Annotated in this window: 41 protein-coding genes and 6 pseudogenes (1 of these 47 only partly in view); 12 read left to right on the top strand and 35 right to left on the bottom strand. The window is 62.4% G+C overall.

Annotation, left to right across the window (positions count from 1 at the left end; all coding sequences use genetic code 11):
- The first annotated feature begins 493 nt into the window (after positions 1 to 493).
- From FHY04_RS06295 to FHY04_RS06285, 3 genes are all read left to right on the top strand, one after another.
- Positions 494 to 1,237: a Crp/Fnr family transcriptional regulator gene (locus tag FHY04_RS06295; RefSeq protein WP_183935823.1), complete on the top strand. Its 744-nt coding sequence runs from the start codon at positions 494 to 496 to the stop codon at positions 1,235 to 1,237.
- Positions 1,238 to 2,043: 806 nt separating this feature from the next.
- Positions 2,044 to 2,583, top strand: coding sequence for a heme NO-binding domain-containing protein (locus tag FHY04_RS06290; protein ID WP_183935822.1), 540 nt, complete (start codon positions 2,044 to 2,046; stop codon positions 2,581 to 2,583).
- Between the two features lie 65 nt (positions 2,584 to 2,648).
- Positions 2,649 to 4,577: a GGDEF domain-containing protein gene (locus FHY04_RS06285; protein ID WP_311723884.1), complete on the top strand. Its 1,929-nt coding sequence runs from the start codon at positions 2,649 to 2,651 to the stop codon at positions 4,575 to 4,577.
- Positions 4,578 to 5,249: 672 nt separating this feature from the next.
- Here the strand turns inward: FHY04_RS06285 and FHY04_RS06280 are convergent.
- From FHY04_RS06280 to FHY04_RS06255, 6 genes are all read right to left on the bottom strand, one after another.
- Positions 5,250 to 5,492: a hypothetical protein gene (locus FHY04_RS06280; RefSeq protein WP_183935820.1), complete on the bottom strand. Its 243-nt coding sequence runs from the start codon at positions 5,490 to 5,492 to the stop codon at positions 5,250 to 5,252.
- Positions 5,493 to 5,495: 3 nt separating this feature from the next.
- Positions 5,496 to 5,990 carry a hypothetical protein gene (locus tag FHY04_RS06275; RefSeq protein ID WP_183935819.1) on the bottom strand — a complete coding sequence of 165 codons (495 nt, stop codon included), beginning with the start codon at positions 5,988 to 5,990 and terminating at the stop codon, positions 5,496 to 5,498.
- A 976-nt stretch (positions 5,991 to 6,966) separates the two neighbouring features.
- Positions 6,967 to 7,377 carry a hypothetical protein gene (locus FHY04_RS06270; RefSeq protein ID WP_183935818.1) on the bottom strand — a complete coding sequence of 137 codons (411 nt, stop codon included), beginning with the start codon at positions 7,375 to 7,377 and terminating at the stop codon, positions 6,967 to 6,969.
- A gap of 41 nt (positions 7,378 to 7,418) precedes the next feature.
- Positions 7,419 to 7,625 (bottom strand): ParD-like family protein, encoded by a 207-nt coding sequence (locus FHY04_RS06265; RefSeq protein WP_183935817.1) that lies wholly within the window; start codon positions 7,623 to 7,625, stop codon positions 7,419 to 7,421.
- A gap of 752 nt (positions 7,626 to 8,377) precedes the next feature.
- Positions 8,378 to 8,689 (bottom strand): hypothetical protein, encoded by a 312-nt coding sequence (locus FHY04_RS06260; RefSeq protein ID WP_183935816.1) that lies wholly within the window; start codon positions 8,687 to 8,689, stop codon positions 8,378 to 8,380.
- Positions 8,690 to 8,808: 119 nt separating this feature from the next.
- A complete protein-coding gene (locus FHY04_RS06255; RefSeq protein WP_183935815.1) occupies positions 8,809 to 9,273 on the bottom strand; it encodes a hypothetical protein in 465 nt (154 codons plus the stop codon).
- 450 nt (positions 9,274 to 9,723) lie between these two features.
- On the opposite strand from FHY04_RS06255, the gene FHY04_RS06250 reads away from it, so the two are divergent.
- From FHY04_RS06250 to FHY04_RS06240, 3 genes are read left to right on the top strand one after another with little or no spacing between them, the layout of a single operon-like run.
- Entirely contained in the window at positions 9,724 to 10,158 is a 435-nt protein-coding gene (locus FHY04_RS06250) for a DUF4383 domain-containing protein (protein WP_244650446.1), read from the top strand.
- Complete coding sequence (locus FHY04_RS06245) at positions 10,155 to 11,225, top strand: hypothetical protein (RefSeq protein WP_183935814.1); 1,071 nt, start codon at positions 10,155 to 10,157, stop codon at positions 11,223 to 11,225. Before FHY04_RS06250 ends, FHY04_RS06245 begins: the two co-directional genes overlap by 4 nt.
- Positions 11,209 to 11,520: a hypothetical protein gene (locus FHY04_RS06240; RefSeq protein ID WP_260171344.1), complete on the top strand. Its 312-nt coding sequence runs from the start codon at positions 11,209 to 11,211 to the stop codon at positions 11,518 to 11,520. The genes FHY04_RS06245 and FHY04_RS06240 overlap by 17 nt, the downstream gene beginning before the upstream one ends.
- Here the strand turns inward: FHY04_RS06240 and FHY04_RS06235 are convergent.
- Positions 11,448 to 13,070, bottom strand: coding sequence for an FAD-binding oxidoreductase (locus FHY04_RS06235; RefSeq protein WP_183935813.1), 1,623 nt, complete (start codon positions 13,068 to 13,070; stop codon positions 11,448 to 11,450). The two genes, FHY04_RS06240 and FHY04_RS06235, sit on opposite strands and share 73 nt — an antisense overlap.
- Positions 13,067 to 14,026 carry an alpha/beta fold hydrolase gene (locus tag FHY04_RS06230; protein ID WP_183935812.1) on the bottom strand — a complete coding sequence of 320 codons (960 nt, stop codon included), beginning with the start codon at positions 14,024 to 14,026 and terminating at the stop codon, positions 13,067 to 13,069. Before FHY04_RS06230 ends, FHY04_RS06235 begins: the two co-directional genes overlap by 4 nt.
- Before the next feature lie 376 nt (positions 14,027 to 14,402).
- Here FHY04_RS06230 and FHY04_RS06225 point away from each other — a divergent pair.
- A pseudogene (locus FHY04_RS06225) lies at positions 14,403 to 15,123 on the top strand (recombinase family protein).
- A gap of 7 nt (positions 15,124 to 15,130) precedes the next feature.
- Here FHY04_RS06225 and FHY04_RS06220 read toward each other — a convergent pair.
- The 9 genes from FHY04_RS06220 to FHY04_RS06185 all read right to left on the bottom strand — a co-directional run bounded on the left by FHY04_RS06220 (position 15,131) and on the right by FHY04_RS06185 (position 26,062).
- Positions 15,131 to 15,580: a hypothetical protein gene (locus FHY04_RS06220; protein WP_183935811.1), complete on the bottom strand. Its 450-nt coding sequence runs from the start codon at positions 15,578 to 15,580 to the stop codon at positions 15,131 to 15,133.
- A 103-nt stretch (positions 15,581 to 15,683) separates the two neighbouring features.
- Complete coding sequence (locus FHY04_RS06215) at positions 15,684 to 15,887, bottom strand: DUF5818 domain-containing protein (protein WP_183935866.1); 204 nt, start codon at positions 15,885 to 15,887, stop codon at positions 15,684 to 15,686.
- A gap of 14 nt (positions 15,888 to 15,901) precedes the next feature.
- A complete protein-coding gene (rpsU, locus tag FHY04_RS06210) occupies positions 15,902 to 16,102 on the bottom strand; it encodes a 30S ribosomal protein S21 (protein ID WP_031393196.1) in 201 nt (66 codons plus the stop codon).
- 172 nt (positions 16,103 to 16,274) lie between these two features.
- Positions 16,275 to 16,466 carry a hypothetical protein gene (locus tag FHY04_RS06205; RefSeq protein WP_183935810.1) on the bottom strand — a complete coding sequence of 64 codons (192 nt, stop codon included), beginning with the start codon at positions 16,464 to 16,466 and terminating at the stop codon, positions 16,275 to 16,277.
- A 621-nt stretch (positions 16,467 to 17,087) separates the two neighbouring features.
- Positions 17,088 to 19,337 carry a glycosyltransferase family 4 protein gene (locus tag FHY04_RS06200; RefSeq protein ID WP_183935809.1) on the bottom strand — a complete coding sequence of 750 codons (2,250 nt, stop codon included), beginning with the start codon at positions 19,335 to 19,337 and terminating at the stop codon, positions 17,088 to 17,090.
- Positions 19,334 to 20,434, bottom strand: a complete 1,101-nt coding sequence (locus FHY04_RS22275) for a zinc-binding alcohol dehydrogenase (RefSeq protein ID WP_221211661.1) — start codon at positions 20,432 to 20,434, stop codon at positions 19,334 to 19,336. The genes FHY04_RS06200 and FHY04_RS22275 overlap by 4 nt, the downstream gene beginning before the upstream one ends.
- Positions 20,427 to 22,490 carry a glycosyltransferase gene (locus FHY04_RS22270; protein WP_221211660.1) on the bottom strand — a complete coding sequence of 688 codons (2,064 nt, stop codon included), beginning with the start codon at positions 22,488 to 22,490 and terminating at the stop codon, positions 20,427 to 20,429. Before FHY04_RS22270 ends, FHY04_RS22275 begins: the two co-directional genes overlap by 8 nt.
- On the bottom strand, positions 22,487 to 24,685 hold the full coding sequence (gene glf / locus FHY04_RS06190) for a UDP-galactopyranose mutase (protein ID WP_183935865.1): 2,199 nt from the start codon (positions 24,683 to 24,685) through the stop codon (positions 22,487 to 22,489). Before glf ends, FHY04_RS22270 begins: the two co-directional genes overlap by 4 nt.
- Before the next feature lie 210 nt (positions 24,686 to 24,895).
- Positions 24,896 to 26,062 carry a glycosyltransferase family 4 protein gene (locus tag FHY04_RS06185; protein ID WP_260171343.1) on the bottom strand — a complete coding sequence of 389 codons (1,167 nt, stop codon included), beginning with the start codon at positions 26,060 to 26,062 and terminating at the stop codon, positions 24,896 to 24,898.
- Positions 26,063 to 26,478: 416 nt separating this feature from the next.
- Between FHY04_RS06185 and FHY04_RS06180 the strand changes: the two genes are divergently transcribed.
- Positions 26,479 to 26,658, top strand: a complete 180-nt coding sequence (locus tag FHY04_RS06180) for a transposase (RefSeq protein WP_183935808.1) — start codon at positions 26,479 to 26,481, stop codon at positions 26,656 to 26,658.
- 73 nt (positions 26,659 to 26,731) lie between these two features.
- On the opposite strand, the gene FHY04_RS06175 is transcribed toward FHY04_RS06180, so the two are convergent.
- The 8 genes and pseudogenes from FHY04_RS06175 to FHY04_RS06140 all read right to left on the bottom strand — a co-directional run bounded on the left by FHY04_RS06175 (position 26,732) and on the right by FHY04_RS06140 (position 38,437).
- A complete protein-coding gene (locus FHY04_RS06175; protein ID WP_183935807.1) occupies positions 26,732 to 27,283 on the bottom strand; it encodes a PRC-barrel domain-containing protein in 552 nt (183 codons plus the stop codon).
- 459 nt (positions 27,284 to 27,742) lie between these two features.
- A complete protein-coding gene (locus FHY04_RS06170; protein ID WP_183935806.1) occupies positions 27,743 to 28,393 on the bottom strand; it encodes a recombinase family protein in 651 nt (216 codons plus the stop codon).
- A gap of 245 nt (positions 28,394 to 28,638) precedes the next feature.
- A complete protein-coding gene (locus tag FHY04_RS06165) occupies positions 28,639 to 29,082 on the bottom strand; it encodes a hypothetical protein (RefSeq protein WP_183935805.1) in 444 nt (147 codons plus the stop codon).
- Between the two features lie 106 nt (positions 29,083 to 29,188).
- Entirely contained in the window at positions 29,189 to 29,434 is a 246-nt protein-coding gene (locus FHY04_RS06160; RefSeq protein ID WP_409349147.1) for a DUF5818 domain-containing protein, read from the bottom strand.
- A gap of 780 nt (positions 29,435 to 30,214) precedes the next feature.
- The gene (locus FHY04_RS06155) at positions 30,215 to 31,177 is read right to left on the bottom strand and encodes a glycoside hydrolase family 43 protein (RefSeq protein WP_056678452.1); all 963 of its coding nucleotides are present in this window, start codon (positions 31,175 to 31,177) and stop codon (positions 30,215 to 30,217) included.
- A gap of 262 nt (positions 31,178 to 31,439) precedes the next feature.
- A pseudogene (locus tag FHY04_RS06150) lies at positions 31,440 to 32,077 on the bottom strand (IS481 family transposase); the annotation flags it as partial.
- A gap of 163 nt (positions 32,078 to 32,240) precedes the next feature.
- Positions 32,241 to 35,234 carry a TonB-dependent siderophore receptor gene (locus tag FHY04_RS06145; RefSeq protein WP_183935804.1) on the bottom strand — a complete coding sequence of 998 codons (2,994 nt, stop codon included), beginning with the start codon at positions 35,232 to 35,234 and terminating at the stop codon, positions 32,241 to 32,243.
- Positions 35,235 to 35,362: 128 nt separating this feature from the next.
- Complete coding sequence (locus FHY04_RS06140; protein ID WP_183935803.1) at positions 35,363 to 38,437, bottom strand: glycosyl hydrolase family 28-related protein; 3,075 nt, start codon at positions 38,435 to 38,437, stop codon at positions 35,363 to 35,365.
- 161 nt (positions 38,438 to 38,598) lie between these two features.
- Between FHY04_RS06140 and FHY04_RS06135 the strand changes: the two genes are divergently transcribed.
- The gene (locus FHY04_RS06135; RefSeq protein WP_056678445.1) at positions 38,599 to 39,144 is read left to right on the top strand and encodes a gluconokinase; all 546 of its coding nucleotides are present in this window, start codon (positions 38,599 to 38,601) and stop codon (positions 39,142 to 39,144) included.
- Here the strand turns inward: FHY04_RS06135 and FHY04_RS23020 are convergent.
- The 4 genes and pseudogenes from FHY04_RS23020 to FHY04_RS22445 all read right to left on the bottom strand — a co-directional run bounded on the left by FHY04_RS23020 (position 39,141) and on the right by FHY04_RS22445 (position 41,215).
- A pseudogene (locus tag FHY04_RS23020) lies at positions 39,141 to 39,825 on the bottom strand (FadR/GntR family transcriptional regulator). The gene FHY04_RS06135 and the pseudogene FHY04_RS23020 overlap by 4 nt on opposite strands.
- Before the next feature lie 123 nt (positions 39,826 to 39,948).
- Positions 39,949 to 40,020 (bottom strand): annotated as a pseudogene (locus FHY04_RS23015) (hypothetical protein); the annotation flags it as partial.
- A 109-nt stretch (positions 40,021 to 40,129) separates the two neighbouring features.
- Positions 40,130 to 40,748, bottom strand: a pseudogene (locus tag FHY04_RS22450) (gluconate permease); the annotation flags it as partial.
- 2 nt (positions 40,749 to 40,750) lie between these two features.
- Positions 40,751 to 41,215 carry a hypothetical protein gene (locus FHY04_RS22445; RefSeq protein WP_269082966.1) on the bottom strand — a complete coding sequence of 155 codons (465 nt, stop codon included), beginning with the start codon at positions 41,213 to 41,215 and terminating at the stop codon, positions 40,751 to 40,753.
- 269 nt (positions 41,216 to 41,484) lie between these two features.
- Here FHY04_RS22445 and FHY04_RS06120 point away from each other — a divergent pair, with 269 nt between their 5' ends.
- A complete protein-coding gene (locus tag FHY04_RS06120) occupies positions 41,485 to 41,733 on the top strand; it encodes a helix-turn-helix transcriptional regulator (protein ID WP_056678442.1) in 249 nt (82 codons plus the stop codon).
- Positions 41,734 to 41,781: 48 nt separating this feature from the next.
- Positions 41,782 to 44,780, top strand: a pseudogene (locus FHY04_RS06115) (glycosyl hydrolase family 28-related protein).
- A gap of 86 nt (positions 44,781 to 44,866) precedes the next feature.
- Here FHY04_RS06115 and FHY04_RS06110 read toward each other — a convergent pair.
- The gene (locus FHY04_RS06110) at positions 44,867 to 45,760 is read right to left on the bottom strand and encodes a hypothetical protein (protein ID WP_260171338.1); all 894 of its coding nucleotides are present in this window, start codon (positions 45,758 to 45,760) and stop codon (positions 44,867 to 44,869) included.
- 114 nt (positions 45,761 to 45,874) lie between these two features.
- Here FHY04_RS06110 and FHY04_RS06105 point away from each other — a divergent pair, with 114 nt between their 5' ends.
- Positions 45,875 to 47,536 (top strand): carboxylesterase/lipase family protein, encoded by a 1,662-nt coding sequence (locus tag FHY04_RS06105; protein ID WP_056678433.1) that lies wholly within the window; start codon positions 45,875 to 45,877, stop codon positions 47,534 to 47,536.
- A 201-nt stretch (positions 47,537 to 47,737) separates the two neighbouring features.
- Here FHY04_RS06105 and FHY04_RS06100 read toward each other — a convergent pair whose 3' ends face one another.
- The 5 genes in view from FHY04_RS06100 to FHY04_RS06080 are tightly spaced (at most 59 nt apart) and all read right to left on the bottom strand, a layout consistent with a single transcriptional unit that may run on beyond the window.
- The gene (locus tag FHY04_RS06100; protein ID WP_183935802.1) at positions 47,738 to 49,048 is read right to left on the bottom strand and encodes a gluconate:H+ symporter; all 1,311 of its coding nucleotides are present in this window, start codon (positions 49,046 to 49,048) and stop codon (positions 47,738 to 47,740) included.
- Entirely contained in the window at positions 49,045 to 49,332 is a 288-nt protein-coding gene (locus FHY04_RS06095) for a hypothetical protein (protein WP_183935801.1), read from the bottom strand. The genes FHY04_RS06100 and FHY04_RS06095 overlap by 4 nt, the downstream gene beginning before the upstream one ends.
- Before the next feature lie 59 nt (positions 49,333 to 49,391).
- Positions 49,392 to 50,174 (bottom strand): 2-oxo-tetronate isomerase, encoded by a 783-nt coding sequence (otnI, locus tag FHY04_RS06090; protein WP_056678427.1) that lies wholly within the window; start codon positions 50,172 to 50,174, stop codon positions 49,392 to 49,394.
- The gene (locus FHY04_RS06085; protein WP_056678425.1) at positions 50,171 to 51,460 is read right to left on the bottom strand and encodes a glycerate kinase; all 1,290 of its coding nucleotides are present in this window, start codon (positions 51,458 to 51,460) and stop codon (positions 50,171 to 50,173) included. Before FHY04_RS06085 ends, otnI begins: the two co-directional genes overlap by 4 nt.
- On the bottom strand, positions 51,460 to 51,821 hold the 3' portion of the coding sequence (locus FHY04_RS06080) for an alpha-amylase family protein (protein WP_183935800.1). Its footprint extends 1,882 nt past the window's final position; the window shows 362 of its 2,244 coding nt (coding positions 1,883-2,244); its start codon lies off the right edge, out of view; it ends in the stop codon at positions 51,460 to 51,462. Before FHY04_RS06080 ends, FHY04_RS06085 begins: the two co-directional genes overlap by 1 nt.

The following is a 51,821-nucleotide window of genomic DNA, read 5'->3' as shown; positions in this document are numbered from 1 at the left end:
CACGTTGTCGTCCATGGCGGCGTGATCGACCCGGCTATGCCCGGAGATCAAGGCGGCTACGCCGCTGAAGCTACACCACGCGGTGGGACACGATCCGATAGCGTCCCGTCAAGGAGCCCCGTCCATTGAGAATGCTCAAACAAATTACGAATGACCGCCTAATGGACGATAGCAGAATGGCCGATTTGGGAAGCAAGCTGCCGTTGTACCTGTCGATAATAAAGCTATCGTCACGAGATGATTGACAAGCATGAGGACGATGGCCCGCCGCGCTGGAGCGACCCACCCAGCCCAGGTTACAAAGCACTCGGATGGGGCTGCCTAGCCGTCCTGCTCTTGCCGTTTCTTGTCATCATCTACGTCTTTGTGACCTTCTGCGAAAACAACTGCTCGTGACGATTACAACCATGCTTTGGCTTCACATATTTATGCGATCGGTTTTTTCATCGTACGGTACAGATCGTCGGACCTACATCGCCGTCTGGGGGAGGAAATGAGTTCTTACAAGTTTTTGACGGGACGTGGCCGAGAGCGCTTAACTCTCAAAGAGCAGACTTTGCTTAAGGACAGCAGTAGCAGTGTTCAGATGGTTGAGCCCCGGAAGACGCTGATTAGGCGGGGGGAGCCCGTTTGTTCGAGCATGCTGGTGGTCGAAGGTTTTGTCTGCCGCTCCGCAGACGATCACCGAGGGCGGCGGCAGATAATCAGCCTGTATATACCAGGCGATTTTGTTGACCTTGATGGACTCAAACTCAAGCGCCTTGATAACGACGTAGTAGCGATTGGAGCAGCCAAGGTTGCTGCCTACAGTCATGATACGTTAGCAAAATTAAGCAAGCGTTGTCCGCGTTTAGCTGAGTCGTTTTGGCTTAGCAGCTTGCTGGATGCAGCAATTCAGCGTGCGTGGATCTTTCGTCTTGGCCGCCTTGAAGCCGAGGCACGCGCTGCACATCTCTTTTGCGAAATTCATGCGCGACTAGAGATGGTTGGCCTAGCTCAGGATATTTCGTTTGCACTTCCACTGACACAATCGGATTTAGGTGCGGCCTTGAGTCTCACCGTCGTTCACACAAACCGCGTACTGCGTTCTCTGCGTGAACAAGGCCTTCTGACGTTCCGGAACCGGCAAGTGGAAATTCACGATAGAAAAGCCCTGGCCAAGCTAGGCGATTTTGACCCTGCTTATTTATATGCGTCGGACTGGAATACGCCAAGCGGGCGACAGCTGGATGGCTGAATGAGCGGCTGCTTTCGGACAGTTCTATTTCGTGGCCGGACCTCGGAGTTTAGACGAAAGCGGAATGGCCGGAAAGTCGCCGTCCTGACACACAAGCTAGAGGATGCCGACTGCACCATCGGCCCAGATCGCCAACGCAGCTAATATGACTCCACAAACGAGGGCCGTCCGTAAGCCCGACTGGTCAACGAACCGAACAATTAGCTCAATCGCACAGCCGACAACGGCGAAAATGGCGGCAGCCGCAATGAAATCGGCGCCAGTCCAATGCACCTCGTCAGTGAACAACATCGCGATAGCCGGAAGAAGGAGTAAGGCTCCAAGGAGAGCCCACAGCGCCGGACGCCAGCGTCCGAAATTAGCTGCTCGAGAATGGGTCGATACAGTCACAGACACCCTCCATCTACGCTAACTTCACATGCGCCCTGATATCTACAAGTAAGGTATGGGGATAAGTTGCCACATTGAGCGAATATGCAGCTTTTACCAGCAGACATTTTACGGCCGGTGTCTCGACTGCCCCCCTGTCGTGGCACTGATCCAACCAGCGGTGATGGATTGCTCCGAACTTCGCCTGATCAAAAGCACCATCTAACCCATGTCGCGAAAGTGCTAAATCCTGGACTTCGCGAATGCCAGATACTATGCCGTAATGACGTGTTATAAGGTAATATATGTCTTATAATAAAGTTTGCGTAAGAATGGGGAAACCGATCGTTTCCTGTCGGCAGTTTTGCTGAAACCACGTATTAACGAATTATATCCAAGCAGGTCTGCGAAGCGGAGGAGCTTGGCGGGAGCGAGCGGTGAAAGGCGTAATACTTAATCTGCTGGAGCAAGCGGTTACCGACGCTCACGGTGACGATGCCTGGATAGATTTGCTGGAGGCAGCAGGGGTCGATGGCGCCTACACTTCACTTGGCAGCTACCCCGACAGCGAGATCGTTGCGCTGGTAGGCGTGGCCGCACTCCAACTAAATCTCCAAGCAGCCGATGTGCTGCGATGGTTCGGCCGTGCGGCAATGCCAATGCTGGCGGAACGCTATCAACCGTTCTTCGCTGGACATGCCTCGGCACGCACTTTCATTCTGAGCGTAAACGACATCATTCATCCTGAGGTGCGAAAGCTCTATTCAGGTGCTGGTTGCCCACACTTCCATTTTAGCAACGATAGCGATGGCCGCCTTATCATCGGTTATCAGTCACCGCGGCAAATGTGCTATCTGGCACACGGTTTTGTTGAAGGCGCGGCAGATCGTTTTGATGAAAAGATCGAGGTCGAGCACATGGCCTGCATGCTGGAAGGGAGCTCGGTATGCCGCCTCGCGGTTCGCTGGCTTCATTGAAGAGTTTTACGCCACCTGTGTCCGATGATCGCGACCATAGACTCGCGCGCGCAGAACGTCGTGTCGTGCGCGAGCGCGCCGCCCGAATGGAAGCAGAGGCAATCGCCGAGCAAGGCCTGAGGCGGCTTTATGAAAGCCAACAGCGTCTGCTTCTGCTTCAGCGGATTACCGATGGCGCGAACCGGACGACTGAGATCGAGGCGGCGCTGCGTATCGCCGTGATTGAAATTTGCCGAGACATGGACTGGGCATTCGGTAACGCATTGCTTGTCGGAGATCAGAGCAGCACCGTTGCCGGATGCGATGTCTGGTATGCCGCTGACCCCGATGCGCTGTTTCCTTTTGTCGAGGCCTCTCGTCATGCCCGTTTTGAGGCCGGGATTGGGTTGCCGGGGCGGGTACTGGCCGATGTTCGACCGCATTGGATCGACAACGTTACGAGAGACACCAACTTTCCCCGGCTGAACATGGCTGCGCAATGCGGGCTGGCTGCAGCCTGCGCCTTTCCGGTGATGGTGGGTGACGAAGTGGCGGGCGTGCTCGAGTTTTTCGCCAGACGGCTGATCGTGCCTGATGACGATCTGCTCGGTATCATGGGCCAGATCGGCACGCAGCTTGGTCGCGTGATCGAGCGTGATCGGGCCCGACGTGCCTTGATTCACGACGCTCACCACGACGCAATGACACGGCTACCGAACCGAACCCTTTTTATGAAGCGGGCCGAGAGCGCGTTCGTCAGGATGACGGTGGATCAACAGGTCAACATGGCAGTGATCGTCGTCGATCTCGACGGCTTCAAGGCGGTAAACGACACGCTAGGCCATCAGGCTGGCGATGCGCTTCTCATCGATGTCGCGAGCCGCATGCAGGCTTGTATCGCTGCTGCCGAGGAAGAGGCTAGAGGAAGCGGAGCATGCTGGCGGGCAACACTCGCGCGGGTCGGAGGTGATGAATTCAATGTGCTGGTTGACAACTTCGATGACGCTGCTGCCGTCACCCGTCTAGCCGACACGATCCACCGTTGCTTCGCAGCTCCCAGTGTCCTTGCCGGCAAGCAAATCCGCTGCCAGGCATCGATCGGTATCGCCTTTGGCAATCAGTCATACGGTGACGTCGAACAGATGCTCCGTGATGCAGACCTGGCGATGTATCAGGCAAAGTCGCACGGTCGCGGACAGTCCGTGACTTTTACCGAACAACTCGGGACGGAAGTGCGTCGGCGCACCCAGATTGAGCATGAGCTACGCCGGGCAATCGCCGAGCGCCAGTTCGTGCTTCACTACCAGCCGATCGTATCACTAAACGATCCTAATAGTATCTGCGGTTTTGAGGCGCTCATTCGCTGGAACCACCCCATGCGCGGCCTGCTGTTACCGGCCGAATTCATCGACATCGCAGAGCAGAGCGGGCTCATTCTTTTCATTGGCGACTGGGTTCTAATGGAGGCATGTGCGCAAGCCTCTGCCTGGCACTGGCGCACCGGTGGCGAGCGGCTGCCGTTCATCAGTATCAACATATCGCCGCAGCAGTTCCTCCAGCCAGAGTTTGTCGATCGCGTTCACGCGGTGCTGATGGAGAGTGGGATAACACCCGCAACCGTGCGGCTTGAGGTTACCGAGGGCGTTGCGATCATGGATGCGGCACAAACGTCGGTAATTCTTGAAAAGATCAGAGCCTGGGGCGTCAAGACGAGTCTTGATGATTTTGGAACCGGGTTTTCCTCGCTCAGCTATCTCCAGTCGTTACCGTTCGACGCACTGAAGATCGATCGATCGTTTATCGCGGCAATGAATGGCAGCAACAAGAGCCGCGGCATCGTTCAGGCCATCCTGGATCTAGCAAGGACCATGGGCATGACCGTGATCGCCGAAGGGATTGAGACTGCTGCGCAGGAAGAACTGCTGCGGCTTATGGGCTGCGACATGGGGCAGGGGTTCCGCTATGGTCGGGCAGAGACCAATACGCATGCGTTGGCGAAGATCATGGTATGCTGACGATCAGGCATTCTGATCATCTAGTAGGCTGGCTACATGCCACATTCGTCTCCTGTGCCGGTAGGTTTCAAGCGCTCACACAATGATGTCGCGAAAGTTCTGAGTTTCGGACGTCTCGAAAGTCGCTGTTTTTGCGACAGTAAGTGGCCGAAGGCAGCGTCCGTTGCGTTGCAAAAGGAGTCCCTTTTGCGACGTTCGGAAATGCCCAAAGGCGGTTGTTCCTCTTGTTGCCTCCGCCTAATTGCAGAAGTACCCTCATGCTGGCCGAATAGCAGAAAGCACTTCGTGTGCCCCGGCAATTGGCGAAGGAATAACGATGCTTTTAGAACTGGTGCTTGCTTTTACAAGTGTAGGCGTGCCGCTACAAAGCACAGTTCGCGAGCCCATAGAGCCAATGCCAAAGTTGTCTGCCTGCACACCGGTCGGAGCCAAGGCGGTGTATCACTTAGGCAACCTACCGCCTGTCGCAGTGGAACGGCTTAAAGCCTTCTTCAAAGAAGGATTCGCTGACGCTGGGACGGCGTTCAATGCAACAGACGTCATCCGCAACCCGTCTGTCCCACAGCGGCGTTTCCTACGAGCGTATCAGCATGGCGATAAATGGATCGTCTGGTACGAACATGGTGGCCGAGGTTATCACCTACACGCTCTCGGGATGATCAAGTGGCCCGATCAGACGGGGCCAAAGATATCTCCTTTTGGATGGTTTGGCGGCGGCAACAGCGCCGCACTATGCGCAGCATCGAAGGCCTTCTTTGACGGCGTTGAGACAAGCCAGGAGATGTGATGCCCGGCCTGCGCTTGTCTACTTTCCCCAATCGAGATCAAAAGCCGCCAGACGGCTTCCTCCCATCCCGACATTCCTGATGCAAAAATCAAGTTTTGCATCACGGTGATATCCTGGCGGTCGTTCATCAGTTAGCTATTGCTGACATCAATTATGACCGAGGGGGAAGTGAACTGTTCGTAGCGCACAGGCTTGTGACGCCAATCGAATACCGAAACGATCGCGCGCACGCGGTATCGGCCAGCGCCAGGGAATATCGTGCGGGGATTTTCTCTAAGCTTCACCAACATCGGTTTTTTATGATCTACCTTCGTTAAGTAGGTAGTGTCAGTAATAGGCGGAGTGGGCGGTGATCCAGCCGGCGGAAACGCAGGCGAGACAGGTGTCCCGTCAATTGTTGAAACCAGTAAACTTATACCGCGAGTGAAAGACATTGCAGGATCAAGTCCAACCTTGTCGGCGCTTGCAATACGAACGGCTGCATCAAACTCTTCAGCTATACCTTGTCTATTTGATCGTGGTTCCAGCACCACAGCTAGCTTCATTTTCTTGCCGACCGGCCAGTCGGCTTGGGCCGGTGGCCAGAGCGCCGTCGACGCAGCAATAAGCATCAAAACGAAAATCACGTGTCAGCCTCCAAGCACGAAGCGAGCTCTATGAATGCCATATAGATTAGCGGCGGCCTGGTCGTAAGGGCTTCTCTCGCCAATGTTGGCTATCGTCTTGACCTGAAACAACCGCATTTAAACTCGGTGCGGAATGGTTTTGATGGAAAACTCACAAGTTTGCATCAACACCTTGAGCTAGCCGGCATTGCATAGAACTGACCCAAGTCCCCTATGAGACGTATAGTGTTCGGAGCGCACCCCGACGTTGCCATCCGTTTTGCGTTAAGGCGTAATGAGCTTCAAAAGCTCCGCCGCAAAGGCCAGTACAAGTATACTCGAAATGGACGGTAGCTGATTTTAGAGCGACGCTGAACTTAGGTACATTTATTGAATATATATAGGCAGGTCGAGGGTTATATCCCGGTACAGGTACATGTATATTTGCTCGTGTATTAGCATCATCCGTCGCCTCCGAATAGCCGATTGGCAATTCATTTTTTAGTTTAGGACACACGTTCAGCAGATCGCGTCCGTTTGCATCGGAAGCGGCATAGTATGAGTCCGCAGGATAGTTATTATAGATACCGGGTAGATCTCGAAGAGCCGCACGTCCAACTGTGCAAATCGCCTCCGTCGTCGGAGCGCTTGGAGCGAGTGCGGCTGCCAGCAGGCTTATTAAAGGTATAAGCATATCACTTCTCCAGGCGGCACTAGAGGTTTGTTCACCCTGCTTTGCGATGCAAGGGCGATAGCAGCCTAAGTGCGAATTCCTCGCAGCATGATGCAAAAACTACAAGATCTGCATCAGGCTCGAAGCCGCGGAAATCGTGGCATCACTTGATGCAGAAATCCGATGCGTGTCAGCCGTGAATGTCCGGGTTTGGTGGATTGCCGACTGGCTGCTTTCGGGAACGAGGGTGGCGATAGCCGACGTTGCGGCCTGCCGGTTTTTGCAGCGACGGTATTTCGGGAATGGCTGAGCGGCAGCATTTGATCAGAGCTGAACGCCTTTTGCCGTCCAAGCTGCCATCTCGCCATCGGCTATGGTCAGCGATATGCGCCAGGTGTCGGTATGCCGTAGGACATAGACATGCTCCCACTCGGCCACCGGAGCGTCATCAGCACCCATCATGCGATAGGCCATGCGCGCTTGAGCAACGCCCGGGAACAGTTCGTCGGCGGATAGCAGGGCGCCCTCCGGCCGTACGATGCCCTGAGCTCGATAGAAATTGAACAGCGTGGCACAATGGTCACGGAACGCGGATCGCGGCATGGCGAAGTTGCCGGTGGGGGTGGGGAACAGTCCAACCTCGTCCCATAGCTCGCTTAACGTGCCTGCGTCCTCACGTGCGAAGGCATCGACGTAGCGGCCGAAGAAGTCTGCGATGTCGTCGTGAAAAGGCATGTCAGTCCTAGCTGGCGGCTGGGGTCGATGGCAGTGCTTGATCAAGCCGCAAGCGGCTGGACTAGGCGGACGTTCGCCTCCGCGAGCTGCGCCCTCATGATGTCGTTGAAGGCCATGGTGGGATTGGCCTCGGCAAGCATACCGATCTTCATCCAGAACTCAGCCTGAGCGTTGATCGATCGGCACATGACGGCGCTGGCGCGGCGGGCTTCCTCGCGCAGCTCGTCATCGATCTTCACCAAACCCATTATCCAATCCTCATGCTTTGTTATATGTATCGTACATGTATCGTATATTGTAGGGTCAATAGCTGTTGCGGCCTACCGCGGCCCCGCGAAGAAGGTCGCGCTCAATAAATGGCCGGTATCGGGATCCAGGATCGTCAGCCTGAGCGTCCGGGTGTCGGCGTTAGTGGAATGGCCGGTTCGAGAGGCTAGCGGACGCTAACAGCGTTCGAGGTGTCTGGCGGCGCGCTTGCCACTTCCCTGACATGGAGAACTGAGCGCGCATGAAATTTACAGGTATAGCCGGATAAATGTCCGGCATGGATGCCATCTGATCGGGTACCAATCATCACTATCCCGAAAGTAGCGTATTTTTGGGTTGCTCCTGACTTAGTAATCTCCGTGTTGATCAAGGTCCGAGCCTCAGGCGTAGCGTCAAATCCGCACTCCGGCCCCTTGACCTTGAAGCAGTTCCAAGGCTCTCTTAGTGGACACTGCTGGAACGATTCGCCCTCGGTGTATAGGGTCAGGACACCGGTAATCTCGCGCTCGTCGCTACGTTGCGATTGGTCGCCAGCCTGCCTGGCCAGCGGGGCGGCTTTGCATGATGCCAATGCGAGTAGGGCTAAGGCAGTGGAAGCACGCATGAGTCTAGTCTGTAACTGACCTGGAATGTCTGCAAGTGGGCGGAAGCGGAATGGCCGGAATTGGGGAGGAGAGTTCGATAGCTGCCCAAGAATGGCGTTGTTACCCTCTCTACCCCTGCAGATAGAGCCTCACTTTGTTTGGTAGGAACCCGGAAAGAAACTACCGATGTCGAACCATAACTCACGAGGCTTTCCCGCCGCGTCGACGCAGTTCAGGACATCGTAGTAGCCACCCGTGGTAACGAGCGATTGACTCATTGGCCGAAGTTTCATCTTTTTGGCGATCTTGTATTCTTCGGCCACATCCGTGACTTTGATTGCTGTTACCTGCGATAACCCATCTGGAATTGGCACAACCTCTGGAACGCTGATCGGGTTACTACTGATTTGTGCATAGGCTGCGGTCGATGTTGCCAGAACCATAGCCAAAGCGATTCGCATGTTTTTCTCCTTATGAGGCCCTGTGCATTATCCAGGCATAGATACACGGTAAGCTCAGGTTTTAAATAAGACCCACCTCTTGGCCCGCGATGAAGGGTTTTGGCGAAAGCCTCAGCGAATTAAAAAGATGATTTTCTCCAACAGGGGGTGAGCTGGATGAAGGACGCATCAATCCATATTGCAATTGATGATCTATTATTAGAACTTACGGTAACTTCACCTGCAATGTCGGACGTGGGCGCGGATAAAGAATAACCTGTCCCATCAAACATTGATTTGGTTGATTGGCCTGGTATACCGTATGGGGCGAATGTAGGCATTTTTATGCCTTTCATGCTTTTAACAACATCCAGTATGACAGGACAGTTTTCACTGTCAGCCATCCATACTTCGTTGCCCTCAGTTGATTGTTTTATTAATCGCAATCTATAAGGGAAATCATTGCTTGCATCTCGATCACCCGTCGCAATTTCAACTGTTTCAGTGATGTGGTTTAGTGCGCCCGCGCGGCTAAATTGAGCCCAGCGCCGTGGAAGTGGCGGCAATGGGACCGCAGTTTGAAGAAGGGCGATTATCAAAAGCATCAAGGTCCAATCTAGCTTTTGAAAAGAATGACACGCATCGGCGTTCCCCGCAATTGAACATCAACCAACTGCTCTGCCCTAAGCCGTGATGATTTGTGCATCGCGAATGGTGCGTTCCGGGATCCAAGGTCGGTCCGGAACGACCGAATCTGGGCGCCCGGATCGCCAGCCTGAACGTCCGGGTTTGGGCGGGAGCGGACATAGGCTCGTCGCATAAGTGCTGATTTTCGGACGTCGCGTATGTCGCTGCTTTTGCGACAGAGAGGGCCGACGTGCCGTTACCTAGCGTCCCCAGCTTGCTTGGAGAGAAACGTGTTTTGGTAGGGCCGGCTTTCTTGGTCAGCAGCGCGGCCGCTTCCAGGCCATATCGCATTTAGCTGCTCTTCGGCCGTCTGCTCATTGTTTGCCAACTGCCTTCGTGACAAGCTGGGAACGGCCATTTGGGGGGTGATGATGAACCGGGTCCGGTTGTTCGGGGCAGCTTACTGCATCGGTTTCATGCTGGTGGTAGCCGTTGGCTATGTGCCGCAGTTTAACGATGCCAACGGCAACCTGTTCGGGCTGTTCAAGCTCGATCTTTATGACGACAGCCTTCACTTCTTCTCCGGCCTCTGGGCGGGGATCGCCGCTTGGTGGTCATACGGCGCGGCCCGCCGTTATTTTCGGCTATTCGGGCCGCTCTACTTCGCCGACGGAGTGATGGGGCTGTTCCTCGGCAGCGGTTATCTGGATGGCGGCATCTTTCTGTACGGACCGATCCAACAGTCGCTTTATGCGCATGTCTTCGCCAACTTGCCGCACCTGTTGATTGGCGGCGTCGCGATCTGGGTGGGTTATCGTTTGGCGCAAGCTCCGACGGGGGCAGCGCAGCGCGCTGTGGCGTGAAGCGCCGTTGGCGTCTGGCGGCCGTTGCCGGCGGGCTGATCGCCGCCATAGTGCTCGTGCCAATGGCGTATATAGAGGGAAGCTGCCGCACGCCGCTGCCCGGCCTTTCGGATGCGAGCGGCCGACGTCCCCTGCTTCCCGCAGCCGATCGGCGACCGGAGGCGCAAACCTTTCTAACCTATCCCGAATGGCACATCGTCTACGAAGCGGAAGCCTTTGCCCGCCACCTGGCCTCCGGTAAGCCGCCTAGCAGCTTTGCCTATGGCCAGCAGATCGGACAGTTCTGGACCAGCTACTGCACCGTCAACCGCATCACTCAGGCCAGTCCGGAAGCGGGCGCGGCCAAGGTGACGATCTACACGATCGGCATCAGCTACACCGTCGAGCTGGCAGTCAAATCGGCCTATGAGCGCACGGTCGGGCGGCTGTTCGAAGCGACAAGCGGGTGGAGGAGCGCCGACGATCGCCATGCCGCGCACGTCCAGCAACGTTATGGCGCCTTTTTGCACGAGACACCCTGGTATCGTTTCCCGTTCGGCGAGGCGCTGAGTGGCGTGTGGCGGACGCGGGAGCCAGCGCTGAATGCCCGGCATTGGGAACGCCGGTTCGCACTGGCTGCAGAATATGGCGTCAAGGCCGTCTACGCCCAGGCGATCGATGCAGCGACCGGGGCGACCGTCGGGCGTGACCAGCCGACGCTGCGGCTGGTGGCGTACGGCGATCCTGCCACTCTCCGCGCGGTCGATCCGCGGCTAAACGCGATAGCCTCGTTGCCGGGCGGGCTGACGCTGGTCGAGGCGCCGCGTTACCAGCAGTTCAACGATCTGCTCGCAAAGCTGTCAGCAACCCGGGTCGGGTTGGTGGAGATCGCCGGCAACACGACGATCTTTGCCACCCTGCTCCTGCCAGACAGGGTACCGGCGCCAGGAAAGGCGGTGCTGGCGATGCCGCTCGACCAGCCCGGGTGGCGGCGCGTCGGCATTGCCGTACCGGTCGCCAAACTGCTCGCAACGATGCGCCGCGTTCAGGCAATCGGCGGCGTGGTCGAGCATGTCTACGACTATTAAGCGGATCACCCGCACCGCCGCTCAGCTGCTGATGGTGCTTGGCGCATGGATCGCCATCCTGCTCGCCATGCCGTTCGTTGGCCCCGCGGGGCGGCAAGTAGCGGTCATCGGTAACGGCTCGGCCGCAGTGCGCATTATCGCAGCGGCTGGCGGTCGCATCGTCGAAGTGCGCCGCGGCGCCACGCTCGCCCACAGCGACGACCCTCGTTTCGTCCAGCGGCTCTACGCCAACGGCGCCCGCGCCGTAGTTGAGGGTCGCATCGGCGCCGGCTGCTTCGCAACGAACGGCGCGTAGCGGGCATACCAGGTGTTGCTGAACAGGCCCTGGGGATCCCAGTCGCGCTTGGCGGCGAAGAAGGCGCCGATCCCGGGATAGGCGCGCTCGAGTTGCGCCGGCGTATAATGCAACTGATAGGGGAGGAAGAAGCGGCCGCCATGGCTGGCGGTGAGGTCGATCAACTCACCGGTCAGTCGCCGCATCGCCGCCGTTCCCTCAGGCGTGGTCGGCTGGTTGATATAGAGCACCACTGAGAAGGCGGGCGCCGGCGCATAGCTCAGGGCGTTGTCCTCCGTGCCCACCGCGCGGATCGACGCGTTGACGAGGTTGGTGCGCTCCCGCTCGAAGATCGTGCGCATGCCGTCGATGAACGGCACGATCTGGGCGCGCGGGATGAAATATTCGTGGAGGATGTCGGTTTCGCCCGGCAAGTTGTTGAACAGGTAGGCGACCGAGTCGTGCATGGGGTCGTTGCGCGCGACCAGGCACGCCTCGCCCGAGCCTTGGGCCTGTGCGCGGGTGATCGTGCACGTCTCGAAGCGGTGCTCGAGGTTCTTCTCGCTCCACCACTTGATCCGCTTGAACGTGTCGTTGCGCTTGGCGAGGTTTACCGTCAGGCGGCGGATCTTGGTGGACGTGACCTCCGACAGTTCGGCGCGGTTCAGCACCTGATCTTCAGAATGCTTGGTGTATGTGTAGACCAATGCCTCCCGGAGCAGGCTGTCAGGTGAAGTCGAGAGGTGGACATAGCTGAGCCCGACCGTCGGGTCCGTCGCGATCCGCTCGAAGTTCGCCGGGAAGTCGCGATAATCGATGATCTCGCGACCCGATCGGTAGACGTCGTTAGGGACCACATCCAGTGTCGCCGAGAGGATCGTGCCAAACAGCCCGTAACCGCCGACCACATGGCGGAACAGCTCCGGGTTTTCGGTTCGCGACGCGGTGACCACCTGCCCGTCGGCGAGCATCATCCGGACGCTTTGCAACGAATTCATCACCGCGCCCGCCTGATGATCCATGCCATGGGCGTTAACGCTGATCGATCCACCAACGGAGAAGATGTCGGTGGACTGCATCGCCTTGACCGCGAAGCGCGGATGCACGGCGAGCTGGATTACGTGCCAGGTCGCGCCGCTGCCAACCGTCACGGTGCGGGCTTCAGGATCGAGCCGGATCGCGTCCATGCCGCGCATGTCGAGCACCACGCCACCGGCCCGGAACGCCTGGCCACCCATCGAGTGCTTGACGCCCGCCGCGGACACGGTGAGGCCGTGTGCACTCGCGTAGCGTAGCGCGGTTGCGACATCGGCTTCACCGCGCACGCGCACCACGCCGGCCACCGGCGTACGGCTTAGGCAGCTCGCGTCGTTGATGTGACCGCCGCGCTGCGCCCAGTTGGGCTCGCGCACGGCGGCCGGGCGAGGTTTCTCCCCGGCCAATGGTGGTAGGACGGAGGCGCAATCCTTCGGCCCGACCGGATCGGCGGCAAAGGGCAAGACATAGGCGGTTGCGCCACCGGCGGTGAGCGCCAAGACGGATGCTCCAAGCAGCAGGCGTTGACGTTTCATCGGACTGGCTCCGTGATGGCAGCGTCGAGCGCCGACAGGAAGTGAACGGGATCCTCAATATGAGGAACGTGACCGACACCCGGCAGCCGTGTGATCGGCGCACGGAACAGCTTGGCAAGCCGAAGGCCCTGGGCGATCGGAGTGACGGTATCGGCTTCACCCCAGATCAGCCGCACCGGCGGTTGCATTCGGCGCAGTGCATCTGCACGGCGACTCAACGCGCCGTCATCGGCCGCAAGCAGCGAGGGGAGCCAGGCTGCATAGGCGGCAGTGGTGCCGGGGCGGCGCATAGGCGCCCGCAGTGTCTCCTGCCACCGCGCCGCGGCCTCCTTGCGGGCCAGCATGGAGCGCGACATGGCGCCGATTGCATGCGGGTTGGTAAGCGTCGCCGCGATCAGCGGCTGCGCAAGCAGCGATGACCGGAGCAAAGGGACGCCGCCAGCAGACTTGGGATCAAGCTCGCCTAGCGCACCGTCGATTAGCACCAGCCGTGCGACCTGATCCGAATGCGTCAGGGCGAGTTCGGTGGCCGGCCCACCACCGAAGCTGTGCGCGACTACCATTGCTGGGTTGCGTGTCGTTGCTGCCACCACCGCCGCCAGGCGGGTCGCCTGTGAACGTCGATCGTAGCGCGCGGCGGCATCGCGCTCGGAATACCCGAACGGCGGCAGATCCACCGCGACTACATGATAGCCGCGCACTGCCAGGTGGTTTGCTACCTCCTGCCAAAATCCGCTCCAGCCTGCGGTGCCTGGTACGATTAAAACGGTTCGGCCGGTTGCCGGGCCGCGTTCGTCTACCATCACTTGGCCGAGCGGGGTGACTACTGCATGGAGATGCGCAGGAACTCGCCCATCACGTTCGCGCATCCCTGCCGCCACGCGGATCACAGCAAGCGCCGTTACTGCCACCAGCAGCATAACCAAAAACCAGCGGGAGGCGGCGCGAAGAAGCATGCCTCGCGTGTTAGCTCAAAGATCTTACCGAGCCGCTATCGATCTGATTGTCACGTCAGCGAGGTTTGGTGAACATGCTGCTTGGGTAGAAGGCAGCTTTTCGGCTTCGCCGGTGGAAATCTGCCCTTCGTCCGCACCCCCTATCACCGAGAGGCGGGCGTTGACGGACATCCAAGTGTCGCGGATGTGCTAAGTTTCGCGACAGCGCCACTACGACCAGCAAGCCGAGGGTCAGGCTGTCGCGAATGTCGTTCGCGAAATGCACGCGGTCCGAAACACTTGCGCGACACCATGACCACCTTGGGGCGATTAGCGCATTCTCAACCCCAGCCTCATTCAGGCCCCGTCAACTAGGGTATACCCAAGAAAGCCTGAGATGAGCGAACAGGAAAAGCGGAACACGATCCAGGCCGCGCGGGTGTATCTGCGGGTGAGTACTGAGAAGCAGGATCTCGCTCGCCAAGGAAGCGATAGTCGCCGGGGCGCGAGCAGCTGGATACTATGTGGCAGCAGTCTACCGGGAAAAGGCATCGGGCGCTCGACCGGACCGGCCAGAACTGCTGCGCATGGTTGCCGACCTCCAGCCTGGTGAGGTGGTCGTCGTGGAGAAGATCGACCGGATCAGTCGTCTGCCTTTGCCCGAGGCGGAGTTGTTGGTGGCGACGATCAGAGGGAAAGGAGCTCGGCTCGCGGTGCCGGGGATCGTTGATCTGTCCGACCTCGTTGCCGATAGTTCTGGTGTTGCCCGGATCGTGCTCGAGGCGGTGCAGGATATGCTGTTGCGGGTAGCGCTACAGACCGCCCGCGACGATTACGAGACTCGTCGTGAACGCCAGCGCGAAGGGATCGAAATCGCCAAGCGGGAAGGCCGGTATATCGGGCGCAAGCCTGACCTTGCGCACCATCGCCGCATCATCGGGCTTCGTGACGCTGGCATGAGCATTGTAAGAACGGCCGAGCTGGCCGGATGCAGCATTGCACAGGTTAAACGGGTAACGGCCTTGCACCGTGCTAATTCGGGTGGGCTGCCAACCAAAAAGGTATCGTCGGAGGACGAATTCTCGTCAAAGTTCGTGCTTTCGACGACACCCGAGTAAGCCATCGTTAGGCAGCCTGCGGCAGGCCGGTATCAATGTCTCCGCTTGCCGACTTGTCGATCCCAACGGCGTAGAGCTCGGCTTCCGCGAGCAACTGAGTATCTGTCAGGGTACGGTGGTCGATCCACCACTTCGCGTCGGTAACATGGGTGCACACTTTGTGCCCATTACCTTCTGTCGCCGGGGTCGCGATGAACGCGCAAAGGCGGCTGGCTCGCAGGGTTGTCGCCCATGCGACCTGCCGATCACTGCCGGTAAGCAAGGGCAGGTCCAGGTGGGCAATGGCTGCGCCATCACGAACGGCCGCTTCTGCCTGCTCGGTCTGCTTGGTCGCAACAAAACATGTGCGGCACTTGGTCGTCTCCAGCCAGCGAGCTCTCCGCTCCTGCTGGCTGGCGAAGCCGGAGAGATAGTGGATCTGCTCATGTCCACAGGCGTGCGTGATAATCTGTCCCATAACGCAATGATGCCCAGCAACGATTTCCAGGCAACCGGTATGAGTCAGGTTGAATCAGGGATGCGCCAAGTCGTTGGCTTGCGTGTCTGGCCGCTTCAGTCGCTTAGGCAGGCGCGACGCCCTCGGCATTAACGAGGTCTGGGCCTACCAACGTGCCGACCAGGCGGACCCGCTTCTCTACCAGATCGACCGGCGTGCGATGCAGTTCCAGTTCGTAGCGACCGTCGAGATCCCGCCGCAGGTAGAAAGCACCGCCGTCGAGGATCAGCGTACCGGTCTCATCTATCCGCGTGCCGATTCCCGACACGACCCCTTCGCCATTCAATTGTCGCGTTCGGCGCGCTTACGATCCGCCTTCCGGGCACGGCTGACGGCCGCAGCATGTTCCCGTGCACGCTTTTCGGACGGCTTCTCGTAGTGCCGCCGCAGCTTCATTTCCCGGTAAACTCCTTCACGCTGCAGCTTCTTCTTTAGGGCGCGGAGGGCTTGGTCGACATTGTTGTCGCGGACGATGATCTGCATGTTGGTTAGCTCGCGACATATGTGGCTCGGTCGAATCTCAGTCGCTGTATGACCAGAAGCCGACCGTGCCAAGTGATGACATAGCGCTGCATTGGTCGATAAACTGCCCTGTCCGATGGTGAGTTGGCTTAGCGTTGGCGTACGGCGTCAGCGCCGCGCGGTCTCGCTGCCTTCAAAGGCTGATATTCCGCCGTGTCATTTCCAAGAACGCCATATCGGCGGTCGGCGTATAAAGCTCGGCTTTGTCGGCCCGATCCAGCAGATCGTTGTCCGCAAGGCCTGTAATACACGTCTCGATCTCGGCAAGGCGTTTGACCGCGCGATCGCCGCGATCGGTCAGCCGCTTCTTTTTTATCTTGAGCATAAGCAATCCTACCATGAGGGTCTGGGGCGGGGAACTCAGCCGTATGGGGTTTTAGATCTTCAGTTGTCGGTTAAAGGCTAGTCGTATGAGCCTCTCTCAAACCGAGTCATACCGTCACGCTGCTGCCCATGAAAGATCGGAAGCGGAGCGGTCCACGCTACCCCTTGTTCGAGAGCGTCATCTGCGATCGGCAGATGCTTGGGACGCAATGGCCAGTCAGGGTGAGATGACCGAGCGCTTGGCTCAAGCGAACGCAGAGAACCGAATTAAACAACCTTACCAGCGACGGCCGCCAATCGAGAATACGTAGGTCAGGATGCCCTGTCGTCGCGATGTGGCACAGGCGTACGGTAAAGATAGGCGTCCAAGAGGGGCCTCGTCCGCTCAAAGCGCATACGTTTCGCATTCTTAAGAATATGACTTTTCAGGCGGTCCCGATCGGCGCTGATTGAGACCTTATTATTTGGTTAGGTGAAATCACAACATCTGTAATGCTGGCCGGCGAACTGGTAGTAGGTCTGGCACACCAGAATCGAATATTTTCTGACGATCGTCACCCGGCGCGATGCTAATGGTCTGTTTTGCCGGTACGAGCGTGCTTTAGTTCAGAAACTCTCTCAATTATGCTTTAAGCGACCAAGTCCGAATGACGTCTGCGAGCGCAGCATCTGCGATACGGTCGCTCACGATCGCTGAGCAGGCGAGCAAGCCGTTGGGGCAGTAGCGATCGTCGTCCCAGCCGGGATGATCGAGGATCGGATAGAGGCATACGCCCTGGATCGGTACGCCGAGCGATCGGGCGATCTTTACCTCGCGCAGGATCATGCGAAGCCACGCGGGGCGGGCGCTGCCTTCGATGCCGGTCTCGGCGATGAAGATTGGGCGGCCATATCGGGCATAGGCGTCTGCGAGGATCGCGTGGAGTGGGCGGCTGAGGGGGTGGTCGTAAGCTAGCGGTGGTCCACCGTGGATCCACTGGTTGTTATGGTAGAAATTGACACCGACGATATCGAGCAGCGCCGGGTGGCCGCCGATCTGTGGCCAGGCTTTTCCCGCGATCATGTCCCAGGCCTGGTATTGTGCGAGGCGGTGCCCTTCGGCGGCGGGGGCGTCGTGGGGGCGGGCGGGGTCGGTGATAACGTTGATGACCGGGTCGGCGTGCACGAACCTTGCGGCGGGGTCGATCGCGACGATCGCCTCCATCGCGGCGATCGACGCGCGGGCCAGTTGCACCTTCAGTTCGTGGCCGCGGCCATGTGCGAACGGATTAAGATAGGCTGCGTCGCCGCCGCCCCAGGCGAAGAAGGAGATTTCGTTGACGGGGGCGTAGAAGCGAGTCTCGCCCGCATCGGCCGGGCCGATGTGGCGTGCGGCGGCAGCGGCGAAGGCGGCGAAACGGGTGACGAAGGAGGGCGTCCAGATGTCGATGTCGTCGGGCAAGCCGTAATGGAGCAGGTCCCAGATGACTTCTGTGCCGTTCGTCTTGGCGGCTTCGAGCTGTCGGTCGAGGCTGGACCAGTCGTAGCGGCCGGGTTCGCGTTCGATCAAATGCCAGCGCAGGCCGTCGCGGACCGTCAGGAGGCCAAGCTTGGCGAGTTCACTGTAATCGTGCGCGGCAAGGGTGTCGTGATGGCTCGCGGCGATTACGTCGACGCGCTTTCGATCGTGTGCCCGGCGGTGGGTGGAGGATTCGAAGCCGCCTTGGAGGAAGCTGCGGAAAAGGCGGGGTGGAGGTAATACAGCTGGTCGGTCCCCGATCACGTCGGCAAACAATTCCTCCCAGCGGGGGACCACGGCGGCGACGGCGTACTCGGTGTCGACTCTGGCGCGGAGGGCGGTGCCCAAGTGTGTTCGGAGTGCTGCGTTTCCTAGCAGTTTCGTGATTGCAGCGGCGACTGCGGGCGGGCTTTCGTGTGGCACGAACAGGCCGCTCACGCCGTCAACGATCTGTTGTTCGGACCCGTTGTCGCGGGTCGCGATGACGGGGAGGCATGCAGCGCCGGCTTCGGCGATGACGTGCGGCATGCCCTCGCCACGGGAGAGCCAGACGAATATGTCGAGCGCCGCGAGTAGGTCGGGCACGTCGTCGCGATCGCCGAGGAAGGTCAGAGCGGTGTCCAGGCCGAGGGCGTGCGCTCGGTTGCGGAGCGCGACGGCGTATTCGGGGATGAACGCGTCCGGTCCGCCGATCACGACAAAGCGGGCTCCGGGGTAGCGGGCGTGGACGAGCGCGGCGGCCTCGATGAAATCCTCGACGCGCTTCTTCGGGTCGAGCCGGCCTAGCCAGCCAACTAGCGGTACGTCGTCGGCGATGCCGAGTGCCGTACGCACGGGGACGCGTCGGGTGGGATCGAAGGCGCGCGTGTCGACCATCGACGGGATCTCGATCGCGTGGTGCTCGCGCCCGGGCATTCTGCTGGCCGCTGCGTCGCGGATCGACGCGCAGACGCCGACATATCGCGCCGTGAAATGCTTTGGGCCGGCAAGCGCTTCGGAGACGAGGCCGCCATGTTCGATCAACGGCGGGCGGAGGTGCATGCGTTCAAGCGTGGGATAGATGTCCGCGACGTTCTGGCACGAGACGACGATGTCGTACGCTGGCAGCTTGCTCGCGAGGTAGGCGACGGTCTCGTCGAAGCCGAGCGCGTAGGGGGTGCGGTCGACGGGAACGCCGATCGCTTCCAGCTGCTCGTGCGTCTGCTCGGGCATGCCCCCTTTTCGGAAGCAGGCGACGACCTCAATCTTGTAGCGCGTCGGGTCGAGCGCTTGGGCGAGCAGTCGCACTTCCGTCTCCTCGCCGCCGACGACGAGCCATGCGAAGACGAACAGGATGCGGATCGGTCGGGCGTCGGCGGTAAGTGCGGTGCTCAATCGCCGACCTTGAAGACGATCTGGAGGAATTCGGGCCGCTCGCCGACCAGCCGCGCGATGAAGGCGGGCGCGTCGTCATAGGGCACGACATGCGTGATGAGCTGCGCGCGGATTTCGGGGCCGCGGGAGAGCAACAGTTTCACCGTCTCGTTGGCGAGGCGGCGGCGGTCCCATTGGAAGCCGAGCCCGCGGGGGACGCGGTTGATCTGGGCGCAGCGGAGGTTGAGGCCGTTGTGGTGGAACTCCTCGCCGAGCCGCAAACTGTCCGCGCCGCCCTGATAGAAGGCGAGGTCGATCACCGTGCCTTGCGGCCTCAGCGCGCGCATCGCGGCGTGCAGGCTGGCGGCATCGGCGCGGGTCTGGAACACAACGTCCGCGCCGCGGTCGTCGCCGCCGTGGAGCCAGCGGGCCTTAGCGTACGCCCATGCCTGGTCCTCGGTCATCGCGGTGATGCCGAGGCATTCGGCGCGCAGGCGACGGAAGGGCGAGGGGTCTGCGATCACGACTTCGCTCGCGCCGGCGGCCTGCGCGAACAGGGCGGTCAGCATGCCGACGATGCCGGCGCCGATCACCAAAGCGGGGCGGCCGCGGATGCCGTCGCCGAGGTTGACGACATTGGGTCCGAGCAATTCTACATCCGCGTGCAGGATGCCGTTGGCGGCGATCGGTCCCATCTGGCCGATATAGATGCCGAGGATCGGGTCGAGCTCGGGTGGAAGCTTGGTCAGCAGGTCGTTGAACAGGTCCGCGGTATGGCCGGTCTTGTGCCCGAACACCGTGCCGACGACGTCGCCGTTCGCGAAATCATCGACCCGGCTCTCGCTGACGCGGGCGGATTCCATGTAGCCGAGGAACGGCACCGGATAGTGGGCGCTGGCCTCGCCGGGGACGAACACGCCGCGGCCTGCGTCCCAGCGCGAATGGAGATACGGGTTGCTGTTCTTGACGAAGGTGAGTTCGGTGCCTGCGGAAAACCCGGTGTAGAGCAGATCGAGCCGGACCTGGCCGTCACCCGGAGGCGCTTCGTCATAGCCGAAGAAATAGGCCTGGCCGGGACGTTCGACGCCGAGCGAGCGGACGTGGCGCCACTCAGACATGCGCTACCTCCCGCTCGCGGACGTCGATCGCTCGGCCTTCGGCGGCGGAGCGTTCGATCGCGAGCGCGAGGCGGAGCGTTTCGAGCGCGGCGGGATAGGGGCAGCGGATCCGGTTCTCGCCCCCGCGGACCGCGTCGATGAAGTCGCGATCCTCCAGCACGACGGGATCGCTGCCGGTGCCGCGGACCGGGCGGCCGCGGCCGATGTCGATCATGACGTCGCGGTCGGTCAGTTCGATCGCGAGCCTTTCGCCGAACAGGTGCAGGCCGACGCGGTGGTTCCAGTTGAGCAGGCAGGTGGACGCGAAGTTGGCGATCGCGCCGCTGGCGAAGGTGAGCATCGCGGTGCTCGTGGTGGCGACGTCGAGGCCGGGGAAGGCAGCGCGGTCGACATGGCCCGACTGGCCATAGACGCGGACCACGTCGCCGACGAGATAGCGCGCGAGATCGACGAGATGCGTCGTCTGTTCGAGCATCTGGCCGCCCGATGCGTCCTTCTTCCACCACCAGCGCGGCGGCGGCGTGGAGTCGAGCCAATAGCCGGACAGGACGCGGGCGGGCGTCGCGGAGAGCAATGCCTTCACCTCGTCCACGGTGTCGAGATAGCGCCAGTGATAGCCGACCGCGGTGACGAGGCCGAGGCGGTCGACGGCTGCCGCGACGTCTTCCGCGGTGCCGAGGTCGAGCGCGACGGGCTTCTCGACGAAGAACGGGAGCTTATGCTCGATCGCGAGGCGTTCGGGTTCGCCGTGCGCGAAGGGGGGCACGCAGATGTAGAGGGCGTCGAGCTCGACGGCGGACAGCATTGCAGCCGCATCGTCGAACGCGCGGGCGCCGAAGCGGGCTGCGGCCTCGGTCGCGCGCGCCATGTCGACGTCGGCGACCGCGACGATCGCGACGTCGTCGAACTGCTCCAGCACGCCGAAATGGCGATTGGCGATGCCGCCTGCGCCGATGAACCCGATCCGTGTCCGCTTCACGCCGTCTCCCTTTGTGTTTTGGTCTTGCACGGCGGCGTAGACCGCGCGCGTGTCGGCGATCATGCGATCGGCTGAGAAAAGGTCTTGCTGGCGTTCGATCGCAGCGCTGGCCATCGATTGCAGGCGCTCGCGGTCGGCCAGCAGCGTGACGACCGCGTCGGCGAAACTGGCCGGGTCGGCGGCGGTTAGGCGACCGGTGACGCCGTCCTCGATCGCTTCGGCATTGCCCGGTGCGACGGTGGCGACGACGGGAAGGCCGGCGGCCAAGGCTTCGAGCGCGACCAGCGGCAGGCCCTCGAATGCCGAGGGTAGGACGAGCAGGTCCGCGAGCGTCATCAGGTCGGCGACGTCGCTGCGGGTGCCGAGCATGCGGACGGTGCCGGCCAGGCCTTTTGCCGCGATCGCGCGTGCGGTCCGGGTGAGCAGCGGGCCTTCGCCGGCGAGCAGCACGATCACGTCCGGGTGCGCTGCGCGGATCGCGGGCAGCGCGTCGAGCAGGAGCGCGTGGCCCTTTTGCTCGGCGAACCGGGCGACCATCAGCAGGACGGGGGCATCGCCGACACCCCATTCGCCGCGAAGCCCTTCGCGTGACCGCGAGGGTCTGTGCGCACCGACGCCGTTGTGGATCGTCGCGACTAGGGCGGGATCGACGCCGGCCGCGCGGTGGCTGTCGCCGACCGCGTCCGAGACGCAGATCAGGCGTGCGAGCGCGGCCGAGGTCTCGCGGTGCTCGTCGCGCTGCGCGGCGTCGGTGAGGAGATAGGGGAGGTGTTCCGTGCGGATCACCGGCACGCCCGCCGCATGCGCGGCGCGAACCGCGGCATGGCCTTCCCAGCCGATCCCGGCATGGACGTGGACGATGTCAGGCGCCGCGCGATCAAGCCAGCGCACGAGGTCCGCATCGTCGTCGAGCGACTTGACCGCATAGCCCTTCGCGGCGGCGTGCTCAAGAAGGCCGGTGCCGGCGCGCGCCGCGACGACGATCTCGTCAGCCTCGAGTCCCTCGGCAAGCGTCATCATGTGCGCGCCGACGCCGGACGGGGTGCGGCTGTCGGTCAACAGGCAGATGCGGGTCATTCGGCGGCCAATACGGGGGTTTTGAGAACGGCGGCCTTTGCGACCATGCGGCGATAGGTGGCGAGCGCTTGCCCCACAACCTGGTCCATATTGTAATAGCGATAGGTCGCGAGACGACCGACGAAGGTCACGCCTTCCTCGGCATCGGCAAGCGCCTCGTAGCGTTTGAACAGCGCCTGGTTCTCGGGGCGGGGGATCGGGTAATAGGGATCGCCCTCCGCGCTCGGGAATTCGTAGCTGATGCTGGTCTTGGCGTGCAGTTGCCCGGTCAGATGCTTGTATTCGGTGATGCGCGTCTGTGGCACGGTCTCGTCGGGATAGTTAACGACCGCGACGGGCTGGAACTCAGCGACATCGTGCGTCTCGTGGCGGAACTGGAGGCTGCGATAGGGCAGCTTGCCGAAGCGGAAATCGAAATATTCGTCGATCGGGCCGGTGAAGACGATGTGGTCGACATCGACGCGGTCGATCACGTCGCGATATTCGACGCCGAGGTCGAGCGTGATGCCGGGATGATCGAGCATCGCCTCGAACATCCGCGTATAGCCGTTAGCCGGCATCGCCTGGAACGTGTCGGTGAAATAGCGGTCGTCGGTGGACGTCCGCGTCGGGACGCGTGCGGTAACGGCGCGGTCCAGTTCGGACGGGTCGAGGCCCCATTGTTTCCGCGTGTAGCCGCGGAAGAACGTCTCGTAGAGATCGCGGCCGACCGCGGCGACGACGACGTCCTCGGACGTGCGGATGTCCTCGACCGGTTCCGCGCGGCTGGCGAGGAAGGCTGCGGCTTCCGCGTCGTTCTCGAGCGACAGGCCGTAGAGGGCGTTAAGCGTGGTGCGATTGATCGGCATCGGCACGAGCTTGTCGTCGACGCTGGCGAGCACGCGGTGTTCGTACGAGCGCCACTCGGTGAAGCGCGAGAGATAGTCGAACACGTCGGCGGAATTGGTGTGGAAGATGTGCGGGCCGTAGCGGTGGATCAGCACGCCGGCTGCGTCATGCTCGTCATACGCGTTGCCGCCGATGTGGGGGCGGCGGTCGACGACCAGGACGCGCTGGCCACTGTCGTTCGCGAGCCGTTCAGCGAGGACCGCGCCGGCAAACCCTGCGCCGACTATGAGTGTGTCGTAGCGTTCGCGTTTCGGGGCGGGAGCGTATTTCTTACCGCTCAAGATGCGGTCGATCTCGGTGGCCATGGTGGTTTGCGTGCGGTCCCAGGATTGCGTGGCGAGCAGGCGGTCGGCGTCGTCGCGCCATGCGCCTTCGCGGGGAAGGGCCAGGGCGGCTTCGCAGGCGGCGACGAACGCGGTCGCGTCGGCGGCGATCGCCACCGCCGCTGCGTCGCCGTAATGCCGGATGACGTCGACGATCGGCGTCGAAACGACGGGCAGGCCACCGGCGAGATATTCGGGGGTCTTGGTCGGGCTGATGAAGCGCGTCGCGGCATTGATCGCGAACGGCATCAGCGCGACGTCCCAGCCGGACAGATAGGCGGGGAGTTCGCCGTAACCGCGCCCGCCGAGCCAGTGGATGTTGGCGCGGCGCGGCAAATGCGCGGAGTCGATCTTCACGACCGGGCCGATCATCACGAACGACCAGTCGGGCCGCCGGGCGGCGACCGCGTCGAGCAGGGCCAGATCAATGCGTTCGTCGATTACGCCGAAGAATCCTAGCCTCGGGCCGGAGATGTGAAGCTGGTCTTCGGGTTCAATGTTGCCGGTACGGGCTTGGGCGAAATGCGCGACGTCGACCGCCGAGGGGAAGGCGTGGACGTCGCCGTGGCGCCCGCGCTTGGCTTCGTAGAGGCTGTAGCCGCCGGTGAAGACGAGGTCAGCGCGAGCCAGCAACCGGGCTTCGCGGTCGAGCAACGCGGGGTCGGCGAAGCGGAACGCGGACAGTTCGTCCATACAGTCGTAGATCACGGCGGCGGCGTCGAGATGCTCGGCGAACGGGAGCATCATCGGCGTGTAGAACCAGAGCAAGGGCTTCGCGCGAATGCTCGTGGCGACCAGCATGTCGAGCAAGTGCCGCAAGCCCGCTTCGACCTGCTCGGCGTTCCACCAATGCGGCAGACGCGGCCGCAGCGCGACGACGTTATCGGCGGGGAAGGGGTGGTGTTCGAGGAACGGCAGCGGATGGTCACAGGGGATGTGCTCTTCCCAGACGAACACACTCTGGTTCTGCGCGAACCGCGTCATCAAATGCTGAGGGCGCTGGGTCACGAAATCCCAGCGGAGATGCGAGAAGCAGATCAGCGGCGGCGGGGCGGCATCGTCGATTGTGGATAGGCTGGAGGTAGGTCCGATACCGTGCACGCTGTTCCAATCCGATAATCCGCGGTTATCCGCGTGAGTGTTCGAACCTAAAACCATGAGCCGGCCGAGTCATCATGGCCGGTCATGTATTTCTCATTGCTTTGCATCATGTATTTGCTCGATAATCTCGCCGAGGCGGGCCACGCTATGCGGCCAGGTCCAACGTTCTAAAACAGCCTCGCGGGGTCGAAATTCTGCCCAGGTTTCTCGCATTGTAAGGATCGCATCGGCAAACCCGTTCGTCGAAGCGGTCATGCCGGTCTCGGGCAGGATAAATTGCAATCCGCACCGCAGGCCGGCGTTAGCGAGCACCGGCAGGCCGGCGAGCATGTATTCGGTGAGGATCGCAGGAGCGCCGTCGTCAATGCCGCAGACGACGCCGAACTTCGCGCGGTTCATCAGCCGATTGACTTCATCGATCGGCACGCCGGGCGGCCCAACAAATTCGATGGACAGATTCTGGTCTCGGGCACGTTGGCGGAGCGCGTCAGCGTCCTCGCCGTAGCCGAACACGCAGAGCGCGCGAACATCGCGTGGCAGTTGCGCGAGCGCGTCGAACAGAATGTCGTGGCGCTTATACGGTTGCGCGGCAGCGACATAGATCAGGTCGACACCCTTGGCCGTACCAAGCGGACGGAACTGGTCGATCGCCGCGAACTCGGGGCCGATCGGCAGGATGGCGGTGCGCATACCGGGGTGACGTTTTTCGACCTCGTCCGACTGCCATTGCGCTCCGGTAATGACGAGGTCGAAATGCGCGCTGACTTCGGACGGAACGCGCAGCGATGGCGCGTCGATCGAATTGTAGAGGATGATGCTGTCGGCGCACGCGTCGAGCAACGCGGGTTCGACGCCGAGGCCTAGCACGATCAAAATATGCGGTGCGCCAAACGCCTCGACAAATGCGATCATCTCTGATGATGCGAAGGGTGCGGTTTCATCGTCGATGCGGAACGCCCTTCGGGCCAGCACGGCGTTGTCGCGGCGAAACGGCGGCTCGTCCTCGCCGCGCCAATGATGCCAGATCTCCGCTTGTTCGACGATTCCGGCTGCGACGAGCGCGAGCGGCATCCGCTCGAGATAGCCACCGGTCACGTCGGCGCTGGCACTGCCATCGCCGGACCACGGCCGGAACGCAGGATCCGTCGCATGCGTGGGGAGTGCGGCCCGACGATTGTCGGACGCGTGGCCTCGATGCGGACCCTCGATCCAATCGCTGATGACGACCACCGATCTTTGGTCCGTCAGTCGCACCGCCATCGTCGTTCCTCATTATGTGCCGAACCCGACCGCACGATGCGCCACTCGAAACCGGGCAGGGCATCTGTGGTATCATACGTGATTATGCTCAGGGCGCATCAATTCTTGGCACTACTCAGCTCGGCGGTCTTGCGATGCTGTTTGGCGAGCACCGAGCCCGGGATGACGTTAGTGATTACGCCTTGGCTAACATGCATGATCGGCGGCATTGACTTGCTTCCCATTGAGAGCTCGACCGAAAATTGAGTTGAGCAATTCTAGTTGCGTGCGATTCATCGGGGGTTGCGAAGACCACGAGGCTCATATGGGCTGGACCACAACCGCTCGCCGCGAGCATGACAGAAGCGGGCTACGCTGTGCAAGCGATTGCACAGACGAAGAATGGGCTGTCATCTGACCACGATTCAGGCGCTAAGGTGGGACGGCCACGCAAGAACAAGCCGCGAACCTTGTGGGATGCGATCCAGTATATCGCTGCGACGGGGTGCCAATGGGCGCAGTTTCCCGACGACTTCCCGCCCTTCACGACGGTGCAGTATCATTTCTATAGGACGCGCGACAACGGCCTACTCGACGTTGCGGAGCCAGTTGCGTGAGGGAGCCGAGGCCTCTGAGCACACCGAACATGAATGACATGTCAATTCATTCGTCGAGCCCCGTGTTAGTTCCTCAGCTAGCGACAGCAACAGGCAGGCGCTGGATCGCCTTCTTATCGAGATCGGTCTTGACCTCGCCATCCGCGATCCTTGTCGCACGCCATGGCAGCCGGTGCAGCGTCTCACCTAACCCACCTACACCGCCCAAGCGAATGATCAGATAGCTAATTCGCCCCCCTGAGGAGGCGGCAAGAGCATCCACCGCATACGCGACGATCTCGCCGTCCTTAGCCTTGATCGGCAAGCCGTCCAGCGTCGCGATTGAGAAAAGAGCCTCTCCATCCTCTAATGTACTGCGTGCGACCTCGGCCTGAGCGGTGTCGCTGATGCGCGCGCGCCGTCCAAGCCATCGCCAAATACCAAAGACGTCAACTAGGCCTAGAAAAATGTTCGAGTAGAGCAATTGCGTCTGATCGGTAGCGATACCCACTACAACCCAGGCCGCCGCGCCCACCGTAAAAATGACAAAACCCCAACCCGTTACGCGCACGCCAAGGTTCGAAGCTGTCATCACTGCTGCGACGCAGGTTGCCACCAGCGCCATCCAACCCGCAAAATCCGCCATAAACGCTCGTCCTCGTCATTGCCTCGGCAAAACGCCCAATTGAGGAAGGTCTTCCGCGCCGCAACACCGTTAGCCGCTCTACATTGCCACGCTTGGTCACCAAACGGAGCGTTACTGTTAACGCACAGAAACGTATCATTCTGAGCGGGGGTTATAAAAACCCGCGCATCTGGTCCGGCTAAAGGTAAACAAGACGAAGCCCAAGTTGGCGACCTGCGCTGCCATTAGCTCAGGAGGCACGCGAGTTAAATGGACGAAGTGCAGCTTCGCCAATCCGGAATTTGAAACCAGCTAGGCCGCTACCTGATGAACGACGCCGATCGCATGGCAGACCGAAAGGTGTGCCTTCCGGGTATACCCTGAGTGGGCATGGCTTTGGACACAAAACCTGTTCAAACAGGGTCGGTAGCAGAGAAATCGGACACCTCATTATGAGGGTCTAAAGTCTGCCTGAACACATTAGGGGTGCGGGTCTGACATTGCTGCGTCAGCCTCTGCCTGTCGACGGCGATCGCGCGCGATCTTGGCGAGCAAAGTTCGGCTGCATCCCGTCGCGTCCATGATATCGCGCCAACTCCGGCCATCTCGAAGAAGGCTCGAGATGGCAGCGTTGCGGGTCTTGTTCTCTGGGCGCCCTTTATAGAGGCCTGCCGCCTTGGCTTTGGCCGTGCCTTCAGCCTGCCGTCGGCGACGATCCTCATAGTCCTTGCGGGCGACCGCGGCGAGGACGTCCAGCATCATCGCGTTGACGGCCGCGAACATCCGGCCGGTGAACTCGTCGGTCGGTACCGCCAGGCTCCACGACGTCGGCAGGTCGAGGGCAACGATCCGGACCTGCTTGGCGTCAATCAGATTGCGCAGCTTGATCCAGTCGAGTGAGGTGAGGCGGGAAAGCCGATCAACCTGCTCGACCAAGAGCACGTCCCCCGGCTCGCAATCCGACAGCAGGCGGAACAGCTCGGGCCGGTGGAGCTTGGCTCCACTTTCGTTTTCGACGTAGCGGGCCGCAATTCGAAGTCCGTGCTCAGTCGCGAACACGTCGAGGGCGCTTTTGGCACGCGACGCGTCCTGTTCGGAAGTAGAGGCGCGGAGATAAGCACGGATAAACATGTTTTGGTCTGCTATACGTGGTACCCCTCTGTCTAGTCCTTTTTACGCTGCTTGGGCATATATAAAGGACCGGTAAAACGTCGGTCCTCGAAAGGTATACCCTAAAAGCACTGTGATGCAGACATACGTTCGCACCGGCTCGGATCTCGAGCAGTGGGGCATGCCCGCGATATCGCGTCAAAGTTCGTGCTATTGATGACACTGTCATCGCAACGTTGGCCGTCGAGATGGCGTCATTGAAATGATCATGCCGTCCGAGGCATATTCGTAATCGACGCTGTGACCGCCGTGACGCTTTGCATGTCCGGTGCCTGCGTCGCTGCCGCCATCAGATCGACGTCCGTTCGATCGCGGTGATCGATCCACCATTTGGCATCTGTCACCTGAAGGCACGCATGATAATCGGCGACGCCGCAGAGTGCTATTATCCCTGCAAGGCGTTTAGTCCTGATGGTCGATGCCCAGCTGATCTGGCGATCAGTGCCGGTCAGAGGTGGAAGGTCGAGGTGCGCGACAGCGGCACTGCTGAGCGCTGCAGCAGCGGCCTCCTCGGCTCTCTTCTCAGCGACAAAGCAGTCTCGACATGTCGTCGTCTTTAACCAGCGAGCCTTACGCTCCTGCTGGCTATCATAGCCGGTGAGATAATGAGCCTGCTCATGACCGCAGGCATGAATGATCCGCTGTTCCATGGCCGTGAGGATGCCCGTTCGTGTTTCATGCGCAACGCCAATGAGTCAGGTTGAATCAGAAATACGCTCAGAGGGGGACGGCCGAACCGGAGGCATCCTTGACCTTCTAGGCTGGCGCAACGCCGTCAGCGTTGACCAGATTAGGGCCAACCAACGTGCCGACCAGCCGTACGCGCTTTTCTACCAGATCGACCGGGGTGCGATGCAGTTCGAGGTGGTAGCGCCCACCAACATCTCGACGCAGATAGAAGGCGGCGCCATCGCGGATCAGAGTGCCCACCTCATCGATCCGTGTCCCAATCGCTACCATCGCTGCGGCATCATTCCATCCCCCGGTCACCGTCGTCGACATCCCAATAGGTCAGGAAGCAGGAATTCTCGCTGCGCTTCAACAAGCCGCACCTCACTAACCCAGGCGTATAACGGTAATTTGTTCGGCTAAATTCCGATCGTTCAGTCTGCCGGTTGGCAGACCGAACGATCGTCGCGGCGGTCTTGGCTCCGCCGATGCGAGTTCATGTCAAGGTTGTCGTCGAGTGAAAAGCTTGCTGATTGTCATCCCAAACACCGCGAGCGCAAGGCCGCCAGTTTCGTGCCATACCTGTGCGACGGTTTCGATCATGGTACGATATCACCTGAAGATTGTTGCGCTGCAATATATCACTCACCTTACGAAATGATTGTAATTTGGTCGACGGCACCACGCTTCAGTGGCTCATGGCAGCGGCGACAAACGGATTTCGGAACGTCCGTATTTTAGGCAAAACTGGTGGAGAGCCGCCCGTCCGCTTTCGGGAAGCGAACGGCGTAGGCAGACGTTCGTTCAGACAGCCGGGCAGGAGGCTGCCCCGTCCGTATCTGGTAGAAGCCGGAACGGCCACTTTTGAGCAGCGACCTAAAGTGAGCGGACGTTCGTTGGCGCAGCTCAGGCGGTGGCTATGGCCCCCACGGAACAGCGTCAGCAAATCTTGCAATTACCGTTGTACCGGAAAATGCCTTCGGCCACTCCGTGCCGAAGGCGATATGAGTCATCGCGTCGCCAAGCTGTGCGCGGGTCAAATAAACCAAGCGCCGGTCAAAACAGGCTTAGCAGCTCCACACGCGGTATCACAGCTTAGGCATCCCAGTTCGATCAACTTATCGCGTCGGCGAAGGCGCGGGGCACCCGGATCACCGTGCCGTGGCGCGCGCTGTCCGGAAAGCGGATGCGCGCCGTTTCGTCCTGCCAATTCACAAAGTCTGTAGTCGACGCCGCGCCGAAATGACCCTTTTCGTAGATGTCGTAATAGACGAGGTACCGGTCATTCAGCCGAATGGCGGTAGGGCCTTCGGTCATGGTGCCCGTAAACGGGGCGCTGACCGAACCGAACGGGCCGGTCGGAGAGGCGGCGGTACGGCTTACCAGCCAGCGCCGCTGTTCGACGTCGTGGGTCTCGTCCTTGTAGATTAGCCGATAGCCGCCACCGTCCAACGGGAGCAGGGTGAAGTCGATCGAGTCAGTACCGGGGTCGAACAAAAGCCTGGTCGGCGTAAATCGCCGGAAGTCCCGCGTCCGGGTATAATATGGCCGCAGCTTCAGCCCGTCGAAGCGCGCGCCGGGCGTTGCGCCGAACCTGCCATCGATGCTGCTCGACCACATGATAACGAACTCGCGCGCCGTTGCGTCATAGGTCATTTCGGGCGCCCAGCTGTTCCGGACACCGTGAAACGCGGTCATCACCGGGATGGTCTGCTGCTTCGACCAGCGGACGAGATCGCGCGACGTGGCATGGCCGATGACCGCGCCGAACCAGTCGCTGGTCCAGACGAGATGCCATAGCCCGTCCGGGCCCTGCGACAGGTGCGGATCGCGCATCAGCCTGTCCTGCCCGATGTCGGGTTTGAGGAAGCCGCGCCCGCCGCCCAGCGCGGTGAACACATAGCCATCGTCGCTGCGCGCGAGCTTCAGCCCATCGCGGCCCTCGTCCTTGTCGGTAAAGTAGCTAAGCAGAAAAACGCTATCGTCGGGCTGCCGTGCAAAGACGGGCAGCGTCGTTCCGACCATGCCTATACCCATGCCCGCCAGAACCGTGCGTCGCGTCAGCTCGTACGTCATGTGCTCTCCTTCTTCGTACACCGGGGCGATCTTGCGCCGTAGGCATCACTTCGGTGCGGTCGGATACCCTACCGTCGCGTCGGTACAAGCGCCTTGCGGATCGGCTCTACCCAACGATCCTTGTTGATGTCGTACAGGATGAAGTCGCTGTCGAACTGCTAATAGGCCCAGGGGAAGCCATGCGCCTCGGCTTCGCGGCGGACGGTCGCGGTGTAACGGGCGCGGGCCTGTCGTAGCGCATCTGACGCGACCAGGCGGTGTTACGGTTGCGGGGCTGCTCAGCAAACTGGATGCCCCCTTCGACTTCGCTCAGGACAGGATTGTCGGTCAGGATCGTGTGGATCCGGTACGGCGCCGCTTTCAGCAGGTGCTTAAGGAACTCCACGCCGTTCGCCTGTCAGCCTTGTCGACGAGCTGGGTGACGGCGAACTTGCTGGTGCGGTCGATGCCGACGAACAGGTAGAGCTTGCCTTCGGCGGTCTGAACCTCGGCGATATCCATGTGGAAGAAGCCGATCGGGTAGCGCTTTCGCTTCGGCTTGTCACCCTCAATGTCCGGCAGACGGGATATGCCATGCCGCTGCAGGCAGCGGTGCAGCGCTGACCGTGTCAGATGCGGGATCGAGGGCTGCAACGCATAGAGGCAATCGTCGAGTGGCAGGAGTGTGTGGCGCCGGAATGCGACAACCGCTGCCTCCTCGGCTTGGCTCAAGGGCGTGGGGTGAGGGGCCTTCGGCCCGGTCTTCAAATCCTCAACCGTCGCCCGCTTCCGCCATTTCGCCACCGTCTTTGGGTTGATCCCGAGCTCTCGGCTCAGCGTCGAGAGCGAAGCTTGCGATCGCTGTATTGCTGCTCGGACAGCGTGCGTGGTCGTGGCGCTCCCGTGACGAACTTGTCCCATATGGCGTCCTTCCATTCCAACGAAAGGATCGCACCATCAAACCGTGGAATCAAACACCTAACAGTCGGTATCCGTTGTTCGATGATGCCGGCCACAATATAAAAGGACGGGCAGGCCGGCGTAGTGCCGAACCTGCCTGAGTGCTCCCCGGTAAGGGGGGGCATCAGAAGTTGAAACGAACGCCCGCCCGGTAAATACGGCCAAGCGTTTCGTAAAGAGCCGGATTGACGTCGAGACCGGTGTTAGTCTGCGGCGACGGAGTCGGATCATTGTCGAAGACGTTGTCGACCTTGCCATACAGGCTGATCTTATCGGTAATGTTGAACGCTGCGCCAAGATCCAGGTAGAAATCGCCCTTCATTCGGTTGGTGTTGACGGTATTGAAGTTACCGGTCGAGACCGGGCAATCCGTCTGGCAGACCACGTAGTTATTGTTGAAAACGCCGTCCGAGAACCAACGCTCCTGCACGGTCAGCGTCAAGCGGCCGCTATCGTAGGTCTGCGTCGCCAGCCACTTCCAGTCCGGGATGGCGCCCGTGTTGGCACCGGCATCATCGCGTCTTGCGACACCGGCAATCCCAGCGTCGACGATGAATTCGCGAACATGCGTGCCGAGCGCGCGTATCGTGAAGGCGCCCGGCAGGCCAAGCGGCCGCTTCCACTGGTAGCTTGCCTCGAGGTTGAAGCCGCTCGTCTTCCACGACGCCAGGTTGAACGGCTGAACGTTGACGAAGTTGGTACCTTGCGCGCCATCCAGTTGGAAGCCACCGCAAAAGGCCTGGTTCCCCTCAAAGCAGAAGCGGACGATTTGATCGGGCGAAAGCGTGGACACGACCCCGTTGAGCTTGATCTGATAATAGTCCACCGACAGACTGAGTCCTGGCAGCCACGACGGGCGCGAGTAGACGACGCCGAGTTCGGTATCGCGCGCGGTTTCGGGCCGGAGGTTCGGGTTGCCAACCGTATTCTGGAAGACCTGTACCGCGACGTTGCGGAACGGATCGTTGAAGCTCGGCAGCGTCGTTACGGTCGGTGCGGCGAACAGCTCCGACAGGTTCGGTGCGCGAACGTCGCGGGACGTGACGGCCCGCAGCGTGAGGCCATCGACCGGCGTGCTCCAGGTGCCGCCGACCTTCCACGCCCAGATGGTGCCCGACGTGCTGTAGTCGGTCACGCGAGCGGCGCCGTTCAGGTTGGCGCGACCGAGCCCGTCGCTGTTCCACAGCGGCAGATTGACCTCGAGAAAACCTTCATAGACGTGGTACTCGCCGGTGCCGTTCTTGTAATTGCCGGCGGCCCAATTGCTGCCCTGCGCCGAGTTCAGCAGCGGATCGGCGGGGTATAGCGCGCTGTTCGGGCTGATGTCGGTCATGCCAGCGCCGTACGCGTCGCCGCGTACCTTGTAGTACTCGCGCCGGTACTCACCGCCGAATGCCACGGACAGGGGACCTGCCCACAGGTCGAACGGTTGCCCGGAGAAGTTGAGGCTCGCCACGTCCTGCTTCAGAGTCGTGCGCTGCAGCGGGCCTGCCTGGGGCATGATGTATTCGAGCGCCGCCTGACTGGGTGCGAAATTGCCGAAGATGTTGATCGGCTGACAGCCGAGGGCACGGGCAGCCGGATCAGCGCAGACGACGGCGCCATTCAGCACCACCGCATTGGTCGCGGCGACGTAGCGCGGCTGAAGCACGATACGATCAACGTCGATGGCGACTTTGGTCGTGCCGTGCTGATAGTAAGCGTCATAGTTCCAGTTGGATTTGCCAAGGTTGAACGCCCCCTTGGCGCCAATGACGAAGCGGTACTGGTCGCGATCGGTCTGTACGAGCTGGTTCGGAAGCTGGCCGTTGCTCGTGCCGAAGTTGAAGGAGGTGATCCCGGCGGCCGAGCACCGATCGCGGATGAGCTGCGGCAGGAACGGGTTGGCGCATTGTACCGTCAGGTTGGGACGGTTGTATCCTGGGCTCGGCTGGTTGTTGGTGCGGACTTGCGCGATGTTGACGGTGCCGTAGATCTCGCTGTTCGGAGCGAATTCGTAACCGATCCGGCCATAGCCGTTGATGCGCTCTAGCTGGGATTTCAGCGACGCGCTCGAACCTGGTGCGCCAGACAAGTCGCCGCCGACACAGAAGGCGTTGCCCGGATAGCAGTTTGATACGCGTCCGTTGCCGAGCGGTCTACCGCCTGACCCGTAGTGGAAGTTGACCGGCGTGCCGTTCGCGTCGAACGCAATGCCCTGGAGCGGACCGTTGTTGATCAGGCCGTACTTCGCATACTGGTACGGCTGCGCGAAATCGGCATAGGTAAATTGCGGTCCAGGTCCGCTGGTGATCCCGGAATTGAGCAGTGTCGAGGCGCGGTGCCAATCGCGGCTGCCGGCGAGATCTGTGCCGTAACTGCCCGGGCCCACGCCGCCTTCATGGTCGTATTCGCCACTAACGATCAGGTGCAGGCGATCGCCGAACAGCGACGTACCATAGGCCGCCTGGACGAGCGCTGTCTCGTCGTCACCATAGTTGGTGATGCTGCCGAGGACGTTGCCCTTGAAGCCCTTGAAGCGGGTATCGGTGATGAAGTTGACCACGCCGCCGACCGCGTCCGAGCCGTAGGACGCCGACGCACCGCCGTTGACGATGTCGACGCGCTTCACAAGAAGCTGCGGGAACATGCTGATGTCTGGCACGCCGGTCACGTTTGCGCCGACGACGCGCTGGCCGTCGAGCAGGGTCAGCGTGCGGATCGGCTGGAGCCCGCGTAGCGAGAAGGAGCTGAGCCCCTGCGTGCCGCTGGAGGTGCTGAAGGTACCGGTTGACGCGCCAGTCGAACCCTGAAGCGACGGCAACTGTTGGATGGTGTTAAATATGTTCGGCTGCGCGTTATTAGCGATCTGTTCCGCACCGATGACGGTAGTGGGCGTCGGTGCATTGAACCCGTTGGCGACGATGCGGCTGCCGGTGACCGTGATCTCGGACGTGTCCTCCGCCTGAGTCTGAACGGGCTCGGCTGGAAGCGTGGCCGGGGCCTGCTGCAGCGCGGCTGTCGCGACCTTCGATGTAGTCTGCGCGAATGCCGGCGACGCGACAAGCGTGAAGGCCAGGGCAAACAGGCTTGGCGCGTTGCCGAGGCGGCAGCGATCAGACGAGAAGCGGTACATCATCCATCCCCCAAGATTTATGCTGATCGGTACGTCGCCTGCACGGGCCCGCACTCTTGGATTGGCGGTAGCGGATAGCCGCCGGGTCGACATCTACGACCTTAGTCGCAGGCATCGCAGGCAAGGTCGTATCAAGGGCGTGCCGCGTACAGCGCGTGATGCGTGAGGATGTACAGCGTCCGTCTGTCCTCCCCGCCGAACAGCAACTGGAGCGGCCGATCGGGCACATCGATCCGGCCGATCTCGCGACCAGCGGCGTCGTACACGAACACGTGTCCGTTCGCGACGTAGACGCGACCGTCGGAACCGGTCGCCACGCTTTCTCCGCCCCGTGGTGCAAAGGGCTTGAGGTCGCGCACTGCTCCGCCCGGCCCGAGCAGCCCGGTGTAAGTGCGGTTCTCCGACGCGTTGGCGATATGGATGCGATCGCCGACGCGACCGGTCACCCAGCCATAGGTGTCGAGCGAGTCGGAGAAACGCCAGCCGAGCTGGTTGGCCGGGCCCTGCTGCCAAACGCGATAGGCGGGCAGGACGAGGCTTCCATCCGGGGAGACATATTCGCGCGGTTTGGGCACCGCCACGTCGCGCGCAAACATTTCCGCCAGCGTCGTGAAGTGGTCGCGCGTCGGATCATATTGGTCGCGGAACTCGCCGTTGTTCCAGACGCTGCCGGGCAGCGCCACCCGCGCCTGCGACCGGCCGGTCACTGCGGTTGGCACGATCGTGCGTACCGCGTTCGGCTTGTCGGGATCGATCGCGTAGACCGTGCCTTCCGGTCCGTCGGATGAGAGCACCATCAGCGTGCCCGACGCGTCCACCGCCAGGTTCACGGCATCAAGCGGCGCATCGGCAATCACCGACAGCCGTTCGCTCTCGCTCCAGCGATGGATGCGCTGATGGTGTCGGTCGATGAAGTAGAGCTTGCCGCCCGCATCTACTGCGCCGCCGCCGATCGAGTAGAAGCCGTCGGCCAATTCGCTGACGGGTGCGATCGATGACGTCGCCGGGGTCGCGGTCGTCGCATCGGTAATGTCGAGCACGGCGAACTCCCGTTCGCGTACGTCGCCGCCGCGCGTGACGTCGGTGATCGCGTTGGCATAGGGGAACTTGCTCGCGCGCAGATAAGTGCCACAGCCGGCCGCATCGCAGGTCGCAAAGCCGCTTTCCGCATTTACGTGGACGTTCCGGAAGCGAATGTCGGTCGAACCGTAAAGCTTTACCGCCGCCGATGCGGGCTGGATCGAGCGCGTGACGCGGTAGCCGTGGAAGTTGGCGAACAGGATGTTGCGCGCGTTGCGCACTTCCAGTGCGATCGCGTTGCGGCTTTCGCCCGCCTCCTCCTCCGTCTGCGGTGCGAAGAACTGCCAGTTCCGGACGCGATCCAGTACGATCTCCGCGCGGACGTGATGCTCGGCAGACATTTCGTAGACGTAGCCAGGCGTGCTGGTGTCGGAAACGTAGAGTCCGGCATTTGCGTAGGTGTTGGGCGTCCACAGCCCGTTGAACGTGCCGCCGCCGCCGTCGGTGACCCACAGGCTGGCGAACTGGCCGTCCCAGCGTTTTCTGACATCGGCGTCGGCGGTGTGGTTGGCGTTGTACGGCTCGAAACGGCTGCCGTCGGCAAGCGTGGTGCCGTGCCCGCCCTGGAACTTCACGTCATCGACCAGCGAGCGTTCCCCCGCACGCCACAGCATGGCGGTCGCGCGCGGATTGATGCCGCCGGTGGACAGCCCGAAGCCGCTGACGATCGCGTCGCCGCCCTTCGCGCTCTCGATCATCGCCTTAGGCGAACCAACGCCGCGATAGTCGGGCAGGTCGTCAGGGAGGCCGATCTGCGTCATGCCGGGATGCAGCCCGATCAGCACGCTGTCAGGCCGTAGCTTCAACGTATTGGTGACGCGGTAGAAGCCGGCGGGGAAGTAGAGCACCCGGTGCCGGTCGATCGCCCGCTGGATCGCGGAGGTGTCGTCGGCGCTGTTGTCGCCCTTCACGCCCAGCGTACGCACGTCGACCCAGGCGGACACGGGCGGTAGTGCGCGGATTGCCGGGTCGCGCCGCTTCGGCAGCCTGGCGATCGCCGCCGCGGTGATGCGTGTCTGGTACGTGCCCGGCTGGTTGAGCCCGGCGACCGTCAGGCCGTAAGTGAACTCCGCCACGCGGTACCGTTGGCCGCGTCCTTCCACCGTGCGTCCGCTATCGCGGAAGCGGGCGAACACGGGCGTGTTGGTGGCCAGCGCGTTGGCGAAGCCGATTTGCGTGAGAACGGAGTTTTCGTTGCTGATGACAACGCCGGCCTCCGAAACATTCTCGAACCGCACATCGCTGCCCCATAGCGATTCGCCGTAACCGCGATCGATGTCGATCCCGACCGGTGTGTTGCGGATCACGGTGTTTACGAGGGTAAGGCGCGCCTCATGCTCACGGATCGCGGCATCGCGCTGTCCGTCGAAGGTAGCGTCGAGCAGGGTGTATTGCCAGGCGGGGGAGGTCTTCTCCGCGAGGATCCCGTAGCGGCCGCCGAAGAAGCGCAAGTTCATGCCGATGTTGCCGACCTGGTATATGCCTGCGAGCGCGGAGCCGAGGCGAAAGTCGATGTGGGCAAGGTAGGTGTGCTGCGCGGTGTGCTGGCGCACGCCGGTCGCGGCCGGATTTCCCTCGCCGATCTCGAAGTCGACATTGGAGAGCGCGGAGTAGAAGGTCCCCGAATTGGCGTCGGCGATGCTGGCATCGAACGGCACGCTGGTGGGAGGCGGAACCGGAACGACCGGCGCGCCCTTGATCGGGTTACCCCAATTGTCGAGCGTGGTGCCGCGCGGGTTGTTGCCGGCAAAGAACACCATGCTGCCGACGCCCTGCTGAAAACCGGGGGTCTTCGGCGCCAGCAGCAGCACGGGCCGCGTACGCCCGACCCCGAACAGGCGCACGCCCGGCCAGATGTACAGAGTGCGCGTGATGCGGTGCCGTCCCGCGGGGAGGAAGACGATTCCGCCACCCGGCTTCGCTGCGGCAGCGTCGAGCGCCTGCTGGATCGCCGTGCTGTCGTCGGTTTGGCCGTCGCCGGTTGCCTTGACCGTGATCGCCCGCGGATCGTTCGGTGCCGACTCGAACGCCGACGACGAGCGGACAGGCTGGGCTGTGCCGGGGGTGCCGAGGAGCAGGACGGCGACCACAACACCGCCCCGGATCGTACTTGCCACGTTGCCCATCACTCGTTCCCATTCATCGCACGTAACGACCCTCTTAGCATGGTGCCTTGACCGTGCGACTGCGACAAAGGTCGCGATGGTCACCGCGCGCGGCAGCTTGCACTACCTCGCCGGAACGAGGGCCGAGCCCTGCGATTAGGGCGAAAGCCAGGAAGAAGGACGTGCTACCCCTGTCAATCCCCGCTGCCCTGCCGCGCTGCGCCATCGTCGTCATGGGAGTGAGCGGCTGTGGCAAGTCGACCCTGATGCAGGATCTCGCGGCGCACCTCGCCTGCGCTGCGTTCGAGGGAGACGACTTTCACGGCGCGGCCAACGTGGCGAAGATGCGGGCGGGCCACCCGCTCGACGATTTGGACCGCTGGCCGTGGCTTGACCGGCTCGGCGCAGCGATCGGCGCTGCGGTACGCGACGACGGGCAGGCGGTCGCCGCCTGTTCGGCGCTGAAGCGCAGCTACCGGAGCCGGCTGGAGCATGCCGCGGGCGTGCCGCTGCTGTTCGTGCTGCTCGACGGCGGGCGCGAGGAAATCGCCGGGCGGCTTGCCCGCCGCACGTGCCATTATATGCCCGCAAGCCTCCTCGACAGCCAGTTCGACGCGCTCGAAAGTCCCGGTCCGGACGAGCGCGCGCTGATACTGCCCAGTTCCTGGTCGGTCGAGAAACTGCGCGATGCGGTGCTGCACCGGGCGCGTAGCGACGTCGCTGCCTAGGGCATCAGCCGCTTGCGCCTCTGCCACAGGTGCCAAAGCATCGCCAGCGCCGTGCCGTCACCGCCCTGCGTTCTGATCGCGTCGACGATCGCGTCGTGTTCATCGGTCATCGCCTCGATCACGTGGGGTGGACGCGTGTGGGAAATGTCAACGCCGGCGCGCAGGATATGTATCACCCTGTCCTGCAACCGATCGAAGATCGCGACGAAGGCGTCATTGCCGGTTGCCTCCAGGATCGCACGATGGAGCAGCCAGTCCTCGTCATGCGCAGGCGCTCTGGACAGAAGCGCGCGGCGTAGCGCCGCCATGCGCTCCTCGATCAACGCAAGGTCATCAGTCGAGCGGCGCTACGCCGCCAGCCGCGCGCCCTCGGCTTGCACCAAGAACCGCACTTCGTAGGTGCCGAGCATCGCCGCCGGCCCGTCGAGCGGCATATAGGCACCGAGCCGTTCGGAGGGCGGCGCGTCACGTAGGAGCCTGCACCACAGCGCGCTTCCCGTGATGCCATCGGCGGCGAGCCGCACCAGCGCTCCGCGCACGATGGTGCGCAACATGCCGAACGTTTTCGCCAGCCGCGCCTTCGACGGCAGCCGGTCGCCTTTCGCCGGGCGAAAGATTCGCTTGCGTGATCATTCTGACAATAGCCGTATAGGCGCGATCCGCCAGCCTTTCCCCCTTCACGACCGCTCGTCCGCGGACGTCGCATCGAGACTGAACCCGGTCATATGATGTAACTGAGCCGGCGACCATGACGAGACCGGCGACCGAGATGACCGTTTCGAGCAGCGACCAAGTGCGGAACGTATCGGCGGTGCTGGTGCCCATATCTCCCTTAACCAGCCAAAACCCCGGATCGTTGACGTGGCTGAAGAACACCGATCCCGCACCGATCGCTAGCACGACCAGCTCGGGGGGAGGGCTCCGACGCGGCAACGACGCCGGGCATAACGCCGACCGCCGTAATGGTCGCGACCGTTGCCGAGCCGGCGGCAAGCGGGATGCCAACGGCGACAAGCCAACCGAGCAGCATGGGCGAGATCGAGTCCATCATCACAACACGCGCGAGCAGGTTGGAGAGGCCCGCGCTGACCAGCACCTGCCTCAGCGCACCGCCTGCGCCGATCGCCAGCAGAATCGCGCCAGCTGCCCCCATCGTCTCGTGCCAGATCGACTCCTGAGTCGCGGCCTCGCTGATGTGCCGTCCAAACAGCAGGGTCAGCGCGAGCAGGTTGGTGATCAGCAGCGCGAGCGCCGGGTTTGCCACCGCGGCGAGGACAACCGAGCCTTCCAGACCTGGTATCAGCTTGCCCAACTTGCCCGAGGCGATCAGCACGATCGGCAGCAGGACGATGAACAGCGCGCGGCTATGCGACGGGGCGACCAGATCCGTCACCGGATCACTCAGCACCGGTTCTGTCAGACGTATGCCGGGCGCTACAACCCGGGCCAGCACCGGTCCGGCAAGCACCGCGATCGGAATTGCGATCAGCACACCGTACAACATGGAGACCGAGATTCGCGCCCAGCGCCTCGACCGCAAGCAGCGGACCGGGGTGCGGCGGGACGAGCGCGTGTACGACTCCAAGGCTGGCGAGCGCCGGCATGATTAGCGCAGCTTTGCAGCGGCTCGCGCGGCGGGCGTGCTGCCGCTGGTCATTTCCTTCGCGGCGGCGACCACGATCGGCAGCAGCAATACCAACCCGGTTTCAAAGAAAAGCGGCGGGCCGATGACGATCGCGATGCCGAGCGTCGCCCATGGTGCTGCGCGCGGGCCCGTGATGCGGAGCGCGCTGCTTGCCAGCGCGACCGCCACGCCCGACAGGTGGAGCATCGCACTAAGCGACAGGCCAAGCGCGACGACCAGACCGGTGCGGCCGACGATGTCGCCGACACCCTTTTGAACCGCCTTCGTAGTGTCCGCGAGCGGCATCGCGGCGAACAACCCGACGGCGAAAGCGCCGCAAAGCAGTCCTATGAAAGGGTGCAAACGACCGCGCACGATCATCACGATCGCGAGTGCGATACCGGAAATCGCCGCCGCCACCAGTTGCAGATCACTGCCGCCGGTCACCAAGCGCGCCCACAGATGCTCAGCTTTGACACCACTATGCTCCCCCTGGGACACTTGCTGCGCTCTCGTGGCCCAAGTTGTCCAACAGGTCTTGAGAATACACGTGAAAAAAGGCTTGAATATGCCTGTCGTAGCTGGACATACTAGAATCTGTCCAACCGATTCCGGATCAACCGGAGCGTAGTGGACGCCCCCGTCGGCACATACGACGGCACGTCAGGTTTTGAACGACGAGGGAGGATGGGATGATGGGTACCAGTCAGGGAGCAATGGCAGCGCTCGCGGCAACGATGTTGCCAGCGTGTGACGACGGTATGTCGGTGCAGCTGACGCCGAAGCAGGTGAAGGTGCTGCGGGGCGTCCGTTCTGGACAGGCTAACAAGCAGATCGCCTATGACCTCGGCATCGCGGAAGCGACGGTGAAGGCGCACATGACGGCGCTGATGCGCAAGCTGAACGTGCACAACCGCACACAGGTGGCGATCGCGGCGGAATCGTTGATGCTCCGCGGCGCCTGATTTTCCCTACAGCGGTCGTAGCCGCCCCTCATATTACGGAGCACTCCCATGAAGGCGTCTGGCCTGCTGTTGATCGCGCTTGTTCTCGCGCCCGTTCCTGCCTTGGCACAATCGACCTCGGTCTTTCTGACCGCTCCCGACGATCCCCGCGCCGTGACGGTAAAGGGCATCGGCGACGGGCGCGCGGACGATACTGCTGCGATCCAGCAGGCAATCGATGCCGTCGCCGCAGACCGGCAGCGGGGGGGAGGCGGCGTCGTCTTTCTACCCTCGGGTCGCTACCGGATTTCGCGAACCGTGTTTCTGCGTTCCGGGGTGCGGATGTTCGGTGTCGGACCGACCCGCCCCGTGCTCATTCTCGCGGACAACACGCCTGGCTTTGCCAAGGGCATTGGTGCGATGCTGAGCTTCACGGGCGAGGACCAGTACCGCGCCGGCAAGCCGCCCGTGCCGCCACCCACCAGCGTGCCCTTCAGCGACACGACCTTCGACGCGACCTCCACCACCTTCTATTCGGCGCTGGCGAACGTCGATTTCGAGATCGGCGACGGGAATGCAGGCGCGGTTGCGGTTCGCTTCCGGGTCGCGCAGCATGGTTTCCTGCGCCACGTCGACTTCCGCCTCGGTTCGGGCTTCGCCGGGATCTACCAGGCGGGAAACGAGGCGGACAACCTGCGCTTCTTTGGCGGTCGCTACGGGATCGTGACCGAGAAGACGTCACCCGCGTGGCAATTCACCTTGATCGATTCGGAGTTCTCCGGCCAGCGCGACGCCGCGATCCGCGAGCATGAAGTTGATTTGACGCTGGTCAACGTAACGATGCGCGACACCCCGGTCGGGATCGAGATCGACCGCGGCTATTCCGATTCGTTGTGGGGCAAGAACGTCCGGTTCGAGAACGTCAGCCGTGCCGGCGTCGTCATCTCCAGCGAACAGAGCGCCTTCACCCAGATCGGCTTCGAAAATGCGGTCGGCGTGAACACGCCGGTGTTCGCACAATTTCGTGAGAGCGGCCGAACGATTTCCGGCAAGGGCGCCGGTTGGCGACTCAGCGACTTCTCCCATGGGCTAAAAATGTCCCGCATAGGCGAAATGGGCAAGATCGCGACCGACATCACCATGACTCCGCTGGCAGCGCCGCCCCCGCCGATCGCGCCGGCGCTCCCCCTGCTGCCGCCCGTCAGCGAATGGGCGAATGCCCGCACGCTTGGTGCGAAGGGCGACGACCAGACCGATGACACCGCCGCGCTCCAGCGTGCGGTCAATGCGCACCGCGTCGTCTATTTGCCGACCGGCCGATACCGCATCACTGACACGCTGAAACTCAGGCCGGACAGCGTGTTGATCTCGCTGCATCCGAACCAGACCCAGCTCTACCTCCCGGATAACACGCCGCGTTTTGCCGGGGTCGGCGGGGCCAAGGCGATGGTCGAGAGTGCAAAAGGCGGCGACGCAATTGTCTATGGCCTTGGGCTTTACGCCGGGGGCGTGAACCCACGCGCCTCCAACATCATCTGGCGCGCTGGCGAGCGATCGATGATCAACGACGTTCGAATCCATGGGCCGGTTGTCTACACCAATGGCAAAGCCCATGGCGGCGGGATCGATCCCGAGGCGCGCTGGGACGGGCAACAGGCCAGCATCTCGGTCACTGACGGCGGCGGCGGCACCTTCGCTGCGATCTGGACCCCGAACGGGCTTGCCTCCACCGGCTTCGCCGTGACCGACACCAAGACTCCGGGGCACGTCTACGAGCTCTCGGCGGAGCATCACTTCAAGAACGAGATCGTGCTGCGCAACGTCGAGAATTGGAAGTTCCTGGCGCCGCAGACCGAGCAGGAGGTGCGCGACGGCGTGTACGCGGTCTCCACCGAGTTCCACAATAGCCGCAACATCCTGTTCGCCAACTATCACGGGTATCGCGTTACGCGTACCGCAAAGCCGATGGATACCGCCGTGCGGCTGGTCAATTCGGGCGACATCCGCTTCCGCAACGTCCATGTGAACGCCGAGAGCGCCTATGCGCATTGCGACACCGAAGGGTGCGGCACCTACGTTCGCGCAAGCAAGTATCCGTTCGAAAACGCCATAAAGGACATGACGTCCCGTCAGGAAGTTCGTGAGCGCGAGTTCGCGAAGCTGGACGTGCCCGCCGGCAGCGCGCGCCCGGCGACGGTCACGGGTGTTCCGGTGACGCCCGGCGTGACGAAGCTGGCCGATGGCTTTACTCGATCGCGGGCGGTGCGGTCGATACGCAAGGCAAGCTCTACTTCATTGACCGGTTCCATCAGCGCATCCACGGTTGGTCGACGTCAGAAGGGCTCACCACCGTCAGCCAGGCGACGCTCGATCCGGTGAACCTGACGGTCGACCGGTCGGGCCGCCTACTCGTGCTGTCGGGCGCCGGGCGCGACGGCACGGTCTACAGCATCGACCCCAAGGCGCCCGACGACGTTCGCACCATCGCCGCCACCGCACCCCGCGCTGGCAGCGCGGTCGCGCTCCCGGTTAACGTCTGGGCAAACGGCGAGTTCGCTGATCGCATCGATCAGAAGACCTACGAATACCCGCGGCTCTCCAGCTTCTTCACCAGTAAGATGGGCGAACCGAAGCGTCAGGCCTATGTCTCGCCCGACGGCTCGGTCGCGATCCCCGCGTTCCGGGTGTGGAACCAGGGTCCAGACGATCACCAGGGCTGGCGCTGGTCCGACACGCTCGACAGCTACGGCCTTGTGACCGCGCACGCGGGCGAGCGCGTTTACCTGACCAACGCGTCGGAGAACCTGACGTACAGCGGCCAGGTGGCGGCAAGCGGAGCGCTTGGCGACCTGCGCATCGTTGCTCCGCGCGGTGGCGAGAGCGTGGCGCGCGGTTCCACGGGCAACCTCTATGTCGCGAATGGGCAGGTGTGGGTCTATGACGCGAACGGCCGGGAAGTGCGGCGCATCGACATTCCCGAGCGGCCGCTACAGGTGCTGATCGGCGGCCCGGACCAGCGCACGCTGTTCATCCTGACCCATCACGCGCTCTACTCGGTTGGCATCTGAGTGGACCGGGCGATGGCTGCCAGCGAACGGCGTGCGGAGGCGGTGACAGGAGCGGTCGTGTGCTTTAGGAAGCGGTTACGCATATGTCAGAAGTTTTTCCGCTCCAGAGTTAGCCGCGGATCGTTGCAGAGGCCGCATGCGGGGCCGGTGAATCGCGCTCCGGCGGCCTTTGTCCCCTTCAGCTTCCAGTCGAGCCATGTCGTCACGACTTCGGCGCCAACGCCGCCATGCGGTTGCATGTAGGTGCCGCCATGACCGACCGGGATGTTCACCATTGCCGCGGGAATGTTCCCCAATCGCCGGTAGTCATCCGTGCCGTTGGGATAGGCAATGTCGGTCGGGCCGCCCAGGATATAAAGGACCGAGCCGTGCAGCGTCTTTAGCAGCGCCTTATCCGATACCACCCCTCTCAACGGGTTGGTCCCCTCGGGGAAAAAGCCGCTGTTCATGATGACCGATGTCGTGACGCGCAGGTCCTGCGCGGCGTTCAGCGCCTGTAGGCCGCCGCAGCTCCAGCCTGACACTGCGATCCTGTCGGTCGCAATCCGGCCCTCAAACGGGCTGCCGGCGCGGCGGTTCTCACGCTGTGCCCAGTCGATCGCGTCGGTGAGCAGGCGAGTTTCAGTTTCGGTCGTCAGCTTCGCACCGGGCTGCGGCGGGGTAGGGACCGCAGGCCGGGCGCCGAGCAGGATCGTACCAGAGGCTATTACCAGATATCCATGTGACGCGATCTCGAGCAGATGGTTGCGCGAACTGGTGCCGTCGGAGCTGCATCCGCCATTGCCGAACACGTAGATGGGCAGCCCGTCCGAGCGTGCCGGTGCAAGATCGGTCGGGCGATAGACGACGTGGTTCGGAAGGTCGTCCCGCGCTTCGAATATCGCCGGATAGGGGCCGCTGCCGCGTTCTACTTCCTGGCTATGGACGATCGAACCGATCGATACCCCTGCAAACGCGACCAAAAAAGGCACAACACGCATACGATATTCCCCCGACCTTTCGCACATCTTGTATGAGTATTGACGCGGTGGATAGCCGCTTTTACGCTTTGCTTCAGACACGCCCGAAACGAGGCGGCGATAGGAGAGCAGGATATGGCCGGACCGCTAATCGACCGTCGACGTGCATTGATTGCATCGGTGGCGTCAGGCTTCGGACTGGCCCTGCCTATGGCGCAGGCACAAAGCATTGGCACCTTGTCGCGCAGATCTACGCGGGACGGCACGACGCCGCGCAGCGCAATTGCCAAGACGCGATATGGTCCTGTGCGCGGCTATGTCGCTGGCGACGTTTTCACCTTCAAGGGCATTCCTTATGGGCAGGACACCGGCGGCGAAAACCGTTGGTTGCCCGCCAAGCCACCGCAGCCGTGGACCGAGCCGTACAATGCGCTCGTCTATGGCGCGAACAGCCCGCAAACGACGCATAGTTTCCGCGCGGTCGAGCATACGTTCCTGCAGCAATGGGACGACGGCTTCCAGGGCGAGGACATGCTGAAGCTGAACGTCTGGACGCCATCGCTTAGCGGCAATCGCCCGGTGATGGTGTATTTCCATGGCGGCGGCTTCGCTTTCGGATCGTCGTACGAGTTGGCCTCGCACGACGGTGCGCAGATGGCACGGCATCACGACGTGGTGCAGGTGTCGATCAACCATCGGCTAAACGTGCTGGGGTTTCTCGATCTCGTCGAGGTGGGTGGATCGGCCTATGAAGAGTCGGTTAATGTCAGCATGACCGATTGCATCGCTGCGTTGCGCTGGGTGCAGGAAAACATTGCTGCATTCGGCGGGGACCCGGACACGGTGATGATCTATGGCCAGTCGGGCGGCGGGTCGAAGGTCACTACACTGCTCGGCATGAAATCGGGCAAGGGGCTGATCCACCGGGCCGCGGCGCAGTCGGGTGGCGGCGGCGCGTTACCGACGGCGGAGCAGTCGCTGGAATATTCGCGGCGACTGGTGAAGCACCTCGGTATCGCGCCAAACGACATCGCTGCGTTGCAGAAAGTGGCATGGGCTGACCTTTCCGCCGCAAGCAGCACCGTGGCCGGTGAAATCAACGAGCCGATGGTGCGTAGCCTGGGCGGGCCGCCGGCAACACCGCGGGTGGGCTGGGGGCCGACGCTCGACGGCAAGGTCATCGAAGTCCGGTCGTTCGCCGATGTCGCGCCCGAGGTCTCGCGCAATGTGCCCATGCTGATCGGCAATACCAGTGAGGAGGGTATGCGATGGGGCTCGAACCCCAGCGAAGCCGAGTGGCGCAAGGACCTGACCGGGCAACTCGGCGCTGCCAAGGCCGACGCACTGATTGCATCAATGAGAAAAGCCCACCCGGAAAAGGCGGTTCGCACACTGTCCTATGGGGTGCAGAGCATCGCCTATCGCAATCGGGTTCAGGATATGGTGCGCCTCAAACACGTGCAGGGCGGCGCCCAGGTCTATCAATATCTGTTCCAGTGGCAGTCGCCACAGCTCGATGGATTGGCGGGAGCGTGGCATACTGCCGACCTCGCCTTTTGCTTCGACAACACCGCGCGCTGTGAACAGGGCACCGGCAATACCCCCGAGGCGCAGCGATTGGCGCGAACCATGGCGGGGGCCTGGGCGACCTTCGCGCGAACGGGCAATCCGAGCCAGCCGGGGCTGAAGTGGAGCCCTAGCGACCCGGTCCGTTGCCAGACGATGGTGTTTGACGACCAATGCCGAATGGTCGACGATCCCGAAGGGGGGTCCCGGAGAATATTGTTAAGCGCTTGAAGCTCAAACCCTGTTTTTCGTGGGGTTGGAGTGCCTGCTCCACTGGCGATCATTGCCGCATTTTGTAGCATGGATGAGCGGCGGGTTCCGAGAAGCGGGAGCGTCCGTCTGAATGTCGCCTATTGGGTCAGAGCGCAATGTGGGCGATGCGCCCGAGACTAAAGGGCCAGGCAAGTCACCTAGGAGCTCATCTCGGAATTATCATACCACCAAGCTGAGCAGCAGCGTGAACAAAAGCCCGAAAACTCCGACCAGCGTTTCCATCGCCGACCAGGATCGGAACGTCTCGGCCAGGCTCAGGCCGAAATATTCCTTGAACATCCAGAAGCCCGAGTCATTGACGTGGCTGAACATCAGGCTGCCCGAGCCGATCGCGAGCACCATCAGGTTGGGATCGACGCCGTGCGCGGCGATCAGCGGCTGGACGATGCCGGCCGCGGTCAGGCCGGCGACCGTGGCGGACCCCAGCGCCACCCGGATCACCATCGCGAGGCCCCAGCCCAGTACCAGCGGCGGCAGGCTCAGTCCGCTCAACCAGCCGGCCAGTGCGACGTCCGCGCCACCATCGACGAACACCTGCTTCAGCGCACCCGCGCCGGCGACGATCAGCAGGATGCCGGCGATGTCCTTCACTGCCTCTCCACTGCCCGTCGACAGCCGCGCCAGCGACGTGCCCCGCGCGACGCCGAGGATCAGCATCGCGGCCAGCACGGAGATCAGCATCGTCACCACCGGGTTGCCGCCGAACGCGACCCAGCCCGTTGCAACCGGCGGGAGCGCGGGCAGCGTCATCAGGACGGTTGCGCCTGCGAGCAGCACGACCGGCAACAGCGCGATCGCGAAGCTGGCGGTCGCGTTCGGCAGTTTCACGACGACCTCCGGCGTATCGGCGGAGGGGCGGGGATGCGCCATCATGCCGCGCAGGCTGCGGGCGAACAGCGGTCCGGCGATCAGCAGCGTCGGTATCCCGACCGCGAGGCCATAGATCAGCGTCAACCCGATATCCGCGCCGAACATCCCCACCAGTGCGGTCGGCGAGGGATGCGGCGGTAGGAAGCCGTGCGCGATCGACAGTCCGGACAGCATCGGCACGGCGAGATACACGGTCGGCATGCCCGAACGGCGTGCGACCGACAGGATCAGCGGCACCATAAGGACGAAGCCGACATTGTAGAAAAGGGGTATGCCGACGATGAACCCCGCCAGCGCGAGCGCCAGCGTGATCGGCCCGCGCCCGACAGCATGGATCAACGTATCGGCGATGCGCTGCGCGGCGCCGCTGTCCGCGACGATCCTGCCGAACATCGCGCCGAGGCACAGGATTGCGGTCAGCGACCCTAGCATGTCGGCGATTCCGCGGGTCAGCGATCCTGCAACGCGGTCGAGCGGCAGGCCGAGCAGCATCGCCGCCGCCAGTGCCGCGATCAGGAACGCGACGAACGGGTGCAGCTTTACCACCGAGATGAGCAGCACGAGCAGGCCAACGGCAAGCGCCACCGCGAGGATGGTCATGGCGTGTCTCCTGCACGGGCAAAGGGGTTTTCTGCTGGCTCGGGCGACCGTCGCGGTCCTACGGCAGCGGGGGCGGGGCTCTCGTCGACGAGCGCGTACGCGACGATGTCTTCGGCGCCGTAAGCCAGATACTGGTCGTGCGACCATCGCAGGTCGCCGGCGCGCGCGAACTTCCGGGGACCATAGCGGCAGCGGACCGCGACTGCCGCATCATCGGCTACCGGACATCGTCCCCCGTTCCAGGGGTGCCAGGAGTCCGCGATGCCGGTGTCGTCAATGGCCATCCTCCATCCCGCGCGATCGTCGTTGGGCGCTTGTCGGGCCCGACGTGCCGTAAATCAACTCAGCCGAGATACCGTCCGGCCCAGCCCAAGCCGGCGACAGTCGCCGTCGCGGGCGCATATTCGCACCCGATCCATCCCGTGTAGCCGAGCGTGTCGATCTGTTCGAGGAGCCACGGAAAGTTCAGTTCGCCGGTTCCTGGCTCGTGCCGCCCCGGATTGTCGGCGATCTGAATATGGCCGATGCGCGGCAGCAGGCGCTCGATCGCGCGGGCCACGTCGCCCTCCATGATCTGCATGTGATACACGTCGTAGAGTAATTTGACGTTGTCGCGACCCACTGCGTCCATCACGTCCAGAACGGCGGCCGTGGTGTCGTAGAAATAGGTCGGGATATCGATCCGCGTGTTGATCGGCTCGAGCACCAGCGTGATACCGTCGCCCGCGACCATGTCGGCGGCGATCCGGACGTTGTTGATCAGGGTGCGGGTCCAGACCTCCCGGTCCGCGCCGGGGGCGATCTTGCCCGCCATGACGTGGAGTGTCCGGCATCCGGTCGCGCGCGCATAGGCCAGCGCCGTATCGATGCTCTGGCGGAACTCCTCGACGCGTGCCGGGTCGGCCGCGATGCCGCGCTCGCCAGCTGCCCAGTTACCCGGCGGCAGGTTGAACAATGCTACCATCAGGCCGTGTCGCAGAGCAGCTGCCGCCACCGCCTCGGCGGGCTCGCCATAGGGCGACACGCATTCGATCGCCTTGAAACCGGCCTTGGCGGCGGCGGCGAACCGGTCGAGGAACGGCAGGTCGGTGAACAACATGGTCAGGTTGGCGGCGAGGCGGGTCATGCGTGGTCCTCCGATGGCAGCACGAGCACCGCCCTGAAATCATTGACGTTGGTACAGGTGGGGCCGGTGACGAGCAGATCGCCGATCGTCGCGAACAGCGTGCCGCTGTCATGCGCGGCCAGATACGTGTGGGCATCGAGACCGATCGCTGCGCACCGGTCTATCGTATCGGGGGCGATCAGCGCGCCGGCGGCCTTGCTGGCGCCATCCTCGCCGTCGGTGTCGCCTGCCAGCGCCCAGACGCCGGGCAGTCCCTCGATCGAACACGCCAGTGCGAGCGCGAATTCGGTATTGCGTCCGCCTCGCCCAGGGGTCTTTCCCGCCAGCGTCACGGTGGTCTCGCCGCCGGACAACAGGACGGTCGGCGTGGGTACCCCGCGGCGTACGAGCGCGGCCATTTCCTGGCCCAGCGCCTGGCTTTCACCCTCCAGGTCATCGCCGAGCAGGATGGGATGAAGACCCAGCGCTCGGGCAGCGTCCGCGGCTGCGTCGAGGGCGGCAGCCGGCGTTCCGATCAGGCAGGCATCATGGTCGCCGCTGGAGAGTATGGCTCGCTCCACAGTGAGCAGCCGGGCGGAAACCGCCGCCGGAAGCTGGTCGCCGAGCAATGCCACGACATGCCGCAGGTCCATGTCGGCGGTGGGATCGGGGATCGACGGACCCGATGCGATCGCCGCCATGTCGTCGCCGGGAATATCGCTGATCCCGAGCGTCACGACGCGGGCCGGATGTGCCGCGGCCAGCAGCTTGCCGCCCTTGATCGCGGACAGGCGGCGGCGAACGACGTTCATGGTGCGGATGTCGAGCCCGGAGGCGAGCAGTAGGCGGCTGACCTTCTGCTTGTCCGCCAGCGTGATGCCCGGTGCCGGCAGCGCCATGACCGATGATCCACCGCCCGATATCAGCACGAGCACTAGATCCTCAGGCCGCAGCCCGGCGACCGCTGCGAGGATTTCGCGCGCGGCGGCCTCGCTGGCGGTATCGGGTACCGGGTGCGCCGCCTCGCGTACCATGATGCGTCCGGCGGGCATGCCGTAGCCGTACGGCACGACGACGATGCCCGACAGGTCGACGTCGGGCCAGGCCGCATCGACCGCCGCCGCCATCGACGCGGCCGCCTTGCCTGCCCCGACGACGATGCAACGTCCCTGCGGTTTTCGTGGCAGATGTTGCGCCAGCACGCGCGCGGGGTCCGCACTCGCCACCGCCACGTCGAAGAGATGGCGCAGCGCGTCGCGAGCGGTCTGGTCGGTCCACGGGCTCAGCTTGGCGATCGGTTCCGCCATCACGCCAGATCCACCGCGACGACTTCGTGTATCTTGATCTGCGGCACCTCGGCGATCAGGCGATCGCCCTCCCGCCGGAACGTCGCGTCGCGTTCGGCTTCGAGCAGGCGCACGCGGCGCGAGGTGGCGCCGCGCGGCAATTGCAAGCTCACCTGATAGGGGCCGGCCGGCAGCACTTCGCGCATATAGCCACGCATCGCCATCGGGTTGGTCAGGTTGACGAGATGCGCCGCCAGCGAACCCCGTTGTCGCCAATAGCTGATGTCGAGCAGTCCGGGGCCCGTCACCGCCATCGGCTGCGGCCCATCCGCGGCCCAGACGACCGCGTTGCGCAACAGCGCGAGATGGTCACCGGTCGAGT

This window comes from Sphingomonas sp. BK481, assembly GCF_014194875.1.
Lineage (GTDB): Bacteria > Pseudomonadota > Alphaproteobacteria > Sphingomonadales > Sphingomonadaceae > Sphingomonas > Sphingomonas aerolata.
This window is presented reverse-complemented; position numbering and strand designations above follow the sequence as displayed.

What these genes read in the sequence shown, in the direction of transcription:
- FHY04_RS06295 (WP_183935823.1), top strand. Translation starts at nt 494, where the DNA reads ATGAGTTCTTACAAGTTTTTGACGGGACGTGGCCGAGAGCGCTTAACT.
- FHY04_RS06280 (WP_183935820.1), bottom strand. Translation starts at nt 5,492, where the DNA reads ATGAACGACCGCCAGGATATCACCGTGATGCAAAACTTGATTTTTGCA.
- FHY04_RS06270 (WP_183935818.1), bottom strand. Translation starts at nt 7,377, where the DNA reads ATGCCTTTTCACGACGACATCGCAGACTTCTTCGGCCGCTACGTCGAT.
- FHY04_RS06265 (WP_183935817.1), bottom strand. Translation starts at nt 7,625, where the DNA reads ATGGGTTTGGTGAAGATCGATGACGAGCTGCGCGAGGAAGCCCGCCGC.
- FHY04_RS06260 (WP_183935816.1), bottom strand. Translation starts at nt 8,689, where the DNA reads ATGCGAATCGCTTTGGCTATGGTTCTGGCAACATCGACCGCAGCCTAT.
- FHY04_RS06255 (WP_183935815.1), bottom strand. Translation starts at nt 9,273, where the DNA reads ATGCTTTTGATAATCGCCCTTCTTCAAACTGCGGTCCCATTGCCGCCA.
- FHY04_RS06250 (WP_244650446.1), top strand. Translation starts at nt 9,724, where the DNA reads ATGATGAACCGGGTCCGGTTGTTCGGGGCAGCTTACTGCATCGGTTTC.
- FHY04_RS06240 (WP_260171344.1), top strand. Translation starts at nt 11,209, where the DNA reads ATGTCTACGACTATTAAGCGGATCACCCGCACCGCCGCTCAGCTGCTG.
- FHY04_RS06235 (WP_183935813.1), bottom strand. Translation starts at nt 13,070, where the DNA reads ATGAAACGTCAACGCCTGCTGCTTGGAGCATCCGTCTTGGCGCTCACC.
- FHY04_RS06230 (WP_183935812.1), bottom strand. Translation starts at nt 14,026, where the DNA reads ATGCTTCTTCGCGCCGCCTCCCGCTGGTTTTTGGTTATGCTGCTGGTG.
- FHY04_RS06220 (WP_183935811.1), bottom strand. Translation starts at nt 15,580, where the DNA reads ATGGGACAGATTATCACGCACGCCTGTGGACATGAGCAGATCCACTAT.
- rpsU (WP_031393196.1), bottom strand. Translation starts at nt 16,102, where the DNA reads ATGCAGATCATCGTCCGCGACAACAATGTCGACCAAGCCCTCCGCGCC.
- FHY04_RS06205 (WP_183935810.1), bottom strand. Translation starts at nt 16,466, where the DNA reads ATGCTCAAGATAAAAAAGAAGCGGCTGACCGATCGCGGCGATCGCGCG.
- FHY04_RS22275 (WP_221211661.1), bottom strand. Translation starts at nt 20,434, where the DNA reads ATGTCTGAGTGGCGCCACGTCCGCTCGCTCGGCGTCGAACGTCCCGGC.
- FHY04_RS22270 (WP_221211660.1), bottom strand. Translation starts at nt 22,490, where the DNA reads ATGACCCGCATCTGCCTGTTGACCGACAGCCGCACCCCGTCCGGCGTC.
- glf (WP_183935865.1), bottom strand. Translation starts at nt 24,685, where the DNA reads ATGACGCGGTTCGCGCAGAACCAGAGTGTGTTCGTCTGGGAAGAGCAC.
- FHY04_RS06185 (WP_260171343.1), bottom strand. Translation starts at nt 26,062, where the DNA reads ATGGCGGTGCGACTGACGGACCAAAGATCGGTGGTCGTCATCAGCGAT.
- FHY04_RS06175 (WP_183935807.1), bottom strand. Translation starts at nt 27,283, where the DNA reads ATGGCGGATTTTGCGGGTTGGATGGCGCTGGTGGCAACCTGCGTCGCA.
- FHY04_RS06170 (WP_183935806.1), bottom strand. Translation starts at nt 28,393, where the DNA reads ATGTTTATCCGTGCTTATCTCCGCGCCTCTACTTCCGAACAGGACGCG.
- FHY04_RS06165 (WP_183935805.1), bottom strand. Translation starts at nt 29,082, where the DNA reads ATGGAACAGCGGATCATTCATGCCTGCGGTCATGAGCAGGCTCATTAT.
- FHY04_RS06160 (WP_409349147.1), bottom strand. Translation starts at nt 29,434, where the DNA reads ATGTCGACGACGGTGACCGGGGGATGGAATGATGCCGCAGCGATGGTA.
- FHY04_RS06155 (WP_056678452.1), bottom strand. Translation starts at nt 31,177, where the DNA reads ATGACGTACGAGCTGACGCGACGCACGGTTCTGGCGGGCATGGGTATA.
- FHY04_RS06145 (WP_183935804.1), bottom strand. Translation starts at nt 35,234, where the DNA reads ATGATGTACCGCTTCTCGTCTGATCGCTGCCGCCTCGGCAACGCGCCA.
- FHY04_RS06140 (WP_183935803.1), bottom strand. Translation starts at nt 38,437, where the DNA reads ATGGGCAACGTGGCAAGTACGATCCGGGGCGGTGTTGTGGTCGCCGTC.
- FHY04_RS06120 (WP_056678442.1), top strand. Translation starts at nt 41,485, where the DNA reads ATGGCAGCGCTCGCGGCAACGATGTTGCCAGCGTGTGACGACGGTATG.
- FHY04_RS06110 (WP_260171338.1), bottom strand. Translation starts at nt 45,760, where the DNA reads ATGCGTGTTGTGCCTTTTTTGGTCGCGTTTGCAGGGGTATCGATCGGT.
- FHY04_RS06105 (WP_056678433.1), top strand. Translation starts at nt 45,875, where the DNA reads ATGGCCGGACCGCTAATCGACCGTCGACGTGCATTGATTGCATCGGTG.
- FHY04_RS06100 (WP_183935802.1), bottom strand. Translation starts at nt 49,048, where the DNA reads ATGACCATCCTCGCGGTGGCGCTTGCCGTTGGCCTGCTCGTGCTGCTC.
- FHY04_RS06095 (WP_183935801.1), bottom strand. Translation starts at nt 49,332, where the DNA reads ATGGCCATTGACGACACCGGCATCGCGGACTCCTGGCACCCCTGGAAC.
- otnI (WP_056678427.1), bottom strand. Translation starts at nt 50,174, where the DNA reads ATGACCCGCCTCGCCGCCAACCTGACCATGTTGTTCACCGACCTGCCG.
- FHY04_RS06085 (WP_056678425.1), bottom strand. Translation starts at nt 51,460, where the DNA reads ATGGCGGAACCGATCGCCAAGCTGAGCCCGTGGACCGACCAGACCGCT.